54 protein-coding genes, 1 tRNA gene and 1 riboswitch (1 of these 56 only partly in view) are annotated in these 56,121 nt (G+C 57.2%); of the genes, 19 read left to right on the top strand and 36 right to left on the bottom strand.

Annotation, left to right across the window (positions count from 1 at the left end):
- Together lsrK and lsrR are read right to left on the bottom strand one after the other, a co-directional pair.
- Positions 1-59, bottom strand: partial view of an autoinducer-2 kinase gene (gene lsrK, locus ACJTMZ_RS15315; RefSeq protein ID WP_032649620.1) — the start only. 1,537 nt of this gene lie to the left of the window's left edge; only the first 59 of its 1,596 coding nucleotides appear in the window; its start codon is at positions 57-59; the stop codon falls past the left edge of the window.
- Positions 60-91: 32 nt separating this feature from the next.
- Positions 92-1,063, bottom strand: coding sequence for a transcriptional regulator LsrR (lsrR, locus tag ACJTMZ_RS15310; RefSeq protein ID WP_015571933.1), 972 nt, complete (start codon positions 1,061-1,063; stop codon positions 92-94).
- 215 nt (positions 1,064-1,278) lie between these two features.
- Here lsrR and lsrA point away from each other — a divergent pair, with 215 nt between their 5' ends.
- From lsrA to lsrG, 6 genes are read left to right on the top strand one after another with little or no spacing between them, the layout of a single operon-like run.
- Complete coding sequence (gene lsrA / locus ACJTMZ_RS15305) at positions 1,279-2,766, top strand: autoinducer 2 ABC transporter ATP-binding protein LsrA (protein WP_032655185.1); 1,488 nt, start codon at positions 1,279-1,281, stop codon at positions 2,764-2,766.
- Positions 2,763-3,794 carry an autoinducer 2 ABC transporter permease LsrC gene (lsrC, locus tag ACJTMZ_RS15300; protein WP_032103365.1) on the top strand — a complete coding sequence of 344 codons (1,032 nt, stop codon included), beginning with the start codon at positions 2,763-2,765 and terminating at the stop codon, positions 3,792-3,794. The genes lsrA and lsrC overlap by 4 nt, the downstream gene beginning before the upstream one ends.
- A complete protein-coding gene (gene lsrD, locus ACJTMZ_RS15295; RefSeq protein WP_032103364.1) occupies positions 3,795-4,772 on the top strand; it encodes an autoinducer 2 ABC transporter permease LsrD in 978 nt (325 codons plus the stop codon). It begins immediately after the preceding gene.
- A gap of 1 nt (position 4,773) precedes the next feature.
- Positions 4,774-5,775, top strand: coding sequence for an autoinducer 2 ABC transporter substrate-binding protein LsrB (lsrB, locus tag ACJTMZ_RS15290; protein WP_017382416.1), 1,002 nt, complete (start codon positions 4,774-4,776; stop codon positions 5,773-5,775).
- A gap of 11 nt (positions 5,776-5,786) precedes the next feature.
- Complete coding sequence (gene lsrF, locus ACJTMZ_RS15285) at positions 5,787-6,674, top strand: 3-hydroxy-5-phosphonooxypentane-2,4-dione thiolase (protein ID WP_032103360.1); 888 nt, start codon at positions 5,787-5,789, stop codon at positions 6,672-6,674.
- Positions 6,671-6,964: a (4S)-4-hydroxy-5-phosphonooxypentane-2,3-dione isomerase gene (lsrG, locus tag ACJTMZ_RS15280; RefSeq protein ID WP_023295476.1), complete on the top strand. Its 294-nt coding sequence runs from the start codon at positions 6,671-6,673 to the stop codon at positions 6,962-6,964. Before lsrF ends, lsrG begins: the two co-directional genes overlap by 4 nt.
- A gap of 138 nt (positions 6,965-7,102) precedes the next feature.
- Here the strand turns inward: lsrG and ACJTMZ_RS15275 are convergent, their stop codons facing one another.
- Positions 7,103-7,792 carry a B3/4 domain-containing protein gene (locus tag ACJTMZ_RS15275; protein WP_032103359.1) on the bottom strand — a complete coding sequence of 230 codons (690 nt, stop codon included), beginning with the start codon at positions 7,790-7,792 and terminating at the stop codon, positions 7,103-7,105.
- 42 nt (positions 7,793-7,834) lie between these two features.
- On the opposite strand from ACJTMZ_RS15275, the gene ACJTMZ_RS15270 reads away from it, so the two are divergent.
- Positions 7,835-8,437 (top strand): helix-turn-helix domain-containing protein, encoded by a 603-nt coding sequence (locus tag ACJTMZ_RS15270; RefSeq protein WP_017692633.1) that lies wholly within the window; start codon positions 7,835-7,837, stop codon positions 8,435-8,437.
- A 34-nt stretch (positions 8,438-8,471) separates the two neighbouring features.
- On the opposite strand, the gene ACJTMZ_RS15265 is transcribed toward ACJTMZ_RS15270, so the two are convergent.
- The 9 genes from ACJTMZ_RS15265 to ygjG form a co-directional block, all read right to left on the bottom strand.
- Positions 8,472-9,173 (bottom strand): fimbria/pilus periplasmic chaperone, encoded by a 702-nt coding sequence (locus tag ACJTMZ_RS15265; RefSeq protein WP_252010977.1) that lies wholly within the window; start codon positions 9,171-9,173, stop codon positions 8,472-8,474.
- On the bottom strand, positions 9,166-9,687 hold the full coding sequence (locus ACJTMZ_RS15260; RefSeq protein ID WP_017692635.1) for a fimbrial protein: 522 nt from the start codon (positions 9,685-9,687) through the stop codon (positions 9,166-9,168). Before ACJTMZ_RS15260 ends, ACJTMZ_RS15265 begins: the two co-directional genes overlap by 8 nt.
- A 9-nt stretch (positions 9,688-9,696) precedes the next feature.
- On the bottom strand, positions 9,697-10,242 hold the full coding sequence (locus ACJTMZ_RS15255) for a fimbrial protein (RefSeq protein WP_015571924.1): 546 nt from the start codon (positions 10,240-10,242) through the stop codon (positions 9,697-9,699).
- Between the two features lie 9 nt (positions 10,243-10,251).
- Entirely contained in the window at positions 10,252-11,259 is a 1,008-nt protein-coding gene (locus ACJTMZ_RS15250) for a fimbrial protein (RefSeq protein WP_252010976.1), read from the bottom strand.
- The gene (locus ACJTMZ_RS15245; protein ID WP_408626943.1) at positions 11,260-13,884 is read right to left on the bottom strand and encodes a fimbrial biogenesis usher protein; all 2,625 of its coding nucleotides are present in this window, start codon (positions 13,882-13,884) and stop codon (positions 11,260-11,262) included.
- A 60-nt stretch (positions 13,885-13,944) separates the two neighbouring features.
- Positions 13,945-14,655, bottom strand: a complete 711-nt coding sequence (locus tag ACJTMZ_RS15240) for a fimbria/pilus periplasmic chaperone (protein ID WP_023295470.1) — start codon at positions 14,653-14,655, stop codon at positions 13,945-13,947.
- A 46-nt stretch (positions 14,656-14,701) separates the two neighbouring features.
- Entirely contained in the window at positions 14,702-15,235 is a 534-nt protein-coding gene (locus ACJTMZ_RS15235) for a fimbrial protein (RefSeq protein WP_017382406.1), read from the bottom strand.
- A 71-nt stretch (positions 15,236-15,306) separates the two neighbouring features.
- Complete coding sequence (locus ACJTMZ_RS15230) at positions 15,307-15,849, bottom strand: fimbrial protein BcfA (RefSeq protein WP_017382405.1); 543 nt, start codon at positions 15,847-15,849, stop codon at positions 15,307-15,309.
- Positions 15,850-16,450: 601 nt separating this feature from the next.
- On the bottom strand, positions 16,451-17,830 hold the full coding sequence (gene ygjG, locus ACJTMZ_RS15225) for a putrescine aminotransferase (RefSeq protein WP_020480128.1): 1,380 nt from the start codon (positions 17,828-17,830) through the stop codon (positions 16,451-16,453).
- 422 nt (positions 17,831-18,252) lie between these two features.
- Here ygjG and ACJTMZ_RS15220 point away from each other — a divergent pair, with 422 nt between their 5' ends.
- Both ACJTMZ_RS15220 and ACJTMZ_RS15215 read left to right on the top strand, forming a co-directional pair.
- On the top strand, positions 18,253-19,773 hold the full coding sequence (locus tag ACJTMZ_RS15220; protein WP_023295469.1) for a PAS domain-containing methyl-accepting chemotaxis protein: 1,521 nt from the start codon (positions 18,253-18,255) through the stop codon (positions 19,771-19,773).
- A gap of 239 nt (positions 19,774-20,012) precedes the next feature.
- Positions 20,013-21,572: a methyl-accepting chemotaxis protein gene (locus tag ACJTMZ_RS15215; RefSeq protein ID WP_017382402.1), complete on the top strand. Its 1,560-nt coding sequence runs from the start codon at positions 20,013-20,015 to the stop codon at positions 21,570-21,572.
- On the opposite strand, the gene ACJTMZ_RS15210 is transcribed toward ACJTMZ_RS15215, so the two are convergent.
- On the bottom strand, positions 21,569-22,063 hold the full coding sequence (locus ACJTMZ_RS15210) for a PadR family transcriptional regulator (RefSeq protein WP_017692641.1): 495 nt from the start codon (positions 22,061-22,063) through the stop codon (positions 21,569-21,571). The genes ACJTMZ_RS15215 and ACJTMZ_RS15210 overlap by 4 nt on opposite strands.
- Before the next feature lie 145 nt (positions 22,064-22,208).
- Between ACJTMZ_RS15210 and ACJTMZ_RS15205 the strand changes: the two genes are divergently transcribed.
- Positions 22,209-22,973 carry a siderophore-interacting protein gene (locus ACJTMZ_RS15205; RefSeq protein ID WP_023295467.1) on the top strand — a complete coding sequence of 255 codons (765 nt, stop codon included), beginning with the start codon at positions 22,209-22,211 and terminating at the stop codon, positions 22,971-22,973.
- Here ACJTMZ_RS15205 and ACJTMZ_RS15200 read toward each other — a convergent pair whose 3' ends face one another.
- Together ACJTMZ_RS15200 and ACJTMZ_RS15195 are read right to left on the bottom strand one after the other, a co-directional pair.
- Positions 22,974-24,143 carry a molecular chaperone DnaJ gene (locus tag ACJTMZ_RS15200; RefSeq protein WP_023295466.1) on the bottom strand — a complete coding sequence of 390 codons (1,170 nt, stop codon included), beginning with the start codon at positions 24,141-24,143 and terminating at the stop codon, positions 22,974-22,976.
- Between the two features lie 218 nt (positions 24,144-24,361).
- Positions 24,362-24,437 (bottom strand) — tRNA-Ile (locus tag ACJTMZ_RS15195).
- 124 nt (positions 24,438-24,561) lie between these two features.
- Between ACJTMZ_RS15195 and mug the strand changes: the two genes are divergently transcribed.
- Positions 24,562-25,068, top strand: coding sequence for a G/U mismatch-specific DNA glycosylase (gene mug / locus ACJTMZ_RS15190; RefSeq protein WP_017384024.1), 507 nt, complete (start codon positions 24,562-24,564; stop codon positions 25,066-25,068).
- Positions 25,069-25,170: 102 nt separating this feature from the next.
- On the opposite strand, the gene rpoD is transcribed toward mug, so the two are convergent.
- The 3 genes from rpoD to rpsU form a co-directional block, all read right to left on the bottom strand.
- Positions 25,171-27,015, bottom strand: coding sequence for an RNA polymerase sigma factor RpoD (gene rpoD, locus ACJTMZ_RS15185; protein ID WP_015571912.1), 1,845 nt, complete (start codon positions 27,013-27,015; stop codon positions 25,171-25,173).
- A gap of 152 nt (positions 27,016-27,167) precedes the next feature.
- A complete protein-coding gene (dnaG, locus tag ACJTMZ_RS15180; protein ID WP_003862574.1) occupies positions 27,168-28,913 on the bottom strand; it encodes a DNA primase in 1,746 nt (581 codons plus the stop codon).
- 115 nt (positions 28,914-29,028) lie between these two features.
- Positions 29,029-29,244 carry a 30S ribosomal protein S21 gene (gene rpsU, locus ACJTMZ_RS15175; protein ID WP_001144069.1) on the bottom strand — a complete coding sequence of 72 codons (216 nt, stop codon included), beginning with the start codon at positions 29,242-29,244 and terminating at the stop codon, positions 29,029-29,031.
- Positions 29,245-29,480: 236 nt separating this feature from the next.
- On the opposite strand from rpsU, the gene tsaD reads away from it, so the two are divergent.
- Entirely contained in the window at positions 29,481-30,494 is a 1,014-nt protein-coding gene (gene tsaD / locus ACJTMZ_RS15170; RefSeq protein WP_015571911.1) for a tRNA (adenosine(37)-N6)-threonylcarbamoyltransferase complex transferase subunit TsaD, read from the top strand.
- Between the two features lie 72 nt (positions 30,495-30,566).
- On the opposite strand, the gene ureG is transcribed toward tsaD, so the two are convergent.
- The 10 genes from ureG to plsY form a co-directional block, all read right to left on the bottom strand.
- Entirely contained in the window at positions 30,567-31,184 is a 618-nt protein-coding gene (gene ureG / locus ACJTMZ_RS15165; RefSeq protein ID WP_252010974.1) for an urease accessory protein UreG, read from the bottom strand.
- Positions 31,185-31,193: 9 nt separating this feature from the next.
- Positions 31,194-31,868, bottom strand: a complete 675-nt coding sequence (locus tag ACJTMZ_RS15160) for an urease accessory protein UreF (RefSeq protein WP_110292531.1) — start codon at positions 31,866-31,868, stop codon at positions 31,194-31,196.
- Complete coding sequence (locus ACJTMZ_RS15155) at positions 31,868-32,407, bottom strand: HupE/UreJ family protein (RefSeq protein WP_252010973.1); 540 nt, start codon at positions 32,405-32,407, stop codon at positions 31,868-31,870. Before ACJTMZ_RS15155 ends, ACJTMZ_RS15160 begins: the two co-directional genes overlap by 1 nt.
- A 9-nt stretch (positions 32,408-32,416) precedes the next feature.
- A complete protein-coding gene (ureE, locus tag ACJTMZ_RS15150) occupies positions 32,417-32,881 on the bottom strand; it encodes an urease accessory protein UreE (protein ID WP_017384028.1) in 465 nt (154 codons plus the stop codon).
- A 9-nt stretch (positions 32,882-32,890) separates the two neighbouring features.
- Positions 32,891-34,594, bottom strand: coding sequence for an urease subunit alpha (gene ureC / locus ACJTMZ_RS15145; RefSeq protein WP_032103352.1), 1,704 nt, complete (start codon positions 34,592-34,594; stop codon positions 32,891-32,893).
- Entirely contained in the window at positions 34,587-34,901 is a 315-nt protein-coding gene (locus tag ACJTMZ_RS15140) for an urease subunit beta (RefSeq protein WP_015571906.1), read from the bottom strand. The genes ureC and ACJTMZ_RS15140 overlap by 8 nt, the downstream gene beginning before the upstream one ends.
- A 10-nt stretch (positions 34,902-34,911) precedes the next feature.
- A complete protein-coding gene (locus ACJTMZ_RS15135) occupies positions 34,912-35,214 on the bottom strand; it encodes an urease subunit gamma (RefSeq protein ID WP_003862556.1) in 303 nt (100 codons plus the stop codon).
- 10 nt (positions 35,215-35,224) lie between these two features.
- Complete coding sequence (locus ACJTMZ_RS15130; protein ID WP_023295462.1) at positions 35,225-36,052, bottom strand: urease accessory protein UreD; 828 nt, start codon at positions 36,050-36,052, stop codon at positions 35,225-35,227.
- 156 nt (positions 36,053-36,208) lie between these two features.
- Positions 36,209-37,675, bottom strand: a complete 1,467-nt coding sequence (locus tag ACJTMZ_RS15125) for an MFS transporter (protein WP_015571904.1) — start codon at positions 37,673-37,675, stop codon at positions 36,209-36,211.
- Between the two features lie 92 nt (positions 37,676-37,767).
- On the bottom strand, positions 37,768-38,382 hold the full coding sequence (plsY, locus tag ACJTMZ_RS15120; RefSeq protein WP_017384031.1) for a glycerol-3-phosphate 1-O-acyltransferase PlsY: 615 nt from the start codon (positions 38,380-38,382) through the stop codon (positions 37,768-37,770).
- Between the two features lie 107 nt (positions 38,383-38,489).
- Between plsY and folB the strand changes: the two genes are divergently transcribed.
- Both folB and bacA read left to right on the top strand, forming a co-directional pair.
- Complete coding sequence (gene folB, locus ACJTMZ_RS15115) at positions 38,490-38,858, top strand: bifunctional dihydroneopterin aldolase/7,8-dihydroneopterin epimerase (RefSeq protein WP_015571902.1); 369 nt, start codon at positions 38,490-38,492, stop codon at positions 38,856-38,858.
- 106 nt (positions 38,859-38,964) lie between these two features.
- Positions 38,965-39,786, top strand: coding sequence for an undecaprenyl-diphosphate phosphatase (gene bacA / locus ACJTMZ_RS15110; protein ID WP_039269733.1), 822 nt, complete (start codon positions 38,965-38,967; stop codon positions 39,784-39,786).
- Between the two features lie 13 nt (positions 39,787-39,799).
- On the opposite strand, the gene ACJTMZ_RS15105 is transcribed toward bacA, so the two are convergent.
- Both ACJTMZ_RS15105 and ACJTMZ_RS15100 read right to left on the bottom strand, forming a co-directional pair.
- A complete protein-coding gene (locus ACJTMZ_RS15105) occupies positions 39,800-41,041 on the bottom strand; it encodes a multifunctional CCA addition/repair protein (protein ID WP_023304444.1) in 1,242 nt (413 codons plus the stop codon).
- Positions 41,042-41,101: 60 nt separating this feature from the next.
- Positions 41,102-41,722 (bottom strand): TIGR04211 family SH3 domain-containing protein, encoded by a 621-nt coding sequence (locus tag ACJTMZ_RS15100; RefSeq protein ID WP_001303390.1) that lies wholly within the window; start codon positions 41,720-41,722, stop codon positions 41,102-41,104.
- A gap of 237 nt (positions 41,723-41,959) precedes the next feature.
- Here ACJTMZ_RS15100 and ACJTMZ_RS15095 point away from each other — a divergent pair, with 237 nt between their 5' ends.
- The 3 genes from ACJTMZ_RS15095 to hldE are packed head-to-tail and all read left to right on the top strand — an operon-like array spanning position 41,960 to position 47,609.
- Positions 41,960-43,261: an inorganic triphosphatase gene (locus tag ACJTMZ_RS15095; protein ID WP_045327461.1), complete on the top strand. Its 1,302-nt coding sequence runs from the start codon at positions 41,960-41,962 to the stop codon at positions 43,259-43,261.
- 21 nt (positions 43,262-43,282) lie between these two features.
- Entirely contained in the window at positions 43,283-46,138 is a 2,856-nt protein-coding gene (glnE, locus tag ACJTMZ_RS15090; RefSeq protein WP_023295459.1) for a bifunctional [glutamate--ammonia ligase]-adenylyl-L-tyrosine phosphorylase/[glutamate--ammonia-ligase] adenylyltransferase, read from the top strand.
- Between the two features lie 40 nt (positions 46,139-46,178).
- Positions 46,179-47,609: a bifunctional D-glycero-beta-D-manno-heptose-7-phosphate kinase/D-glycero-beta-D-manno-heptose 1-phosphate adenylyltransferase HldE gene (gene hldE / locus ACJTMZ_RS15085; RefSeq protein ID WP_015571898.1), complete on the top strand. Its 1,431-nt coding sequence runs from the start codon at positions 46,179-46,181 to the stop codon at positions 47,607-47,609.
- A 99-nt stretch (positions 47,610-47,708) separates the two neighbouring features.
- Here the strand turns inward: hldE and ubiK are convergent, their stop codons facing one another.
- A complete protein-coding gene (gene ubiK / locus ACJTMZ_RS15080) occupies positions 47,709-48,005 on the bottom strand; it encodes a ubiquinone biosynthesis accessory factor UbiK (protein WP_000566823.1) in 297 nt (98 codons plus the stop codon).
- A 120-nt stretch (positions 48,006-48,125) separates the two neighbouring features.
- Positions 48,126-48,276: riboswitch (FMN riboswitch) on the top strand.
- Positions 48,277-48,381: 105 nt separating this feature from the next.
- Here ubiK and ribB point away from each other — a divergent pair.
- On the top strand, positions 48,382-49,035 hold the full coding sequence (gene ribB, locus ACJTMZ_RS15075; protein ID WP_015571897.1) for a 3,4-dihydroxy-2-butanone-4-phosphate synthase: 654 nt from the start codon (positions 48,382-48,384) through the stop codon (positions 49,033-49,035).
- A gap of 44 nt (positions 49,036-49,079) precedes the next feature.
- On the opposite strand, the gene ACJTMZ_RS15070 is transcribed toward ribB, so the two are convergent.
- The 5 genes from ACJTMZ_RS15070 to zupT all read right to left on the bottom strand — a co-directional run bounded on the left by ACJTMZ_RS15070 (position 49,080) and on the right by zupT (position 55,017).
- On the bottom strand, positions 49,080-50,141 hold the full coding sequence (locus ACJTMZ_RS15070; RefSeq protein ID WP_017384036.1) for a fimbrial protein: 1,062 nt from the start codon (positions 50,139-50,141) through the stop codon (positions 49,080-49,082).
- Positions 50,125-50,886 (bottom strand): molecular chaperone, encoded by a 762-nt coding sequence (locus ACJTMZ_RS15065; protein WP_023295458.1) that lies wholly within the window; start codon positions 50,884-50,886, stop codon positions 50,125-50,127. The genes ACJTMZ_RS15070 and ACJTMZ_RS15065 overlap by 17 nt, the downstream gene beginning before the upstream one ends.
- Positions 50,887-50,895: 9 nt before the next feature.
- Positions 50,896-53,340 carry a fimbria/pilus outer membrane usher protein gene (locus tag ACJTMZ_RS15060; RefSeq protein ID WP_032103349.1) on the bottom strand — a complete coding sequence of 815 codons (2,445 nt, stop codon included), beginning with the start codon at positions 53,338-53,340 and terminating at the stop codon, positions 50,896-50,898.
- 76 nt (positions 53,341-53,416) lie between these two features.
- A complete protein-coding gene (locus ACJTMZ_RS15055; RefSeq protein WP_015571893.1) occupies positions 53,417-53,977 on the bottom strand; it encodes a fimbrial protein in 561 nt (186 codons plus the stop codon).
- Between the two features lie 266 nt (positions 53,978-54,243).
- Positions 54,244-55,017 carry a zinc transporter ZupT gene (gene zupT / locus ACJTMZ_RS15050; RefSeq protein WP_015571892.1) on the bottom strand — a complete coding sequence of 258 codons (774 nt, stop codon included), beginning with the start codon at positions 55,015-55,017 and terminating at the stop codon, positions 54,244-54,246.
- A 130-nt stretch (positions 55,018-55,147) separates the two neighbouring features.
- Between zupT and ygiD the strand changes: the two genes are divergently transcribed.
- Positions 55,148-55,936, top strand: a complete 789-nt coding sequence (ygiD, locus tag ACJTMZ_RS15045; RefSeq protein ID WP_017692656.1) for a 4,5-DOPA dioxygenase extradiol — start codon at positions 55,148-55,150, stop codon at positions 55,934-55,936.
- The last annotated feature ends 185 nt before the right edge of the window (positions 55,937-56,121 follow it).

Here is a 56,121-nt window from a genome sequence, read left to right as displayed (position 1 = left end):
TCAAAAATCACGGCGCGAACGCTGCCTGTCCCTGCATCTAACGCTAAAAGGTAACTCATGAGCTTGCCTCGTGTCAGGCGCAGGGCTGCTCTTATCCGGCCAGAGCCAGCACCGCGCGGGCTGTCGTCTCTTCCGTCACCAGGCCATTAATACGGCGACCTTTCAGTGCGGCATAAATCGCATCGGCTTTCTCTTCCCCTCCGGCCACGCCTACGATGGTGGGCAGCTGCGCCAGTTCATCGAGCGTGACGCCCAGTAATTCTTTGTGGATCTCCAGCTCCTCAACGCATTCCCCTTCGGCATTAAGGAAATAGCCAAGGATATCGCCCACCGCGCCTTTACGGGCGTACATCAGCTGTTCACCTTCGCTGATATAGCCGGAGCGCAGTATCGTCGCGTCACGGCGCTGGTTTACCGAGCCAATCCCGACCACCGCCACGTCAGCCGCGGTGGCGGCGAGGATCACGTCCCGCACGCTGGTTTCGCGCTTTAAGATCCCGGCGACTTCAGCGGATGACACGCGAAGCGGGGCGGGGATCATGCTGACGCTACAGGCTGCATCCAGCTGGCCGATACCGGTCATATACGGCCCGACGCCGCCGGAGAGCGTCACCAGGCGGATCTGCTGCGAGCTGATAAAGCCGCTTAAGTGTTGCAGACTGCTCATGGTGGTTTCACCGAAGCCCACCGCTAACAGCTGGCCGGGTTGCAGTACGCCCATCAGCGACTGTGCCGCGCCAATGCCCAGCCGCACGTTCATCGGCGGCGTATTCAGGGCGGGCATCACGCGCACCAGCTTCAGGCCAAATCGTTGTTGCAGCTCGGTTTCCAGCGCCAGGCAGCCCTCGTAGCGGGAGTTGATCTGCACGCGGATCACCCCGGACTGACGGCCTTTCTCCAGCAGGCGGGAGATCTTCAGGCGCGGCAGCCCGAGCCGTTCGCCGATGTCGTTCTGGGTCAGCCCGTCGTGGTAGTAGCACCAGGCCACGCGCGCCACCAGCTCCTCTTCCGCCAGTGCCAGCCCGGCAAACCGTCCTTCTTCCGCAGTGCGTTTATCGCTCATAATTGAACTCTTATAAAAATTTAGATCATATGTTCGTGATGGTGCGACGTGAAAATGTGAGCCACGCGACAAAACGGATCTTTTCGATCGTTTCCGCTTTATCTGAATCTCAATCGATAAAACTGTGATCCCTGCACGGTTGTAAATATAGTTCACCGTCTACGCTTTTGAACATTATTAAATCTAAAAATCATTTGTTCAATAGCGGAGCGATGATGACACCACTTCTCGACGCGCGTGATATCAGCAAGCAGTTTTCAGGCGTACCGGTCTTAAAAGGCATTGATTTCACGCTGCTTGCGGGGCAGGTGCATGCGCTGATGGGCGGTAACGGCGCGGGAAAATCGACGCTGATGAAGATCATCGCCGGGGTAGAAACCCCGGATAGCGGTGAACTTTCGGTGGCGGGTGAGTCTTTTGCACGGCTTACCCCGGCGCAGGCGCACAGGTTAGGCATTTATCTGGTGCCGCAGGAGCCGCTGCTATTTCCCAACCTGACGGTGCGGGAAAACATCCTGTTTCGTCTGCCGCGAGAGCGCGATCGGGAAAAACGCCTGGCGGAAAAACTCCGGCAGCTGCAATGCCAGCTTAACCTCGACGCTACCGCCAGCACCCTCGAGGTGGCGGACCAGCAGATGGTGGAGATCCTGCGCGGGCTGATGCGCAACGCCAGAATTCTGATCCTTGATGAACCCACGGCCTCGCTGACGCCCGGTGAAACCGAACGGCTGTTTCGCCAGATCCGCGCCTTGCAGGATCTTGGCGTCGGGATTGTTTTTATCTCGCATAAGCTGCCGGAGATTCGACAGCTGGCGAGTCACGTCTCAGTGATGCGCGACGGCGCGGTGGTGCTCAGCGGCGAAACTGCGCATTTTGACGATAACGCCCTGATCGCCGCCATGACGCCTGTAAGCCGGGAAGCATCCCTGAGCGATACGCAAAAGCTGTGGCTGGCGCTGCCGGGCAACCGCCGCACCCAGGCGCAGGATTTTCCCGTGCTGCGCGTGGAAGCGCTCACCGGGGAGGGCTTTATCGATCTCAGCCTTGAGATTTACGCCGGGGAGATTGTCGGTCTGGCCGGGCTGGTGGGGTCCGGGCGCACCGAGTTTGCCGAAACGCTCTACGGCCTGCGTCCGGTTCGCGGCGGGCGGGTGTGGCTGGAGAGCCAGGAGATCACCGCCGATCCGGTCAGTTCACGCCTGCAAAAAGGGCTGGTCTATCTGCCGGAAGACAGGCAGGTGTCCGGCCTGTTTCTCGACGCGCCGATCCGCTGGAACACCGTGGCGCTGAACGAGCCGTCGCTCTGGCAGCAGCGAAAGCGGGAGTCTGCGGTAGTGGAACGCTATCACCGGGCGCTGGGGATCAAGCTCAACCATGCGGATCAAACCGTGCGCACGCTCTCCGGTGGTAATCAGCAGAAGGTGCTGCTGGCGCGCTGTCTTGAGGCCAATCCGCTGCTGCTGATCGTCGATGAACCGACGCGCGGCGTGGACGTATCGGCGCGCGCTGATATTTATCAGCTGCTGAAAAGCGTGGCGGCGCAGAACGTGGCGGTGCTGATGATCTCAAGCGATCTCGATGAGTTTCCCGGCCTCGCGGATCGGGTGCTGGTAATGCACCAGGGCGTACTCAGCGGCGAGCTGCCGCGCCAGGCCGTCAGCCTCGACCGGATGATGGCGCTGGCGTTTGGAGGGCAATCATGAAGATCTTACTGAAAAACCGCGAGCTGAGCGCGTTTCTCGCCATTCTGGCGCTGTTCGCCGTGCTGGTGGCGCTGAACCCGTCCTACCTGAGCTTACAGACGCTGGGGATGATATTCGCCAGCTCGCAGATCCTGATCCTGCTGGCCATCGGCGCGGCGCTGGTGATGCTGACCCGCAATATTGACGTCTCCGTCGGCTCCACCGTCGGGCTTTCCGCTATTGCCGTCGGCGTGGCGCTGAACAGCGGCTACAGCCTGCCCGTTTCCTTTCTCTTCGCGCTGTCGATTGGCGCGCTGGCGGGGGCGTTCAACGGTTTTCTGGTGGTGGGCCTGCGCATTCCGGCGATTGTCGCCACCCTCGGCACGCTGGGGCTGTATCGTGGGGCGATGCTGCTGTGGACCGGCGGGAAGTGGATAGAAGGGCTGCCGCCGGGGCTGAAATCTCTCTCTGAGCCCGCCGCCGTCGGCATTTCGCCGCTCGGCATGCTGGTGTTGATTATCGCGGCCATCGGCGCGTGGACGCTGTCGCGCACCGCCTTTGGACGTGATTTTTACGCCGTGGGGGATAACCTCGCCGCCGCGCGCCAGCTGGGCGTGGCGGTGAACCGCACCCGCATGATCGCCTTTACCCTCAACGGCATGCTGGCGGCCTGCGCCGGGATTGTGTTTGCCTCACAGATTGGCTTCGTGCCGAACCAGACCGGCAGCGGGCTGGAGATGAAGGCCATCGCCGCCTGCGTGCTCGGTGGCATCTCGCTGCTGGGCGGCACCGGCACGCTGGTCGGCGCCTTCCTCGGCGCGTTCTTCCTCACCCAAATCGATACCGTGCTGGTGCTGTTCAGGCTCCCGGCCTGGTGGAACGACTTTATCGCCGGGCTGGTGCTGCTGGGTGTGCTGGTGCTCGACGGGCGGCTGCGTCAGGCGCTCTCACGGCATCAGCGGGCGCTGAAATACAGCCGTTTCCAGCCGGGTAACAAAGGGGGAAAGCACGTCACCCCGTTTCCAGAACGCAAAAAAGAGGTGGCGTAAATGAGGCTTAACTGGGAAAGCGCGCTGCTGATTTTACTGGTGCTGGAGATCCTGCTCTTTGGCGCCATCAACCCGCGCATGCTCGACATCAACATGCTGCTGTTCAGCACCAGCGACTTCATCTGCATTGGCATTGTGGCGCTGCCGCTTACGCTTGTGATTATCAGCGGCGGGATCGATATTTCCCTCGGCTCAACCATCGGCCTGTGCGCCATCGCGCTGGGGGTGATGATGCAGGCAGGGTGGCCGATGGCGGTTGCCATCCCTCTGACGCTGCTGCTCGGCCTGCTGTGCGGGCTGGTGAATGCGGCGCTGATCCACTACACCGGCATCAGCCCGTTGGTCATTACCCTCGGCACGCTCTACCTCTACGGCGGCGGGGCGCTGCTGCTCTCCGGCATGGCGGGGGCGACGGGCTACGAGGGGATCGGCGGCTTCCCGGACAGCTTTACCACCTTCGCTAACCTCACGGTGGTGGGCCTGCCGATCCCGCTGGTGCTGTTCGCGGTGATTACCGCTTTCTTCTGGCTGATTACCCACCGCGGGCGCTTTGGTCGGCATCTGTTTTTAATCGGCCAGAATCCGCGCGCGGCGCGCTATGCGGCGCTGTCGGTGAACGGCATGCCGTACGCGCTGTACGGCCTGGTGGGGGTAGCCTCGGCGGTTGCCGCGCTGGTGATGGTTTCCTATTTCGGTTCCGCGCGCTCGGATCTGGGGCGCGATTTACTGATGCCTGCACTCACCGCCGCCGTACTCGGCGGGGCAAATATCTACGGCGGGTCAGGTTCGGTTGTCGGTACGGCGCTGGCGGCGCTGCTGGTGGGGTACCTGCAACAGGGTTTACAGATGGTCGGCATCCCCAACCAGGTGTCGAGCGCGCTGTCAGGGGCGCTGCTGGTTGTGGTGGTGATGGGACGTTCGCTGAGTCTGCACCGCGAATGGGTGCGTTCTCTCTTCAGAAAACTATCCGGAGCGTAAGATGAAAACAAAACTATTCGTCCTGGCAATGGCCCTCAGCTTCGCTTCGGCGCAGGCGGCGGACCGCATTGCCTTTATCCCGAAACTGGTAGGCGTGGGATTCTTCACCAGCGGCGGCAACGGCGCGAAAGAGGCGGGGAAAGATCTTGGCGTGGACGTGACCTACGACGGCCCGACCGAGCCGAGCGTCTCCGGCCAGGTGCAGCTCATCAATAACTTCGTCAACCAGGGTTATAACGCCATCATCGTCTCTGCCGTGTCGCCGGACGGTCTCTGCCCGGCGCTGAAGCGCGCGATGCAGCGTGGCGTGAAGGTCCTGACCTGGGACTCCGACACCAAACCGGAATGCCGCAGCATCTATATCAACCAGGGCACGCCGGAACAGCTCGGCGGCCTGCTGGTGGAGATGGCAGGCAAGCAGGTCACCAAACCGAACGCGAAAGTGGCGTTCTTCTACTCCAGCCCGACAGTCACCGACCAGAACCAGTGGGTGAAAGAGGCGAAGGCAAAAATCGAGAAAGATCATCCTCAGTGGCAGGTCGTCACCACCCAGTTTGGCTATAACGACGCCACCAAATCTCTGCAAACCGCCGAAGGGATCTTAAAAGCCTATCCGGATCTGGATGCGATCATCGCCCCGGACGCCAACGCCCTGCCAGCCGCGGCACAGGCGGCGGAAAACCTGAAACGGGAAGGGGTGGCGATTGTCGGCTTCAGCACGCCGAACGTGATGCGCCCGTACGTTGAGCGCGGCACGGTGAAAGCCTTCGGCCTGTGGGATGTGGTGCAACAAGGCAAAATTGCGGTCAATGTCGCCGATCGTTTACTGAAAAAAGGCGATCTTAACCCTGGCGACAGCGTCGACGTGAAAGATATCGGGACGCTGAAGGTCGAGCCGAACAGCGTGCAGGGCTACCAGTATGAGGCGAAGGGCAACGGCATCGTGCTGCTGCCGGAGCGGGTGGTGTTCACCAAAGAGAACATCAACAAATACGATTTCTGACGGGGGAGCAAATGGCTGATTTAGATGACATCAAAGACGGCAAGGATTTTGGCATCGGCACGCCGCAGCAGAATGTGCCGTACACCCTGAAGGGCTGCGGCTCGCTGGACTGGGGCATGCAGTCGAGGCTTTCGCGCATCTTCAACCCACAGAGCAACCGCACGGTGATGCTGGCCTTTGACCACGGCTACTTTCAGGGGCCGACCACCGGCCTTGAGCGTATCGATCTCTCCATCGCGCCGCTGTTTGGTGAAACCGACGTGCTGATGTGCACCCGCGGCATCCTCAGGAGCCAGGTGCCAGCCGCCACGAACAAACCGGTGGTGCTGCGCGCCTCCGGCGGTAACTCGATTCTGGGCGAGCTGTCCAACGAGTGCGTGGCGGTGGCGATGGAAGACGCGCTGCGCCTGAACGTCTGCGCGGTGGCGGCGCAGGTGTATATCGGAAGCCCGTTTGAGCATCAGTCGATCAACAACATCATCAAGCTGGTGGATGCGGGGGCGCGCTACGGCATGCCGACGCTGGCGGTGACGGGCGTGGGGAAAGAGATGGCGCGTGACGCGCGCTATTTCTCGCTTGCCAGCCGCATCGCCGCCGAAATGGGAGCGCAGTTCGTCAAAACCTACTACGTGGACGAGGGCTTTGAAAAAGTGACCGCCAGCTGCCCGGTGCCGATCGTCATCGCCGGGGGCAAAAAACTGCCAGAGCACGAGGCGCTGGAGATGTGCTGGCGGGCGATTGACCAGGGCGCATCCGGCGTGGACATGGGGCGCAACATCTTCCAGTCCAGCGCGCCACTCGCCATGCTGAAGGCGGTGAAGAAAGTCGTTCACGAGAACATGAGCGCCCGGGAGGCGTTCCAGCTCTGGCAGGAAGAGAAACAGGGAGAAGCAAAATGAACGTGACGCTGGTGGAGATTAATATTAAACCCGAGCGGGTGGACGAGTTTCTGGAGGTATTTCGCGCCAACCACGAGGGGGCCATCAAGGAGCCGGGAAACCTGCGCTTTGATGTCTTGCAGGACCCGCGGGTGAAAACCCGCTTCTTTATCTACGAAGCCTATAAAGACGAAGCGGCGGTGCTGGCGCATAAGCAAACGCCACACTATCTGGCGTGCGTGGATAAGCTTGAAGAGCTGATGTCAGAGCCGCGCAAAAAACGCTGTTTTGTGGGGTTGTTGCCGGAGTAGCGGCTTTGCCCGGTGGCGCTGCGCTTACCGGGCCTACGGGGGCGAGATGGTGCGGTGTTTGCCCGGTGGCGCTGCGCTTACCGGGCCTACATATGCAGTATTTGTAGGCCGGGTAAGCGAAGCGCCACCCGGCGTTGTTCACGCCAGCTCCAGCAACTGAATACGCGCCGTCGCGCCCGGCATCAGCTTTTGCAGATTGCTCACCAGCTCATCGCCAGCTTCCTGTAATGCCGCCAGCGGCATCGACGGCAGGCTTTCGAGAATAAACCACATGGATTGCGCCTGGCTGTCCAGACGCGTGCGTACCCCCTGTCGCCAGTTCCAGCGGCGGCAGGTGACGCCGAGATCGTCACGCCAGATAACTTCGCCTGGCTCCGGATTTTCTACAACCGGCTCACCTTCTTTAAAGGTATCAAACGGCTCGCTGCCGTCGGCCAGCGTCAGGCGCGGCGCTCCCGAGTAAGCCGCCAGATTTTCTCCCCCTACCGGAATAGCGTAACGGATACTGATGGCATTATAGATATCCACCACCGGGTCGAGCGGCGGCAGCGAACCGTCTCTCATCACGCGCTTGCGCAGGGCCGAGGCCGAGCAGGGCGTACGTTTGGGTTTTGCACCAAAGGCTTTAAACACCTCATCCCAGGCGGCGAGATGATTTTCTGCCCAGGGCACATCATCATTGAGCATCTGCTGGCAGGCCTGCGCCAGCACGGCGGGCGCAACCTCCGGTTGGGTAATCGGGGCAGCTTCAACCAGAATGCTCAGCGCCCGAAAGCCGGGCGCGATCCCGACAAGTCGCGAATCTATTGACGGTGTTAGAAGAGACATAAATAATCCTGTATTGACTGTTTTATACCATGGTAGTGACCAATGACTGATAAAGTCAATATAATGACCGATGCGGGCGCCGATGTTGCCCAGGTAAGCCTGGCCGTGGCGAACCGTATCCGCAGCTGGCGGAAAGAGAAAAAGCTGTCGCTGGACGAGCTTTCCCGCCGCGCCAGCGTCAGCAAAGGCATGCTGGTGGAGATCGAAAAAGGGGCTGCCAACCCCAGCATTGCCATTCTGTGCAAACTGGCCGCCGCGCTTGGCGTCTCGGTGGCAGACATCGTTAACGTCTCCAGCGAGCCGCAGGTACACATTATTCAGGAAGAGGCGATCCCGGTTCTGTGGCAGGGCGCACAGGGCGGTTATGCCAGATTGCTGGCAGGCACCGCAGGACCGGACATGATTGAGCTGTGGCAGTGGGAGATGCATCCTGGAGAAACTTTCACCTCTCCGGGACATCCGGCGGGAACGTTTGAGCTGCTGCACGTGAACGAAGGCATATTAACCCTGACGGTGGACGAGACGGTGGTACAGGTTAATGCTGGCGCGTCGGCGGTAGCGAAAACGGAAGCGGCGCACGGCTATGCCAATGAGGGAGAAAAAGTGCTGCGCTTTACCATGACGGTAGCGGAGTTTCACCGCTAGTGTCGGTCCGCTGCCAGGATACCCCCGCGAGCAATTATTTCACCGTGCGGGCGATCGAGGGCAATATCCGCCCCTCGTCGCTCAGCGACTGCCAGGTGAGCTGGCACCTGACAGTCCCTTTACACCAGTCCGTTCGTCGCTGGCTCAGAGGGGCGACAACGCCGGCGTTATCCACCCGCGTTCCGTTAACGGAAAGCTGATACAGCGTAACGTAATAAGGCGACGGGTTTTCAACCGTCAGCCCGTCGGCGGTCAGCTGCCAGCGTAGCTGACGATAGGCCAGCGCCGGTTCGCCCTGAATCCCCTCCGGGCGATAGATAAACTTCATGCTGGAACGTACCGCCATCTGAACGTTATCGCTGTGACGCTGGCTGGCCGGAATGGAGGCAATGCTTAGCGTGAAAAGCGTTTCGCGATCGGCAGGAAGCGGCGCATCGGCGCGAAACAGACGGATCTTATTCTCACGTCCGGGCTGGAGTGCAAAAAGTGGCGGCGTCGCGGTAAACCACGCGGTGGCCGCTTCGGGGGGCTGCTGCGCCCCCGGCCATCGGCCGCCGCGATAAATTTTTGTGCCAATCAGATACGGCAGCGAGGACTTATTGCGCACGGTGACGCTGATAGCGCGCTGATCCTGAGGATAAACAAACCGCGTGCCGCCAATCACCACCCCGGCCTGAGCAGGCAAGAGCCAGAAAGACGCGGCGGTCAGCAGGGCTATCCCCGCTTTTTCACGCATAGGTCAGCACAAAGGTGGCGGCAGCGTTAGCCACCCCCGGCGTAACGGCGTTCGTCACGGCGAGGTAGCGGGCGTAAAAATGCAGCGCCAGGGTGGTCTGGTCATTGCTTAGCGCGAACGGCAGGCTTTCATCCCCCATGGCGATCAGCGATTTATCAGGATTATAGAGGCCGATAGCCACGCCGGTTGCATAGTCCGGCCCGCCGGTCAGGGCCAGCAGATCGCTATTGTTACCGTCCGGCGTGCCTTCAAAATGGGTGCTGACGGCGGATAACCCGGCGCCGCAGGCTTCAAGGTTAATAGTGAACGGCTCATAGGGCGTTTCGTTTTTTTGCCCGGCCAGCTGGCGGGCCGCCACATCATGCATCTCCACTACCAGCTGTTCCGAGCCGGGGGAGACAATACAGGTTTTGCCTTTCACCACGCCGGTAATATAGACCGTGCCGTCATGGGCGAGCGTCTTGCCTGACAACAGCAGCGCGCAACAGATAAATAACCTGTTCAGGATCGTCATTCTGTCTCCTTACTGGTAAAGCAGATCGAAATACATCACGGCGGTGGCGTTGCCGGTGGTGACCGTCGGCAGCGTAGATTTATAGCGCAGGAAGAAGGTCAGCGTGTTATCGCCCGGCAGCAGGGGATATAGCGGCGACTCGGTATTATTGATCGGGACAGACGCCCGCGCGCTGTCGAGCAGCTCGACTGCCAGTCCGGTCGCCATCATGTGCTGCGTCCCTTTTCCCGTATCTGAGAGGGCAAGCAGCGTGGGATCGTTGGCGTCCGCGTCGCCGGTAAACCAGACGGTCGTGCCGCCGATTGCGCGGGTGCAGTTTTTGAGCGTGATGGCAAACTGCTTTTCCGGTGTCGTGGCGCCCACGCGCGGAAATTCCTCTGTCGTAAATTCACCCAGGTCGATCGTTTGCTCTGCGCTGTTAGTATCGACGTTACAGGATTCCCCAACGATGGTGCCGATAAACTGCACGTTAAAGCTTGTGTCGTCAGCCTTCACCAGCGGCGGGTTTAACAGGGCCACGCTCAGCCATACGGTGTTTTTCCATGAAATGGTCATTACGCTTCCTCAGGCGAAATCAATGCGTAACAGCGCCAGCGCCCTGAAGACGCCCAGCTCTGGCGACTGCCCGGTGGTGCTGATGGGGTAGGCTTGCAGCGTCACGTCCGCGCGTCCTGACATATCCGTGGTAAAGGGGACGCTGCTTGAGAACACGTTTGGCCGCAGGATCTCGCCCTGCGGGCTGGTCACGACGACGGCCACGTCCGGGTTATCCGTCGCCAGCGCGTTGGCGAAACGAGCGTCTGCCGTCCCCTGTACCCGCAGGGTGAGCTGCGCCGGTGAGTTGACATCAGCGTTGCATTCGATCGGCACGGTAAAGGTTTTTGGCGCTACGCTGTCGGGTCGCTGTCCGGCCTGGGTGAAATCGCCGTGGTAGAGTGCCCCAAAATCGACGGTGACGGTTTGCCCGGCGTTAATCACGCAGTTTTGCGGGACGGTTATTACGCCGCTGTAGGTGATCTGATAAACGATTACGGTGGGCCGGTCATTTTCCGTCGTGGTGACATAGACGTTAAACATCAGTTTCGGCGGGATCACGACCGAGCCGATGAACGGCCTGACAATCTGTATTTTGAAGGTCAGATTGCTGTCGTTCACCGGGAAGACGCCGCCCGTATCCACCTCTTCGTGCCCCCCCATGTGGACATACTCCACCGGCGGATAAAAATCGCCGATGGTGGCATCATGGATTTTCATCGCACCGATAATATAATCCGGATCAAGCTGTAAATATTTCCACTCGCCTTCCGTTTTGACCACGGGGAAAGGTGAGATATAGGTACGATAGGTGCGCTTCTCCCAGTTGCCTGGGGGACAGGTGGCGTTGACGTGGATATCCTGGGTTCGGTTCAGCTCTGTACCGTTGCCCTTGATGTTTTGATCCGTGGTGAGCGTGGTGGTCAGATCGTAATTCACCATGGAAATTCCGCCGTTAGCGTTTTTGCACGTTGCGGCCAGGCTGCTCAGCGAAAAAAGTAGCCCAGCGGCAGAGAGAAGAATCATCCTTAATTTCATTTATGAACACTCCATGATGATCCGCAGCAGCGGCTGTTTGCTTTCAGGTAAGTGGTAGTTGGCCGTACAGCGCTTATCCGCCCCTTCTCCCCATTGCGCCTTCAACACTCCCTTTTGGCTCAGGCCGGAGAGGTAGGTTTCGCCTTCTTCGCCTACGATGGTGTCGCTGCCGTTATCGTCGCGGGAAACCATGGCGCCAAACGGCACCGGCTTGCCGTGGTAGCGCAGCGTTACCAGCGCGCGTGCGCCCAGACGGGCGTTAAACGTGGCGCGCACGATGGCGCCGTGGGTCGGCACCAAGCTGGTGACGGCATCATCGATATCCATGGCGTCTGAGAGGGAGTTAATGTCCAGCGCCATCCTGTTCAGATGGTAGGCCGAGGCGTAAGGCACCACCGCATAGCCGCGTCCGTCGGTATGGATACCGGGTTCATTCTCGACGCTGACGTCCGCTGCGCCCGGTACGGCAATCAGCACGTTGGTATGACCCAGTGGCTGGCTTAAGGTGATGCCGTTGCGGTGGGCTACCACGCCTCCGCTCAGGCCGTAGGTCACTTCCCGATAATCGCCGTTATCGCTGTAGTTGTAGCCCAGGCTGGCGTTGCCGTAGGCGGCATCGTATTCCAGACTGGCGGAACCTTGCGAGCCAGCCCCCTGGCTGGCATAACCTTCCTGCACGTTGTAGTTAAGGTTGTTCTCCGCCAGCAGCGTGCCGTTAATCCCCGCGTTCTGAGATGTTTCTCCATGTTTATTGGCGCTCATGCCGTAGGTGGCATAGGCGTAGTTCCGCTTCTGACTGACGTCATTGGCAGGTGAAAGCCACTGGCTAAGCGGGAAGGAAAGGTTAATCGCATAAATCTCATCGCTATCCGACATGCCCGGCGATTTGTTGTAGTTGTAGGTCAGGCTGTATGAGATCCCGGCCCAGGTACCGCTGTATCCCACCTGGACGAGCGTGTTTTTGTCGTCCGTGTGCCAGTAGCTCTGCTGGCTTCCGGTCACGAACAGCGAGCCGAGCCCGCCTAGCTGCTGCGAAATATTGAATTGAAGCTTGCCGCGTTTAGTCCAGTTGAGGTTGTAGTAGTCCAGCCAGTTAGTGGCCTCATTCGCGTCATCCTGCTCCGCATCGCCCGTATAGCCCTGCATATGTGTGTAGGTTGTCTCATCCAGGTTATAGAACCCGGACGTGGAGTAGCGGTAGCCCAGCAGCTGGAAGTTCGTACCCATCTTGTTGAGGGATTTGGCATACAGGAAACGAAGAGACTGCCCCGTATGGCTGGTGTCGTCGGCCAGCGTACTGCGCGCGTGGGTAACGTCGAAAGAGACGGCGCCAAAGTTGCCCATATTGAGGCCAGCGCCAAGAGCCAGCGCGTAATAATCGCCGGAAAGCTGTGAGCCGCCATAGACGGTTACGCCCTGCGGTAGCCCCCAAATCAGCGTGCCCTGGGCAAAATTCACCTCGTCCTGCTGACCGTTATTGCTGCGGTACTGTGCCGCCGTCAGGGCATACTTCACCCGCCCTTCGCGCTGGAGGAGCGGTACGGCGGAGTAAGGAACGGAATAGCGGGAGATACTGCCGTCCGTCTCCTTCACTTCTACCGTGAGGTCGCCGCTGGAGGAGGTTGGGAAGAGATCGTTAATGGCGAAGGCGCCGGGCGGAACGTAGCTCTGGTAAAGACTATAGCCGTTCTGCTTGATGGTGACCTGCGCGTTGCTTTTGGCAATCCCGCGAATGGTGGGCGCAAAGCCTTTCATGCTGTCTGGCAGCATGTTGTCGTCCGAGGCGATCTGCGCGCCGCGAAAGGGAAGGCTGTCAAAGATTTCCGACGAGGTATAGCTATCGCCCACCGTCAGTCTGCCCTTTAGCGAAATCACCGTCCGCTCAAGATAGGTGTTGATATGTTCCCATTCGCTATGGCGGTTCTCGTCGCTGTTATAGTAGTTCCACGTCGAGTAGTCCCGCAGACGCCACGCACCAAGATTCACCCCGCTGTTCAGGCCGAGGAAATAGCTTTTGTGGGTTGTGCCGTTTTCGCTGCGATCGCGGCTGTATGAGCCGCTAAAGTTATAGTTCAGCAGCAGAGCGTTAATACCTTCATCCCACTGCTCTGGCGGGATATAGCCGCGCGCGTTGTTGCGTAATGCGGCCTGCGGAATGCTGATTTCCAGACGCTGCTGTTCGAAATTAAAGAGAGTGGCAGCGGCCGGAATAATGGCGGCAATGTCCACGCAGCTGTCGGCTTTCGCGGCGGCCAGCGCCGGGAATGCCTGAACGTTGACGCCCAGGTTTTCATACGCTTTGGGCGTCAGGCAGGCCATTAGCCCCGTGTCGTCGCCCTGTACGGCTCCGTCCGTTACGGTTCTGGCGATAAAGTTGATATCGCGGGTGGTGACAAATGTTCCATTCAGCCAGAGATCCACGCGATAGACGCCCGGCGCCTGGCCATTTGTTGAAAAACGGGAGAGATCCGCCACGGCGGAAGGATCGCTCGACAAAAATGCCGGGTTAAAAAAATACTCCGCGCGCACGGTGATGGACGAAAGGAGTCCCGCAATCGTCAACGCCAGCGGCGTTAGCGACGCTCTGACGAGCGCGTAAAATCTTCGTGGCTGAACACGCTTCATGTCTTCCCTTACCTGCGAGGCTTTTAATGACAAAACGTCATACGTAACGCCGTATACGACTTATTTCGCGCATGACTGAACGGGCGTGTTGGCACCAAAGTCATTAACGGTCTGAAACCTCACGCTGCCAGTGCCGCCACCGGGGATCTCCACCACCAGGTTATTTTTGGGCGCTACCATGTTATTTGCCAGTTGCGTGCTGCCGACGAAAAACTGAACCAACGAAACGTAATAAGGCGATGGATTGGTAATAGTGACTTTTCCATTGGTGACTGAGCAGGTTAATGTTTTGGGCGCATCAATAGAGAGCGACGGCAATTTTTTCGGCCGGATAAAAAGTTTAATAACGCTCTGGGTGGCAATTTGTAGCGTATTACCGGAAAGCTTATTTTTCTCGACGGAAGGAATGGCTTTGCTGTTCAGATAAAAAACGCTTTCACGATCGACAGGCAGATCGGGGCCCACGTACATAATACGCAGGGTATTCTCTTTTTTAGGATGGATAACGAACAGCGGCGGCGTAATGACAAAATCCGCTGATTTTGCCCCTTCGGCGTTGGACACCCAGCTCTGAATTAAAAAAGTGGTATTCGTTGAAGAGTTAATAATGGCTAATGAAGCCTGCTTATCACCCTGGGGATAAATCACCCGGGTTCCCCCGAGCGCGATACCGCCTGCGCTGGCAGAACCGGCCATCCCCATCGCGAACAGAGCCGTTAGCGCGCCAGCTATCAGACGAGTCAGTTTACAGCGTGATGTAATGATACGCATTGTTCCCTCAGTTTCTCATGTGTCAGGCTTCTTGCCTGTGAGTCAGTTATTGGTAAAAAACGATGAACCAGACCTGCGCGTTCGCGGTACCAGCGTTGACGCTATCTTCGGTGGCGCGATACCTGGCGATATAGCTCAGCCGGTTTTCACCGTCCTGCAAAGGTCTGTACCAGGGGGGCGCGGTGTCTGGCTTTACCAGGTTCCCCATCGCATCGAATAGACCGATACCAATCCCGGTGGCGGCGCCAGGCCCATAGCCCGCGCGAAAAACCTGGGGATCGTTGCCGTCAGACTCGCCGCTAAACAGCACCCCGGCGCGCTGGCTTACGCTGGTGTCGCATGCTTCCAGCGTGATGAAGAAGGGTACCGGTTTGGCCCAGTCACCGGCGGCGATGAACTGGCTATTGCGTACCTGTCCCATATGCACGATTTGATCCTGGGAATCCATGCTGACGGAACAGGCCGCATTGACGACCTGACCCTGAAAGGTCACGCTTCCATCGTCCTTTGCCGCGGCTGGCAATACGGCAAAAAGCGCAGTGCCGGCTATCAGCAGCGCCCGATTTATGGATTGCTGCATTGCGAACTCTCTAACGCTTGCCGGACAACGCTTCTCCGCCCGCAGGCGAAGAAGCGAGATCGGCTAACGAATCAGGAATAAACCATCTGGAACGTTGCGACGGAGGAGACGTTGCCCGGCTCGGCCGCGCCTGTGGCCACGTAATCCACGCTCAGCGGGATGATGTTTTCGCCGTTGATCAGCTTAACGTTGGAGGAGGTATCGCCAATGTTCAGCGCCTGGCCGTCCGGCCCGAACAGTTGCAGCGCAACGTTTTTGGCCGAGCCTGCGCCAGCGGTGTTCGCCAGGCTGCCTTCTACAGCAGGGTCCTGCTGGCCGTTAAAGATCACGGCGGCATTCTGGCTAACGGTGGCGTCGCAATCTTCCAGAACGATTTTAAAATCTTCTTTCTGGTTGGCCTGCATGCCGACCGTTGTCAGCTTGACGGTACGCACCTGGCTCAGGGTAACGGTCTGGTCTACGGAGTCAGCCGCGACGGAACAGGCGGCGTTTACCACCTGGCCGACAAAGTTGACGGTCCCGCCGGAAACGGTAACGGTATCGGCCTGCGCATTAATTGCCATGCCACCAGCCAGCGCGCCGGCAACAGCCATTGCTATAACTTGCTTTTTCATACAAATCCTTTTTAGATAAACATCATGCTGTCAATTGAAATAATATATTCACAATGACATGTGAATCTTTTTTCGAGGCAGTGGTATAGGATATGTTTTTAGATTAATATATTATTTTTACCCAGGGCGTTGTTACTGGTTTTATATCATCCGCCACTGCGCTGATGAATGAGGGGATTCTACGGATTAAATAATATTATATCAATGTGATAATGGGTTGATGTTTTATTAGTTTTACTAAATATAAAATTAACTCATAATTTATTTGTTTGAATGATATTGCACGCCGTCAGAACCGCATTTCTATTCGCTGGTCGGTTTTATTAATGTCTGCGATGAATGTCATCGTGGTTTTGTTAATAATGCAAGACGTTACGGTTGTCATTATTCGGACATGCGTTGGGAATGCGGTGGTGTTATTATCCGGCTGCTTTTACAATCTGATATTACATAAAGAAATATTTTAAATTTATATGATGAACCGTGTTTGCACTTATGCACATTATTCCTCAGTCTGACTGCATAAAGAAATCCCTGGCTATCCCAGGGATTTCTTTGCATATCGCCCTGATACTGCTAAAAGGGCAGGAAAAATAAATGTTCAGGCGGATGTTACGGCAATACGTAATGCCGCCAGCGCCTTACGCGCCGCCTTCAGCACCTGCTCACACTGCTCAATGGTAAGCGTCAACGGTGGCTCAATGCGGATGGTTTTCGAGTTGTTAAGCGTTCCCGCCACCAGTACCCGCTGGCGGAACATCTCGCTTGCGAAGCTATAACCGGTTTCGTTATCAACGAACTCAATCGCCATCAGCATCCCTTTCCCGCGCGCATCCTGTACCAGATCCGGATATTCCCGGCCCAACTGACGGAAGCCGTCCAGCAGCATGTCGCCTTTCTGCTCCGCTTGCGCGGGCAGGTTTTGCTCCAGCAGCACGTTGATGGTGGCCAGCGCCGCCGCACAGGCCAGCGGGTTACCGCCAAAGGTGGTGGTATGTAAGAACGGGTTATCGAACAGCACCGAGAAGACCTCCTCAGTGGCGACCGTTGCGCCAATCGGCATCACGCCGCCACCGAGCGCTTTCGCCAGGCACAGAATGTCCGGCTGAACGTTCTCGTGCTCGCAGGCGAACATCTTGCCGGTGCGCCCCATCCCGGTCTGCACTTCGTCGAAGATCAGCAGCGCGCCAAACTCATCGCACAGCTGACGCACGGCGGGCAGATAGCCCTGCGGCGGGAGGATCACGCCGCCTTCACCCTGAATCGGCTCCAGGATCACCGCCGCCACGTCGTCGCCGGTTTTACGGCATTCACTCAGCACGATGCGCATGGCGTTGATGTCGCCAAACGGCACGTGGCGGAAGCCCGGCAGCAGCGGCATAAACGGCTTGCGGAAGGTAGATTTAGCGGTCGCCGACAGAGCGCCCAGGGATTTCCCGTGGAACGCGCCGCTGGTGGCGATAAAGGTAAATTTCCCGCGCGGCGACTGGTACGCTTTGGCGAGTTTAATCGCCGCTTCGACCGATTCGGTGCCGCTGTTGCTGAAGAAGCTGTATTTCAGCTTACCGGGCGTTAAGGCTGCCAGCGTTTTCGCGAGCATGGCGCGAAGCGGATCGAGCAGTTCCTGGCTATGGAGAGGTTGTTTCGCAAGTTGATTCTGTACGGCGGAAACCACAACTGGATTACGGTGCCCCACGTTGAAAATACCAAAACCACCCAGGCAATCGATAAACTCCTGTCCCTGGGTGTCGACAAGCGTATTCAGACTGCCCGCTTGCCACTCTACGGCTCCGTAATCCCCGCCGGCGGTAACAGATTTGCGATACTCCAGAAAACCTGGATTCACATGCTCCTTAAAGTAATCAATGACCTCACGGTTAAGTTGTTTCATCTCCTCATGATCAAGCGTTCGCTTCTCAATGAGATTCAGTGCGTGCGCGGTACAGGCAAGAGCCGAGGCGCTGGAAGGTAACCTGTTCAAAATATGCTCCCGGGGATCGCGTATCACATGATACTGAGTTAAGTATTGCAGGGATTACGCCACCTCAGATGCCTTAACAAAAATCGGGATAAACGCCAGGTGAAATCAAAGTTGCACAATATTTAATCATGCCATCGCGCGCCGCACGGGATAAGGGATAACGAGCCGGGGATGGGGTGTCGTCAATTGCACTGCTCCAGGGCAGGGAATGCGCCTTAAGTGTGCACCGGGGTATCATGCTTTGTAGGTAGTTTCATGCCGAAAGTATTTCAAATCAATTAATTAGAAAAACGTACGAAAAGTGCGGTTTAACCGAGATTTGCGATCTCAATCATATTTAACAACTAAAGATAAATTTTTTATCGCCGAAAAAACATAAGCCACAAAATTAACATTCAAATAACCTGCAAGGGATGCTCACTATGTCCTCTCCTGACTATGTCACCCAGAATGAATATCCGCTGGACGATGACACCACGCTTATGTCGACCACCGACCTCCACAGCTACATGACCCACACTAACGACACCTTTGTGCAAGTGAGCGGCTTTACGCTCCAGGAGCTGCTCGGGCAACCGCACAACATTGTGCGTCATCCGGATATGCCGAAAGCGGCTTTTGCCGACATGTGGTACACGCTGCAAAAGGGCGAACCCTGGAGCGGGATTGTCAAAAACCGACGTAAAAATGGCGATCACTATTGGGTACGTGCCAATGCGGTACCAATGGTGCGTAACGGCCAGATGACGGGCTATATGTCCATTCGTACCCGCGCCACGCAGGACGAGGTCGCCGCGGTGGAGCCGCTTTATAAGGCGCTCAACGAAGGACGCTGCAAAAAACGCATTCATAAAGGGCTGGTGGTGCGCAAAGGCTGGCTCGGCAAATTACCGGCGATGCCGCTGCGCTGGCGCGTGCGTAGCGTAATGGCGGTACTTTTCGCGGTGATGGCCGCAACGCTGGTTGCCAGTGCCGCGGGCTGGGCTTCGCTGGCGGCGGCAGCCGTGGTGATGCTGCTTGGCACCCTGGTGTTTGAGCAACAGATTGTCCGCCCGGTGGAAAACGTCGCACGGCAGGCGCTCAGGGTCGCTACCGGAGAGCGTAACAGCGTGCAGCATCTTAACCGCAGCGATGAACTGGGGCTGACGCTGCGGGCCGTCGGACAGCTGGGGCTGATGTGCCGCTGGCTGATCAACGACGTCTCCAGCCAGGTGGTGAGCGTGCGCGACGGCAGCGACAGGCTGGCGCAGGGCAATGAAGATCTCAACGACCGCACGCGCCAGACCGTGGCTAACGTGCAGCAGACCGTGGCAACAATGAACCAGATGGCGGCGTCGGTGCAGAGTAACTCTGAGACCGCAGCCGCAGTCGACAAGCTATCGATGGCCGCCAGCAGCGCGGCCACGCAGGGGGGCACCGTGATGCAGACCGTGGTGAAAACCATGGATGACATTGCCGACAGTACCCAGCGCATTGGCTCTATTACCTCGCTTATCAATGACATCGCCTTCCAGACCAATATTCTGGCGCTGAACGCCGCGGTTGAGGCGGCACGCGCGGGCGAGCAGGGGAAAGGTTTTGCGGTGGTGGCGGGCGAAGTGCGCCATCTTGCCAGCCGCAGCGCGAACGCGGCTAACGATATTCGCAAGCTGATCGACGCCAGCGCCAGCAAAGTGCAGTCGGGCGCCGATCAGGTTCACGCCGCGGGACGTACCATGGATGATATTGTCGAGCAGGTGAAAAACGTCACGCAGCTTATCGCGCAGATCAGCCACGCCACCTCAGAGCAGGCGACAGGCCTGACAGAGCTGACCCGTGCTGTGGCAGAGCTGGACAGCATTACGCAGAAAAATGCTGACCTGGTCGAAGAGAGCGCGCAGATTTCCGCGATGGTTAAGCACCGGGCCGGACGCCTTGAAGATGCGGTTACCGTGCTGCATTAAGAAATGCATGCTTCGATAAAGCCGTTTATTCCTACTGGGTAAACGGCTTTTTTGTTTTTCAGAATAAGTTATGTTGTTAATGAAATATTAAGTAACTAAAAAAAGCGCCCGGTTTTTAATTGTTACGATCCAGATTCATTGAGAGTGAAAAATAAAAAAACGATCAAAGTCATAAAGTTAGCGTGTTTCCTGTCGATAACAGCGATCGTCTGAGAAATAATCACATCGATGGGGTAAATATGTTCATACATGACGTAAAGATCGGCACGAAATTATTTCTGGCGTTTGGATTATTTATTGTCCTGATGGTCGTCAGCGCAAGCTTGTCTCTGATGAGCCTGAATCGGGCAAACAATGGAATGCAAACCATCCTTACCAGCGACTATCCAACGACGGTAAAAGCGAACCAGTTAATCGACAACTTCCAGGAATTTATAAGCACGCAGCAGCTCATGCTGCTGGACGAACAGGGAACGTACACGGCGCAATCAGAGCAGCGTCTGAAGGCGATCAGCGAGCGCATCTCCGCAATCCTGAGCGAGCTGGATAACGCTCTCAAGGATAAAAAATCCCAACAGGTGCTGGCCGATATCCACGGCGTACGCCAGCAATATCTTGACTCGCGCTACCGCATTTTGCAGGCCGTGCAGAATAACGACCGTGCGGGCGCGATAAACGAAATGATGACCAACACCCTGAATCTGCAACAGTCCTACAAAGCGAAAGTGCAGGCGCTGATTGCGATCCAGGACCATGAAATGCAGAGTGCGGGCGAGCAGGTGGAAGGCGATTTCCGCACCAATCGTCTCCTGCTGGTCCTGATTACGCTTTTCAGCGTCGCGGCAGCCAGCCTGACTGGCTGGTTCATTGTGCGATCCATTACCCGACCGCTGAACGACGCGGTGAATTTTGCGGAGGCCATTGCCGATGGCGATCTCACCGGCAGCATTACCTCGCACGGTAAAGATGAAACCGGACTGCTACTCACCGCACTGATGGAGATGAAAACGCGCCTGCTGGAGATTGTGCAGCAGGTGCAAACCGGATCGGAAAACATCTCCAGCGCCGCCGCGCAGATTGTCGCGGGCAACCAGGATCTGGCTGCCCGCACGGAGGAGCAGGCCAGTTCCGTTGAACAAACGGCCGCGTCGATGGAGCAAATCACCGCTACGGTGAAGAACACCGCGTCCCACACCGGAGAAGCGACGAACCTGTCTGCCGATGCGGCTGCTGTGGTCAAAAACAACGGCGAGATGATGAAGCAGGTCACCAGCAAGATGCGCCTGATTAACGAAACATCGAACAGGATGTCCGACATTATCGACCTGATCGACGCCATTGCCTTCCAGACTAATATTCTGGCGCTGAACGCGGCGGTCGAAGCGGCGCGCGCGGGTGAGCATGGTCGTGGCTTTGCGGTGGTGGCGGGCGAGGTACGCCAGCTCGCGCAGAAAAGTGCAACATCTGCGAGTGAGATCCGCCAGCTGATTGAAAGCTCCACAAGCCAGACGCAGGACGGCATGAACCTTGTGGAGAAGGCCAGCGGGCTTATCAACGGCATGGTCGGCAACGTAGAGGAGATGGACGTAATCCTGCGTGAGATTCGCCAGGCCAGCCACGAACAGACGGAAGGCATCTCGCAGATCAACAGCGCGATTGGCCTGATAGACGCCACCACCCAGCAGAACTCCGCGCTGGTGGAGGAGTCCGTTGCGGCGGCGGCATCCCTTAACGAACAGGCCATGCACCTGAAAGAGCTGGTTCGCGTGTTCCGCGTGAGCGACGGCGTGCTGGCTTAATCCAGCTGGGAGATCTCCAGCGCCGCGCGGTCAATCACGCCGATAATCTGTTTCAACTGCGCGTCGCTGAGCTCTCCCTGATTAACCTTCAGATCCAGTACCGCTTTGAAGTTATCCAGCGCCCGCTTCATCTGCGGGTTTTTGCGCAGCTGGAAACCGACGGAGCGCGCCTTGATACGCGTCTGGATCTGCTCCAGCTGTTCCCGGTTATTTTCCAGCCACTGTTCTCCGGCGGCGTTAATCGCAATCCGCTTACGGCCGTTCTCTTCTTCGGTAATGGTGATAAGCGCCTGATCCTGCAAGTAATCCAGCGTCGGGTAGATCACGCCAGGGCTAGGCGTGTAATGTCCCTGAGTCAGGTTTTCGATCTCTTTGATCAGTTCGTAACCATGGCTCGCGTTGCGGGTCAGGATATCCAGGATCACCAGCCGCAAATCGCCATGACCAAAAAATCGTGGCCGGCGTCCGCCGCCGTCGTGTTCGTGTCGCATGTTTTTCCCTCAATTTGATATATCTAAACTATATCTAAGATATATTCAGATGTAATCTAAAAAATCTTGATTTCTTAGTTAATAGCAATCATTATCATTAAAAATTCATTCCGATATATCGTATTCACCTGAGAAGGGCATCAACATGGCATCTACCCGTTACCCTCAACGTGTCCGCAATGACCTGCGTTTTCGTGAGCTGAACGTGCTGCGCACTGAGCGAGTCAGCGCAGGATTTCAGCGCATTGTGCTAGGCGGCGAGGCGCTGGAGGGCTTTAGCTCTCGCGGCTTTGACGACCATACCAAAGTCTTTTTCCCGGCACCGGGCACCACTTTCGTGCCGCCTGTGGTGACCGATGAAGGCATCGACTGGGGCGACGGCACGCGTCCGCAGGCACGTGACTATACCCCGCTGTACGATGACGAAAAACATGAGCTGGCGCTCGATTTCTTCGTTCATGATGGCGGCATTGCCAGCAACTGGGCGGTAGAGGCTAAGGTGGGCGACAAGCTGACCATCGGCGGGCCGCGCGGTTCGCTGGTGGTGCCGGAAGATTACGCCTGGCAGCTGTACGTGTGCGACGAGTCGGGGATGCCCGCGCTGCGCCGCCGTTTAGAAGGCATCGCAAAACTGCCTGTTCGCCCGGCGATCCACGCCATCGTCACCGTGGGCGATGCGGCGTATCAGGACTATCTGGCGCACCTGAGCGGGTTCAACATCACCTGGGTTATCGGCCACAACGAGCAGGCGGTGGCCGACCATCTTGCCGCGCTGGCCGTGCCGGAAGAGGATTACTTTATCTGGCTGACCGGAGAGGGGAAGGTGGTGAAACGCCTGAGCCGTCAGTTTGAAAGCGACGCAATTGACCCGCAGCTGGTGCGTGCCAGCGCGTACTGGCACGCCAAATAATCAGGCAGCGGGATCCAGCTGCGCTTCGCTCACCTGATGTTCGAGCGAGGCGCATACCTCTTTCAGCGCTTTCTCCTGCTGGGCAAAGTAGGCTTCCATATTGCTGAGCGACGAGACGAGCAGCCAGGACTCTTCCTTCTCCAGCTCTGCCAGCTCGTTCACCAGAGTGTCGATTTGCTCACGCACCTGCGCCATCTTTTTACGAATACGTTCCAGGTCGTTCAGTCTGTCGCTTGCCATCATCGGTTCGAATCCTTGTTGCAGACGGGCGACCAGCGAGCGAATGGCCTTCACGTCGCCGCGCTGTTTGGCCTGGTTGAGTTGCACCATCATCCTGTTGGCCTCCTCTTTTAAATCATCGGCAACCAGATCCGGGTGGCATAGCTTGCTTGCCTGACGCCAGAGCCGCTTCAGCTCGTTCCGATCCTCTTCAGAGAGATCCTTGCCTTTACGCAGGCGAACTTCGGCATCATGATGCTGTTCGCGATACTTCTTGTACTCTTCGTTGGCCTCATCGCGCGCCTGACGTGCCGGCTCTTCTTCACGCGTTAAACCGGTCTCCAGCTCCATTGCTTCGGCCAGCAGGTTGGCAATCAGATTGCTTTGCTGCTGAAGATGTTTGCGCGCCTCTGCCGCCTGAACGGAATCCGCAGGCAGATCTCGCCAGCGCCGGGTGAGCGTTGTCAGAACCTCTACGGCCTGCGCCATATAGTCCTGGCAGCGGCGGTAATCCTCTTCCCGACGACGCGTCTCCGCCTGCTGACGACGCAGGTTAAGCTCCGCCAGCGTTTTACGCAGGGCGAGGATCTGCTGCATCAACGGCCCGAGGCGGGAGAAATAGAGATCGTTGAACTCATCTAGCTGCTGTACCCGGGCGTTACGGCGATCAATCAGATCGCGCAGACGCTCTTCCAGGGCTTTCAGCTCCAGCTTGCTGGCCGCCAGCTGTGGGTCACGCCACGGGGTAACGGCGCGCTGGCTTTGCAGCCAGGCGGTGATAGCGCGAAGGGCTGCGGTGTAGTTTTTCTGCTCAAGCGCCGCGACGATGGACAGGAGATCATCGTCAAAGGCTTCCTCTTTGAGACGTTTCAGCTGGCTCCGGATGATGTCGTCATCTTCCAGCTCAATGGCATTTTTAATGATTTCTAGCCGTTTGATCGGTGTGCTCATGATGCCTTTCGCTCTGGCGCTTAAGTATTTGAGTTAAGGTTAGTTGTTGTAAAAGCTACAGGAAATAATACACACGGATGATGATCGGCGCGATGGGGGATTTCTTTAGTTTTTAGGGTTTGTGAGGGGAAGCGACAGGCCGGGCTACGTGTGGTGGATTACTTACAAAAAAGCCACTCAATCGAGTGGCTTAACTGGATGATTATAAAGCTAAAATTTGGTGGCCCCTGCTGGACTTGAACCAGCGACCAAGCGATTATGAGTCGCCTGCTCTAACCACTGAGCTAAGGGGCCGTGGCGGTGAATTATAAAGTAACTCCCCTCAGCAATCCAGCCATTCACACCTGCCTGCTGTTTTTATAAACAACGCATAATCAATCCTTTATACTTACCTTAAGATGCATAGACAGGAGTAGAGATGATCAACGATATTCTGGCCCCTGGCCTGCGGGTGGTGTTCTGCGGTATCAATCCGGGTAAGTCATCGGCGCACACCGGTTTTCACTTTGCTCATCCGGGAAATCGCTTCTGGAAGGTGATCCACCAGGCCGGTTTTACCGACAAACAGCTTAAGCCGGAAGAAGAGCAGCAGCTGCTGGATACGCGCTGTGGCATCACCATGCTGGTCGAGCGACCCACGGTACAGGCAAGCGAAGTGAATCTGCATGAGCTGCGCGCTGGCGGACGTGAGCTGATCGCGAAAATTGAAGACTATCAGCCCGCGGCGCTGGCGATCCTCGGCAAGCAGGCCTACGAGCAGGCGTTCAGCCAGCGCGGCGCCAGCTGGGGTAAGCAGAACATTACCATTGGCGTAACGCAGGTGTGGGTGCTGCCAAACCCGAGCGGGCTGAACAGGGCGACGCTGGACAAGCTGGTGGAGGCGTATCGGGAACTGGATGAGGCGCTGGTGGTGAGGGGGCTTTAGCTCCTCTGCGGCTTGATGCCCTCATCCTGACCCTCTCCCACAGGGAGAGGGAATAAACAAAAAAAAAGCTCCCGATTGGGAGCTTTTTCATTTCAGGACCGATTAATCGTCCAGGAAGCTACGCAGCACTTCAGAGCGGCTCGGATGGCGCAGCTTACGCAGCGCCTTCGCTTCGATCTGACGGATACGTTCGCGGGTAACGTCAAACTGTTTACCCACTTCTTCCAGCGTGTGGTCGGTGTTCATGTCGATACCGAAACGCATACGCAGCACTTTGGCTTCACGGGCGGTCAGGCCAGCCAGCACGTCGTGCGTAGCGGCACGCAGGCTCTCGGTGGTGGCAGAGTCCAGCGGCAGCTCGAGGGTGGTATCCTCGATGAAATCACCCAGATGCGAATCTTCATCATCACCGATTGGCGTTTCCATGGAGATTGGCTCTTTAGCGATTTTCAGCACCTTACGGATCTTGTCTTCCGGCATCAGCATGCGTTCAGCCAGCTCTTCCGGCGTCGGCTCGCGGCCCATCTCCTGCAACATCTGGCGAGAGATACGGTTGAGTTTGTTGATGGTCTCAATCATATGCACCGGAATACGGATGGTGCGCGCCTGGTCTGCGATAGAGCGGGTGATCGCCTGACGGATCCACCAGGTAGCATAGGTGGAGAACTTGTAACCACGACGGTATTCAAACTTATCTACCGCTTTCATCAGACCGATGTTGCCTTCCTGAATCAGATCCAGGAATTGCAGGCCACGGTTGGTGTATTTCTTGGCGATAGAGATAACCAGACGTAAGTTCGCTTCAACCATCTCTTTCTTCGCACGGCGGGCTTTCGCTTCACCGATGGACATACGACGGTTGATGTCTTTCACCTGCTCGATGGTCAGGCCGGTCTCTTCTTCAATCTGATGCAGTTTTTGCAGGCCGCGCTGTACGTCTTCTTTCACGTCGTGCAGCTTTTCAGACCACGGCTTGTTCATCGCGATAGCGGCGTTGAACCAGGTTTCGCTGGTTTCATTGCCGGTGAAGAGGGTAATGAAGTTCTTCTTCGGCATTTTGCACTGTTCAACGCACAGCTTCATGATGATACGTTCCTGGGTACGTACGCGATCCATCATCACGCGCATGCTGTTCACCAGGTAGTCGAACTGTTTTGGCACCAGGCGGAACTGTTTGAACACTTCAGACAGCTTCAGGATCTCTTCCTGAGCGGCGGCATGGCTGCGGCCTTTCGCTTTGATGGTGTCACGCGTCACTTCGTACTGGGTACGCAGCTCGGCAAACTTCTCACGCGCCAGTTCAGGGTCGATGCTGTTGTCATCGTCGCTGCTGTCGTCCTCTTCTTCTTCATCTTCGTCTTCGTCGTCATCCATCTCTTCCTGAGACAGCTCAGACCCGACGTGAGTGGCGGTTGGCGCCATATCTTCTTCAGCGTTCGGGTCGACAAAGCCAGTGATCAGATCGGACAGACGCGCTTCTTCCGCTTCAACGCGATCGTACTGCTCCAGCAGATAGGTAATCGCTTCCGGGTATTCGGCAACAGAGCACTGAACCTGGTTGATCCCGTCTTCGATGCGTTTTGCGATGTCAATTTCGCCTTCGCGGGTCAACAGTTCAACGGTACCCATTTCGCGCATGTACATGCGGACCGGGTCAGTGGTACGCCCGATTTCAGATTCCACGCTGGACAGGACCTGTGCAGCAGCTTCTTCCGCATCTTCGTCAGTGTTGTTGGAGGTTTCAGCCAGCAACAGATCATCGGCATCCGGTGCTTCTTCCATCACCTGAATGCCCATGTCATTGATCATTTGGATGATATCTTCGATCTGATCTGAATCGACGATATCTTCCGGCAGATGGTCATTGACCTCGGCATAGGTCAGATAGCCTTGCTCCTTACCGCGTTGGACAAGAAGTTTCAGCTGTGACTGCGGGTTTTGCTCCATAAGACGGTATCCACACTTAATTCGTTTGATTGGTGTCGGCGATGGGCTGCCAACCTTTAAAGCGAGGGCGTACTTATATTTTTGCCGCTGCCTCTCAGTGCGGCTGCCGGGGGCTTCCCGATCGATATTCGGCACTTAAGCCGTTAAATTTTTTATTTCTTCGCCAGTTCCTGGTTAATCATCCAGAGCTCCCGGCGTTCTTCGCTGCTCAGGCCATGGGTGCGCTCGCGAGCTATCAACTCTTCCTGGCGCAACTCAAGCATCGAATCAAACATATGGTTGAGCGAGTCGGTGAACGTTTTTTCTGCGATATCCTTATCTGCTATATCGTCCCACATCGACAGTTTTTCAAGGGTAGCGGCCTCTTTTGTGCCGCGATAATGCTCTAAAAGTTGTCCGGTGGTCAGACCTGGCTGAGACAAACAAGTGTTGACCAATTCTGAAAATAAGCCAAGCCCGGGCAATTTTTCGTGGTTCAAACCCGCCAGCGACGGCACTTGCGGAGCAAGTTCGGGGTTTTGCACCAGCAACCCTATCAGTATACGCATGGTTGTGCGTTTTAGCTGAGGCGCGGGGCGTACCGTGCCGTTTTCAGCCTGTTTCGGCATTAAACGTTCAAGCTGGCTGTCATCCAGAATGCCGAGCTTGTTGCCTAACTCCTGACGCAGATAGATGCGCAGCGTTTCGCCGGGCACCTGGCTGATTAACGGCAGCGCCAGCGTGCTGAGCTGCGCGCGCCCGTCAGGGGTACTCAAATCAACCTGCGGCATCAGGCTGTTAAACAGAAACGTGGAGAGCGGCTGAGCCTGCTCCATCCGCGCTTCAAACGCCGCTTTGCCCTCTTTACGCACCAGCGTATCCGGGTCTTCACCGTCGGGCAGGAACATAAAGCGTAGCTGACGCCCGTCGGTCATATACGGCAACGCGGTTTCCAGCGCTCGCCAGGCGGCGTCGCGTCCTGCGCGGTCACCGTCGTAACAGCAAATCACGTTGTTGGTGACGCGGAACAGCAGCTGGATATGGTCCGCCGTGGTGGACGTTCCCAGCGACGCAACGGCATAGTTAATGTCGTACTGCGCCAGCGCAACAACATCCATATAGCCTTCGACGACCAGAAGACGCGGAGGTTCCGCATTATCCTGCTGTGCCTCATAAAGACCGTAAAGCTGGCGGCCCTTATGGAAAATATCGGTTTCCGGGGAGTTAAGGTATTTCGGCAGGGCATCACCCAGCACGCGACCACCAAAACCTATCACCCGGCCACGCTTGTCGCGGATCGGGAACATCACCCGTTCACGGAAGCGGTCGTAGCTTCGTCCCTGGTCGTTGGTGACCAGCATGCCTGCGTCGATGAGGGATTTACGATCTTCGCTATTGCCGCCAAAACGCTTTAACACGTTGTCCCAGCCGGGCGGGGCGTAACCAATAGCGAAACGCGCAATCACATCGTCACTCAGTCCGCGCTTGTTCAGATACTGACGCGCAGGCTCAGCCGCAGAGTGCTTAAGAGACTGTTGGTAAAACGAATTCAGGCCATCCATCAGTTGGTACAGCGTTTGCCGCTGATGGCGCTCGATCTGACTTGGCCCACTGCCTGCTTCATACGGCACTTCAAGGTTATGCATCGCCGCCAGCTCTTCGACGGTTTCAACGAACTCGAGCTTGTCGTAGTTCATCAAAAAATCGACGGCATTACCGTGTGCGCCACAGCCGAAGCAATGGTAGAACTGTTTTTCACCGTTTACGGTGAAAGAGGGGGTTTTTTCGTTATGGAACGGACAGCACGCATGGTAGTTCTTGCCCTGCTTTTTTAGCTTCACCCGCGCGTCGATGAGATCGACGATGTCGGTTCTGGCAAGCAGGTCATTGATGAAAACGCGTGGGATTCTTCCGGCCATATGCCCCAAAAATTTAAGCGACTTATAAACGAAAACAAGCCGCGCATTCCTTCCGGAAGCACGGCCTTACGACTACAACTCTGTCTGTCAATTGAGGGCTGTGGCCCTCAACAGATTAGTACAGACGAGTACGGCGTGCGTTTTCGCGAGCCAGTTTCTTCGCGTGACGTTTCACAGCGGAAGCTTTAGCGCGCTTACGTTCGGTCGTTGGTTTTTCATAAAACTCACGACGACGAACTTCAGCCAGAACACCTGCTTTCTCGCATGAACGTTTGAAGCGACGCAGTGCTACGTCGAACGGCTCGTTTTCACGTACTTTAATTACCGGCATGTAACTCTCACCTTTAATAAATTCGGTTTGCCGCTGGCATCAACGCCAGCTTATTTCAAAATGGTGCGGAATTTTACTGCAAATGCTGCTGCTTTGTAAAGCACCGATGCGATTTTGAAAGGGACTTTAATAAGGGTGAGGAGTATACACGAGGCTTCTTCCTGGGGCGAACAAAGTTTTACAACAATCCGCCCAGGCTCTACACTGCGCGGTATTGAAACGAGGTAAAACAAGTCATGCGTGTACTGGGTATTGAAACATCCTGCGATGAAACCGGCATCGCGATTTACGACGACGAAAAAGGGCTTCTGGCCAACCAGCTGTATAGTCAGGTGAAATTGCACGCTGACTACGGCGGCGTCGTGCCTGAACTGGCCTCTCGTGACCACGTGCGTAAAACGGTTCCCCTGATTCAGGCGGCGCTTAAAGAGGCCGGGTTGAGTGCAAAAGATATTGATGCCGTGGCCTATACCGCAGGGCCGGGCCTGGTCGGCGCGCTGCTGGTCGGCGCAACGGTAGGGCGTTCGCTGGCCTTCGCGTGGGATGTTCCGGCCATTCCGGTTCACCATATGGAAGGGCATCTTCTGGCGCCGATGCTGGAAGACAATCCGCCAGAGTTCCCGTTTGTGGCGCTGCTGGTTTCCGGTGGGCATACCCAACTGATTAGCGTAACGGGCATTGGCAAGTACGCGCTGCTGGGCGAGTCGATCGACGATGCTGCCGGTGAAGCCTTCGATAAAACCGCCAAGCTGCTGGGGCTGGATTACCCGGGTGGCCCGATGCTGTCGAAAATGGCGTCGCAGGGAACGGAAGGGCGCTTTGTCTTCCCGCGGCCGATGACCGACCGTCCGGGGCTGGATTTCAGCTTCTCTGGCCTGAAAACTTTCGCGGCGAATACGATCCGTAATAACGATGACAGCGAGCAGACCCGCGCCGATATCGCCCGTGCGTTCGAAGACGCGGTGGTGGATACGCTGATGATCAAGTGCAAGCGCGCGCTGGATCAGACCGGCTTTAAGCGCCTGGTGATGGCCGGTGGCGTCAGCGCTAACCGCACGCTGCGCGCAAAGCTTGCCGAAATGATGCAAAAACGTCGCGGGGAAGTGTTCTATGCGCGTCCGGAGTTCTGTACCGATAACGGGGCGATGATCGCCTACGCCGGGATGGTTCGTCTGAACGCCGGCGCAACGGCTGACCTGAGCGTGTCTGTGCGTCCGCGCTGGCCGCTGGCGGAACTGCCTGAGGCGTGAGTTTCTTTGCCCGGTGGCGCTGCGCTTACCGGGCCTACAAGATCCACGTGTGCTAACGTGCAATAAACCACCCTACACCCGCAACATTCCTTTCTCTTCCAGAAACGCAATAATCGTCGCTAAACCGTCACCCACTTTCAGGTTGGTAAACGTCCACGGACGCTCGCCGCGCATGCGATTAGTGTCGCGCTCCATTACCTCCAGCGACGCACCGACGTACGGCGCGAGGTCGGTTTTGTTGATCACCAGAAAATCGGATTTGGTGATCCCCGGCCCGCCCTTGCGCGGGATTTTTTCCCCTTCGGCCACGTCGATGACGTAGATGGTGAGGTCCGCCAGCTCCGGGCTGAAGGTCGCGCTCAGGTTATCCCCGCCGCTTTCCACGAAGATCAGATCCAGATTGCCGAACTTCTCGCTCAACGCTTCCACCGCCGCCAGGTTCATTGAGGCATCTTCGCGGATGGCGGTATGCGGGCAGCCGCCCGTTTCCACGCCCACGATGCGCTCTGGCTCCAGCGCACCCGCCTCGGTCAGGATGCGCTGATCCTCTTTGGTGTAGATATCGTTGGTCACCACCGCCAGGTGATAGGTGTCGCGCATCGCCTTGCAGAGCGCTTCCAGCAGGGCGGTTTTGCCCGACCCTACCGGGCCGCCCACGCCCACGCGCAGGGGATGTTTGTAATCAGCCATGTTGACTCCTCAGGAACGGAATAGTCGTGAATATTGGGTTTCATGGCGCGCGGAGGCGATGGCGGACAGCGGCGTAGCGGCCCCCAACGCGTCGTCGCCACGTAAAAATGCCTGTTCAAACCCGGCGGCAAAATGGTCGCTCAGGTCGATAATCAGCTGTTGTGCTGCCTGCTGCCCAAACGGTACCAGCTTGACGCCCACCATCACCGCGCTCTCTATCCAGCTGTAGCCCAGGCTCAGCGCCAGCTCGCGCGCGTTAATGCCCCAGCGCACGCCGAGCCACGCCATGCCGCCGAGCTGGCTTCGCATCAACAGCGGCAGCCATTCTGGCGGGCAGGCGGGTTCCCAGCTTTTAATCAGGCGCGTAAAGGCCGCGCCACGGTTGCGTTCTTCATCGCGCAGCTCGCGCGTTTCCCGGCAGGCGAGCAGGTATGCCGTCCAGCGTTTTGCTGCCGCGATGTCCTGCTTCGCGCAGGCACAATACAGGCGGATAAACAGCGGCAGGTCGACACAGAAAAAGCTCTGCTCCATCTGCTGGATCTGCCAGCGCCTGAAGGCCTCAGCGTCCGTGACCCACCCGGCCTCAACGGCCCACTCCAGCCCCTGCGACCAGGTAAACGATCCGACCGGCAGGCTACTGCTGGAGAGCTGCATCAGGCGCAGCCGCTGGCGGGCGTGCTCCATCAGCTCATCAGCGCCAGCAGGGCGGAGACGATCAGCCCGCCACCGAAGGTTTTACGCAGGCCGTCGTGACGGCGCAGCAGCAGCCCTGCCGCGAAGCTGGCACACAGCACCGTGGCGCTGGCTAACATAAACCCGCTGGTGAAGAGCCAGAAGCTGTGGCCGGACATCTCCACGCCGTGCGCCCAGCCGTGGAACATCGCCAGGGCTGGTACCGCCAGCAGCAGGCGATTTTCGGTCTTAAACATCATCACGCCGCAGAGCGCCATCGAGGCGATAATCAGCATCTCCATGCCGCTAAAGCCGCCGAGCAGGCTGCCCGCAACGGCACCAGCAAGCATCATGCCGAGCGTCGCTAACGGCAACAGCAGCTTGCGGCCGCTCAGGGCGGAGAGCACGCCAGCCCCCGTCAGCATCAGCAGGTGATCCAGCCCGGTCAGCGGATGGAGAAATCCTGCCTGGAAGCTGTCGGTCCCGTGGCCGGGATGGGCAAGCGCCGGAACGGAAAAAGCCAGCAGTAACAGCGGTAAGTACTTGCGCATGATGAGTCCTTAATGTGAATGAGCGTGAGAGTGGCTATGGCTGTGGGCATCGCTGGTGTAAGCGCCCGCTTCCGGTTCAAACGGCAGGCTGGCGAAGGTCACCTCCAGCCCGAACTGACGCAGCATATCGTCGAGGACGTGGTCGTGGTGGTAGCGCAGTTCGCCAGGCATTATTTGCAGCGGTACGTGACGATTGCCCAGGTGATAACAGGCGCGGGCGAGCAGGAACGGGTCGGCGCAGCGCACCACGGAAACCGACTCCGGGGCGGCGATCACTTCGATCACCTCGCTGCCATCGTCGGTAGTCAGCAGGTCGCCCCCGCGCAGCAGCAGGCCGCGCGGCAGCATTAGCCCGGCTTCGCGGCCGTCGTTCAGCGCCACGCGGGCGCGGCTTTTTACCCGCACATCAATCGGTAGCGTGACGCTGGCGGTAATCGGATGCGCATGGTCCAGGCGTTGGGTTAAATAGATCATCATGACTCCTCAAAACAGAAAATAGCGTTGCGCCATCGGCAAAACCTCTGCCGGTTCGCTGGTGATCAATTCGCCGTCGACGCGTACCTCATAGGTTTGCGCGTCAACGGTGATATTCGGCTGTAAATCGTTGTGGATCATGTCGGCCTTTTTCACCGACCGGCAGCCTCTCACCACCGCGGTGGCGCTTTGCAGTCCGAGCCGTTGCGGAATGCCGCTGGCATCAGCAGCCTGAGAGACAAACGTCAGCCGCGTGGCGTGGCGTGCGGCACCAAGGGCACCAAACATCGGGCGGTAATGTACCGGCTGCGGCGTGGGGATCGAGGCGTTGATGTCGCCCATCGGCGCGCAGGCGATCATCCCGCCTTTGACGATGGTGGCGGGTTTGACGCCAAAGAAGGCGGGGGACCAGACCACCAGATCCGCCAGCTTGCCCGCCTCAATCGATCCCACTTCATGGGCGATGCCGTGGGTCAGCGCCGGGTTGATGGTGTATTTGGCGACATAGCGCTTCACGCGGAAGTTATCGTTATCGCCGGTCTCTTCCGGCAGTGCGCCGCGTTGCACCTTCATGCGGTGCGCCACCTGCCAGGTGCGGATAATCACTTCCCCCACGCGGCCCATTGCCTGTGAATCTGACGAGGTGAGCGAGAACGCGCCGATATCGTGCAGCACGTCTTCGGCGGCGATGGTCTCCCGGCGAATGCGGGATTCGGCAAACGCCACGTCCTCGGCGATATCCGGGTCGAGGTGATGGCAAACCATCAGCATGTCCAGGTGCTCGTCGATGGTGTTGACCGTGTAGGGCAGCGTCGGGTTGGTGGAGGAGGGCAGAATATTCGGGTGCGCGCAGGCGGTGATGATATCCGGCGCATGGCCGCCGCCCGCCCCTTCGGTGTGGAAGGTGTGGATGGTGCGCCCGGCGATGGCGGCCAGCGTGTCTTCGACAAAACCGGACTCGTTCAGCGTGTCGCTGTGCAGCGCCACCTGAATATCCATCTCTTCAGCGACCTCCAGCGAACAGTTGATGGCCGCAGGCGTCGCGCCCCAGTCTTCGTGGATCTTAAGCCCGATGGCACCTGCCGCGATCTGCTCGCGCAGCGCGTCCGGGTTGGAGCCGTTCCCTTTACCCAGCAGGCCAATATTCACCGGTAGCGTATCGGCTGCCTGCAACATGCGGGCGATATACCACGGCCCCGGCGTGCAGGTGGTGGCGTTTGTGCCTGCCGCAGGCCCGGTGCCGCCGCCGATCATGGTGGTGACGCCAGACACCAGCGCCTCTTCCGCCTGCTGCGGACAGATCCAGTGGATGTGGGTGTCGATCCCGCCTGCGGTGACAATCTTCCCTTCGGCGGCGATCACCTCCGTTGCCGCGCCAATTGGGATCGTCACGCCGGGCTGAATGTCCGGGTTTCCGGCTTTGCCGATGGCGAAGATCCGCCCATCTTTTACGCCGATATCCGCTTTCACGATCCCCCAGTGATCGACGATCAGCGCGTTGGTGAGCACCAGATCCACGCAGTCGTCGGCGGTCATCTGCCCCTGTCCCATGCCGTCGCGGATCACTTTTCCGCCGCCGAATTTAACCTCTTCGCCGTAGATCGTGAGATCGCCTTCCACTTCGATCCACAGCTCGCTGTCGGCCAGCCGCACTTTATCCCCGGTAGTGGGGCCGAACATATCGGCATACGCCTGGCGTGAAATCTCAGCCATGTTTCACCTCGCCCATGACCTCGCCGCGAAAGCCGAAAATGCGCTGTGCGCCCGTCACCTGCACCAGCGTCACTTCCCGCTTCTGGCCGGGCTCGAAGCGCACGGCAGTGCCGGCCGGGATGTTCAGCCGGTAACCTCGGGTGGCCTCGCGATCGAACTTCAGCGCCGGGTTGACCTCGTAAAAGTGGTAGTGCGATCCGACCTGGATCGGCCTGTCGCCGTGGTTTTCCACGATCACACTTCGGGTTTCGCGCCCGACGTTGAGAGCAATGTTGCCGGACTGGATCCGGTATTCGCCTGGGATCATCACGCGCTCCTTACACGATCGGGTTGTGGACGGTGACGAGCTTGGATCCGTCCGGAAAGGTGGCTTCCACCTGGATATCCGGGATCATCTCCGGCACGCCTTCCATCACCTGGTCGCGCGTCAGGACGTGGCGGCCGGCTTCCATCAGCGAGGCGACGGTTTCGCCATCGCGCGCGCCTTCCATAATAAAGGCGCTGATCAGCGCGACCGATTCCGGGTAGTTGAGCTTTACCCCGCGCGCGAGGCGGCGTTCGGCAACCAGCGCGGCGGTGAACAGCAACAGCTTGTCTTTTTCTCTGGGAGTCAGTTCCATAGCGTTTCTCTTATGTTTGCCAGATGCGCGGCGAACAGGCGGTTTTGGAAGTTAAAAGCGGGCGAAGCGACTGCCAGATATCGCGCATCACCCGCTGACAAATCAGGTTGTCGTGGGAGAGAAAACGCACCGACAGCAGATCGTCGGTGAGCGTCGCCCCGCCAACGTTTTCCAGCGGGGCGAGAAGCGCACGCACCGCGTCGAGAAGTGCTTCCCGGGCCGGATAGAACAGCAGCGTGCCGACCCACGGATGGTCCGCGACGGGCGTCAGATCGCCACCGCTGAGATGCAGTCGCTCAATCAGACGCGGCTCGCCATCCACCCACACCTCAAGGCGGTTCTCCAGCGTGCCGTGGCTGAAGGTTTCGTTTATCACCGGACGGCCCAGACAGTACAGCTCCCACGCCAGCAGCGTGCTGGTGGCGTGCAGGTGAAAGACGGAACGCAGCGCGGCGTTAGCACCGGGGAAAATAATGGTGTCCTGCGGCAGCCACTCCAGCGTGGCCTCTTCGTCGAGGTAAAAATGCTGACTGAGGCAGGCCAGCGGGCCGCTGCTGCGATAGAACTTACTGGCGCCGGGCATGGTGATGAGGGCATGGCTTTTAGCGTCGAGCCGCACGGAAATATCCAGCGTATCTCCGCCCACAATTCCGCCTGGCGGGTGCAGCAGGTAAAGGTGGCAGGTTTCCCCTTCGGGATAAAACGGACGCTGAACGGTGAGCGGCCCGCTGTGACGCGCGGAATGGAGAAGGGTTTTCTCAGGGGTATGACAAAACTGGAGGGCAAGCGAGGCCTGCCAGCCTTTGTATGAATTATCAGTGACCTGAGTTGCTAACATGGTGCTTCCATTTCCACACTATCGGGGTACGTTTCAGTATGCCCTGGCGGAAATGAAGGCTGTCATATGAGTCGCTTATGGATAAAAAAACCGGCTCATGTGAGCCGGTTTCAGTAATGTAGGCCGGGTAAGCGCAGCGCCACCCGGCAAGAAAGGCTAGCGATAATCCTCTGCATCCACATCATACCCCGACGGCTCCCAGCGGATCGCCAGCAGCGACGCCAGACCGATAAACGGCGCCAGCGCAATCACCCAGAACACGGCGGTATCCAGCGAGGCGACCAGCAGCGGGAACAGAAACAGTGACAGCGTTGAACTGCTGCGCATCAGCGTCTGGTTAAGCCCCACGCCCACGCCGCGCAGCGAGGTCGGGTAGCTCAGGGAGGCAAACGTCATGGTATGCGCACCTGGACCAAAACCCTGACCAAACAGGAACAGCGCCAGCATCGCGACGGCGAATACGCCTTCCGTAGCCCCGTCAGGGCGGCCAATCAGCGCCAGGCCGAGCAGTGCCGTAAGCTGGCACGCATAACCCGCCAGAGACATCCGCCATGCGCCGAAGCGCGGAACATAGCGCACCGCCAGCAGCCCGCCGACAAACGCGAACAGCAGGTTAAGCGCCAGCGAGATCAGAATGGTCGTCAGCATCGACTGCACAAAGAAGCTGGAGATGATCACCGGCAGGCCAAAGGCTACGGCGTTATAGGCGAACGAGGAGACCACTGACAGCAGCGTGGCGAGCGTGGTACGCCGCAGATAGATACCGCGGAACAGGTTCAGGTAGTTCGACCATTTTGCCTTGTTCACGACAGGCGCGGGCTGGTCGAGCGCATCCTGCGGTACGTGGGCATTAATATTGTAAGACTGCCGCAGGATGGACGCCGCCTCCTTCAGATTGCCCTGATTCGCCGCCCAGACCGGGGATTCGCTCATATAGCGGCTGCGGATGGCGATAATCACCAGCGCGGGCACCGCGCCAAAGCCAAGGATCAGACGCCAGAGCCAGTCGCTGTGGCTTTCCGGCAGCACGGCGTAAAAGAAGAGCACCAGAAGATAAGAGATGCTGATGGCCGCGTACCAGGTGGGGCACCACATTGCGACGCTGGAGGCTTTATTCCCCGGGCCTTTCAGCCTGGCGAACTCGCTGAGAAACGCCATCGCGACGGGAAGGTCGATCCCAACGCCAAGACCCATCACAAAGCGCGCGCCCGCAAGCACATATTCGTTCGGGGCCAGCGCACAGGCGATAGCGGCAACGACAAAGAACACCATGTCGGCCATAAAGACGCGGTAGCGCCCGATTTTATCCGTAAGATAGCCGCCGAGCAGCGCCCCGACAATCGCGCCAAAGGTAATCGCCGAGGCCACCATGCCGGTACCGGCGGGCGTCAGGTTAAATTCGCGGGTGATGTCTTTGATGCCGAATGCCAGCGCGCCGAGATCGTAGGCATCGAGGAAAATTCCCCCGAGTGCGATACCGATCACGATGCGGGCATTGGCCCGGCCCTGAGAGCCGTCATTAACGAGACGTGAAACGTCCGATGCGCTACGCACCCACTTGATGTCGCCATCCGGGGTATTTCCTGCCGTTGGAAGGGGAGTTGAATCTGTGATTTCTGCCATTTTCTTTTTGTGTGGTTGTGTTGTGTCTCTAACAGTTACCACAGGCAGAAGGTGACAAAAATCACATTTGGTTATAAGGCATAACGAACGGTTTACTGAGCGTCTTTCTTTTTACGCCTGAGCTTCGTCCAGATCTTCGTTTCCTTACGCCGCCACAGGCGCTGAATGTTGTCGTGGTGGCGCAACAGGATCAGACACGAGAGCATCGACACCGGGAAGGTAAACTGCGGTTTAAACCACCAGACATAAAACGGGGCGATCAGTGCGCTGACGATGGCGCCCAGCGACGAATAACCGCTCAGCAGGATGGTCAGCAGCCAGGTGCCCGCCATCACGCCGGTGAGATCCCAGCCGATCGGCGCAATCGCGCCAAACGCGGTGGCAACGCCTTTACCGCCTTTAAAACCAAAGAAAACGGGCCAGATGTGGCCGACGCAGGCGGCGATGGCAATCAGCCCCAGCCAGAAGGGTGTGACGCCGAGCGCATACGCGCCCCAGACGGGAAGCATTCCTTTCAGAACATCAAAAATCAAAACCGCTACGGCTGCTCCCTTGCCGCCAATTCGTAGTACATTGGTCGCCCCCGGATTCCCGGAACCACTTTCACGCGGGTCAGGCAACCCGGCGATGCGGCAGACCAGAATGGCGCTGGAGATTGAGCCGCAAAGGTAGGCGAGGATAATCATTCCAGGCGCGATTGCACTCATAACGCTGTTCCGTTTTGAAAATGTATCTGTATTCTCAGCATCTGTGGATAATACGCATAATTCGCCGGAAGTGGTATCCGGTTTAGCCAAAAAGCAGGCAGGTCGTGATGGATATTGTATTTATAGAGCAACTTTCGGTAATCACCACAATTGGTGTTTACGACTGGGAACAGACCATCGAGCAGAAACTGGTGTTCGATATCGAAATGGGCTGGGACAACCGCAAGTCAGCAAAAAGCGATGATGTGAATGACTGTCTGAGCTACGCCGACATCAGTGAAACGGTCATCGCCCATGTTGAAGGGCAACGTTTTGCGCTGGTAGAACGCGTGGCGGAAGAGGTAGCAGACCTGCTGCTGAGCAAATTTAACTCCCCATGGGTGCGCATTAAGCTAAGCAAGCCGGGAGCGGTGGCGCGCGCCGCCAATGTAGGCGTGATCATCGAGCGTGGCACAAATCTGAAAGGAAAGATTTAACGTCATAATAGCTAAACCATTTTAGGTTATATCGGTCTTAAAGCTGTATCTTTCACGGTTGTCCGCGTGGGACACCGTTTTTTTATATCTTTTTAGGGGTTTATAGATGAGCGATATGCACTCGCTGCTGGTGGCGGCAATACTGGGTGTGGTCGAAGGATTGACGGAGTTTTTGCCGGTGTCCAGTACGGGCCATATGATTATCGTTGGCCATCTCCTGGGCTTTGAAGGCGATACCGCAAAGACGTTTGAGGTGGTTATTCAGCTGGGCTCTATCCTGGCGGTGGTCGTGATGTTCTGGCGACGTCTGTTTGGTCTGATCGGTATCCACTTCGGGCGTTTGCCGCAGCGTGAAGGAGAGAGCAAAGGGCGCCTGACGCTAATTCATATTCTGCTCGGGATGATCCCGGCGGTGGTGCTGGGGCTGGTGTTCCACGACACCATTAAATCGCTCTTCAACCCGATTAACGTGATGTACGCGCTGGTTGTCGGCGGCTTCCTGCTGATTGCCGCCGAAGTGCTGAAGCCAAAAACCCCGCGTGCGGAAGGTCTGGACGATATGACGTATCGCCAGGCGTTTATGATTGGCTGCTTCCAGTGTCTGGCGCTGTGGCCGGGCTTCTCCCGTTCAGGGGCAACCATTTCCGGCGGGATGCTGATGGGCGTGAGCCGTTACGCGGCGTCTGAGTTCTCGTTCCTGCTGGCGGTGCCGATGATGATGGGTGCCACCGCGCTGGATCTCTACAAAAGCATCGGCTTCCTGACCGTGGGCGACATTCCGATGTTCGCCGTGGGCTTTATCACCGCCTTTATTGTGGCGTTGATCGCCATCAAAACCTTCCTGCAACTGATTAAGCGTATTTCGTTTATTCCGTTCGCGATCTACCGCTTTATCGTCGCGGCTGCCGTGTACGTGGTCTTCTTCTGATGACCGACCGCCCTCAGTCTTTCGGCTGAGGGCAACGTTTTTCCTTCCACGCTGCAACCGCATCAATCCGCCGTTTCGTCAGCTCTTCGCGGATCGCCGGGCCTTTAAACCCTGCCTCCACCACCTCTTTCGTTGGCACCGCTTTCGCTACGTCCCACGCCTCACGCAGCAAACGACCCTGCGGATAATCGGACGCTTCAAACCCGGTGCGGCCGCGCACGTCGGCTTCGCTGGTCAGCGCAATTTGCTCCACGCGCTGCGGTTTGCGCCAGGCGTCGATGTTATCAAACAGCCTGACGATGGTAGCGGGTTTCAGGATCGGGAAGGTGTGGATCAGGTCGTGAAACTCGGCCACCAGTTTTGCCAGATCGCGAATGTCATTCGGCACGCGCAGGCGCTGACAAAGCCCTTCAACCAGCTTCACGCCAGCCGGACCGTGCCCGTGGTGGCGTGGCCACAACTCCTTTGGCGTTAACCCTTTGCCGAGGTCATGGCAGAGGGTAGAAAAGCGCACGTCCACCTCCGGGCTGAGCATGGCGGCCATGCTCAGCGTCATCAGGGTGTGAATGCCGGTATCAATTTCCGGGTGCCATTTCGCCGGGGCGGGCACGCCAAACAGCGCATCTATTTCCGGGAACAGCACTTTCAGCGCCCCGCAGTCGCGCAGAACCTGGAAAAAGACCTGCGGATTACGGGTAGTCAGGGCGTTTTCGGTCTCTTTCCAGACGCGTTCTGGCGTCAGGTGTTCCAGCTCGCCCGCGTCGGTCATGGCCGTCATCAGCGCCATCGTCTCGTCGGCGATGCGGAAGCTGAGATGGGCATAACGGGCGGCAAAACGCGCCACGCGCAGTACGCGTAACGGATCTTCAGAAAAGGCGGGGGAAATATGGCGTAAAAGACGGTCGCGCAGATCGTTCTGGCCGCCGTAGACGTCGATAATATGGCCGTTTTCGTCCTGCGCCAGGGCATTAATGGTGAGATCGCGGCGCAGTAAGTCCTGCTCCAGCGTCACATCCGGCGCGGCATAGCAGGTGAAGCCGGTATAACCGGAACCGGATTTCCGTTCGGTACGCGCCAGGGCGTACTCTTCCCGGCTTTTCGGATGGAGGAACACAGGAAAATCGCGGCCTACCTGCTGGTAGCCCGCGTCAATCATCGCTTCGGGCGTGGCACCGACCACGACCCAGTCTTTATCTTTGACCGGCAGACCTAATAACGCATCACGTACCGCACCACCGACCAGATAACTCTTCACGCCAACACTCCCGTTTTCTCTTTTCTCAAGATGATACGTAAGTGTGGCAGAGAAGACGAGTTAGTTCATCCAGCGGTCTTTACGTTTACGGCTTGGAATAAGGTGAGGAAGCACCAGACCCAGCACCAGACCGACGCCCAGCACCCCGCCGCCATACATAAACCACTGCATGATGATGGTGCGTTGTTTGTCATCCAGCTGTAGATTCGCGGCGTTCACTTTCTTCTGCGCGACGATGAGCTCATTTTTCAGCTTCTGATTTTCGTCTTTCAGACCGGCGATCACGCTGTCGCTTTGCGCCACTTTCTGCTGCATCTCTGCGGTGCGCTGGTTCCAGGTGCCGTCAATGTTGTTCAGCTTATCGGTCAGGGTTTTCACCTGATTTTCCAGATCCGGCACGCGGGTGCGCAGGCTTGGCACCGTGCTCAGCTCTTTCAGCGGGATCCATGAGGTGCGGCCAGAGCTGTCACGAACCTGACCGTAATTGGTGTCTGCATTGGTTTGCAGCAGAGTCACTTCCTCGCCGGCATTTACCGTACCCACGAGGCGATAATTGTCTCCAGGGCCGCTGCGTACCCAGGTATTCAGTTCATCAGAAACGTAACGTTTCTCTTCAGCGTGGACCGCGGTTGCGGCGCTAAAAGCGAGTAAAGTAAGTCCAATCAGGCGTAATTTAAGCATATCAGTCGTTATTTTCATAAAAAGTGGAACGATAGTAGTGGTATCAGTGTCGCTACGCAAAGGATTCATCATCAATCGGAATCATCTGTGTCATGATTTCCACCGCTTTAAACTTTTACGCCCGTCAAATTGCTCATTGCGTGGCAATTTGGCGCAAAATACTATGTACTGACAAACAAATGGCGAGGAAGTTCGCCTTCATCGACGCGTCTGTGACGCACGCAAAAGTACAAGGCTATGGCACAAGAGATCGAATTAAAGTTTATCGTCGAAAAAGACAGCGCTGACGCGCTCCGCCAGCATCTGAATACGCTGTCCGGCGAGCACCATGAACCCGTACAGCTGCTCAACATCTATTACGAAACGCCGGACAACTGGCTGCGCAACCACGATATGGGCCTGCGCATCCGGGGTGCGAACGGGCGCTACGAGATGACGATGAAAATCGCCGGTCGCGTGGTGGGCGGTTTGCACCAGCGTCCGGAATACAATATCGACATCAGTAAGCCAGAACTTGAGCTGGATCGTTTTCCGGCGGAAGTGTGGCCGGAAGGGACGCTGCCCGCAACGCTGTCGGCAGAGACGCAACCGCTGTTCAGCACCGATTTCTGGCGCGAAAAATGGCTGGTGACGGAAGGCAAGAGCCGCATTGAGATCGCGTTCGATCGGGGTGAAATTAAGGCGGGTGAAGAGCAGGAGCCGATCTGCGAATTGGAACTCGAACTGCTGGAAGGCGAGGCGAGCGACGTGCTGAAGCTGGCGCACAAGCTGGTGAACCAGCCTGGCCTGCGTCAGGGCAGCCTGAGTAAAGCGGCACGCGGCTATCACCTGGCCGCCGGGAATGCGCCGCGCGTGCTGCGAGAAACCCCGATTCTGCGCGTTGTGCCGAAAGCCTCCGTTGAGCAGGGCATGGAAGCGGCGCTGGAGCTGGCGCTCTCTCAGTGGCAGTACCACGAGGAGCTGTGGGCGCGTAACGTGAAAAATGCCAAAAAACAGGTGCTGGCCGCTATGGGGCTGGTGCGTCATACCCTGACGCTCTTTGGCGGCATTGTACCGCGTAAAGCCAGCACTCACTTACGTGATTTGCTCACTCAAACCGAAACGCTGATGCTTTCCGACGTGTCGGCACAAACGGCGATCTACAGCCCGCAAAACGCCGGCGCGAAACTGGCGCTGACCGAGTTTCTGGTGACGCGCGGCTGGCGCACGTTCCTCGATGCGAAAGGGCAGACCAAAATCGCGGAAAACTTCAAACGTTTTGCGGATATCCACCTCTCCCGTCACGCGGCCGAGCTGAGAACCACCTTTGCGCATCCGCTGGGCGACCAGTATGGCGATCAGCTTCCCCGCCTGGCGCGTAACATCGACAGCATGTTGCTGCTGTCAGGTGCGTATGAGGGCGTGAAGGCGCAGGCCTGGCTGGAGAACTGGCAGGGGCTGAAGCATGCCATCGAGACCCGTCAGCAGATCGAAATCGAGCATTTCCGCAACGAGGCCATTTCGCAGGATCCGTACTGGCTGCACAGCGGAAAACGTTAATTCTGGCAAGGAACCCCTGATATGCCGCTTTCTTCGCAGTTACAGCAGCACTGGCAGACCGTTTGCGAACGCCTGCCTGAGTCGTTACCCGCGTCATCGTTAAGCGAGCAGGCGAAAAGCGTGCTCACGTTCAGTGATTTTGTGCAGGAGAGCGTCAGCGCCAACCCGGACTGGCTGGCAGAGCTGGAAAGCGCGCCGCCGCAGGCTGACGAGTGGCGGCATTATGCTGGCTGGCTGCAAACCGCGCTGGCAGAGGTGGCAGACGAAGCCACGCTGATGCGCGTACTGCGTCAGTTCCGCCGCCGGGTGATGGTACGCATTGCCTGGGCGCAGGCGCTGGAGCTGGTGAGCGAAGAGAGTACCTTGCAGCAGTTGAGCGAGCTGGCGCAGACGTTGATTGTCGCCGCGCGGGACTGGCTCTACGCCGCCTGCTGTAAAGAGTGGGGCACGCCGTGCAGCGAAGCCGGGGTTCCGCAACCGCTGTTGATTCTGGGGATGGGCAAGCTGGGCGGCTGCGAGCTTAATTTCTCCTCAGACATCGATCTGATTTTTGCCTGGCCGGAGAACGGCTCCACGCGCGGCGGTCGTCGCGAGCTGGACAACGCCCAGTTCTTTACTCGCCTGGGGCAGCGGCTGATTAAGGCACTGGATCAGCCCACCCAGGATGGTTTTGTCTACCGCGTGGATATGCGTTTGCGTCCGTTTGGCGACAGCGGTCCGCTGGTGCTGAGCTTTGCCGCGCTGGAAGATTATTACCAGGAGCAGGGTCGCGACTGGGAGCGTTACGCGATGGTCAAAGCGCGGATCATGGGTGACAGCGACGATGCCTGGGCCAACGAGCTGCGCGCCATGCTGCGCCCGTTTGTGTTCCGCCGCTACATCGACTTCAGCGTGATCCAGTCCCTGCGAAATATGAAAGGGATGATTGCCCGCGAGGTGCGTCGCCGTGGCCTGAAGGACAACATCAAGCTCGGCGCGGGCGGTATTCGTGAGATCGAATTTATCGTCCAGGTCTTCCAGCTGATACGCGGCGGGCGTGAACCTTCTCTGCAATCCCGCTCGCTGCTGCCGACGCTGAGCGCTATCGAGCAGCTGCATCTGCTGCCGGAAGGCGATGCGCAAACGCTGCGTGACTCTTATCTCTTCCTGCGTCGTCTGGAAAATTTGCTGCAAAGTATCAACGACGAACAGACCCAGACGTTACCGGGCGACGAGCTGAACCGGGCGCGTCTGGCCTGGGGGATGCGGGTGGATGACTGGGCGGCGCTGACGGAACGGCTGGAAGCGCAAATGGCGGGCGTGCGCCGCATCTTTAACGATCTGATCGGCGACGACGAAAGTGAATCGCAGGACGATGCGCTCTCCGAGCACTGGCGCGAGCTGTGGCAGGACGCGCTCCAGGAAGATGACACCACGCCGGTGCTGGCGCACTTAAGCGACGATGCCCGCCATCGCGTGGTGGCGCTGATTGCCGATTTCCGCTTCGAACTGAACAAACGCGCCATTGGCCCACGTGGTCGTCAGGTGCTGGATCATCTGATGCCGCATCTGCTGAGCGATGTCTGCTCCCGCGAGGATGCGCCGGTGCCGCTGTCGCGCATGATGCCGCTGCTGAGCGGGATCGTCACGCGTACCACTTACCTTGAACTGTTAAGCGAGTTTCCCGGCGCGCTGAAGCACCTGATTTCTCTCTGCGCCGCCTCGCCGATGGTGGCGAACAAGCTGGCGCGTTATCCGCTGCTGCTGGACGAACTGCTCGACCCGAATACGCTGTATCAGCCGACGGCGACGGATGCCTACCGCGACGAGCTGCGTCAGTATCTGCTGCGCGTACCGGAAGAGGACGAAGAGCAACAGCTTGAGGCGCTTCGTCAGTTTAAGCAGGCGCAGATGCTGCGCGTGGCGGCGGCAGATATCGCCGGTACCCTGCCGGTAATGAAAGTGAGCGATCACTTAACCTGGCTGGCGGAAGCGATCATCGACGCGGTTGTCCATCAGGCGTGGGTGCAGATGGTGGCCCGCTACGGGCAGCCAAAACACCTTGCAGAGCGCGAAGGCCGCGGTTTTGCGGTGGTGGGTTACGGCAAGCTGGGCGGCTGGGAGCTGGGCTACAGCTCCGATCTGGATCTGATTTTCCTCCACGACTGTCCGGCAGACGTCATGACCGACGGCGAACGTGAGATTGACGGGCGGCAGTTCTACCTGCGTCTGGCCCAGCGCATTATGCACCTGTTCAGCACCCGCACCTCATCCGGCATTCTGTATGAAGTGGATGCGCGTCTGCGCCCGTCCGGCGCGGCAGGCATGCTGGTCACCTCGACGGAGGCTTTCGCCGACTATCAGAAGAACGAAGCCTGGACGTGGGAGCATCAGGCGCTGGTGCGCGCCCGCGTGGTATACGGCGATCCGCAGCTCAAAACGCAGTTCGATGCGATCCGCAAGGCGGTCATGACGACCCCGCGCGAGGGCAGTACGCTGCAAACCGAAGTGCGGGAAATGCGGGAGAAGATGCGCGCGCACCTTGGCAACAAACATCGCGATCGCTTTGATATTAAAGCCGATGAAGGCGGCATTACCGATATCGAGTTTATCACTCAGTACCTGGTGCTGCTGCACGCGCACGATAAGCCGAAGCTGACCCGCTGGTCGGATAACGTGCGCATACTGGAACTGCTGGCACAGAACGACATTATGGATGAGCAGGAGGCGCAGGCATTAACCCGCGCCTACACCACGCTGCGTGATGAGTTGCACCATCTGGCCTTACAGGAACAGCCGGGCCATGTGGCGCTGGACTGTTTCGCCGATGAACGCGCGCAGGTGACCACAAGCTGGCAGAAGTGGCTGGTGGAACCGTGCGTAACAAAACAAGTGTGATATTATCGCGCGCAAATTGTGAATCTTTCTGGAGTCAGGAATGAAAGTAACACTGCCAGAGTTTGAACGTGCTGGAGTTATGGTTGTCGGTGATGTGATGCTGGATCGCTACTGGTATGGGCCGACCAGCCGTATCTCTCCGGAAGCGCCGGTGCCGGTAGTTAAGGTCGACACCATTGAAGAGCGTCCAGGCGGCGCGGCAAACGTGGCGATGAACATAGCCTCGCTGGGCGCGCATTCGCGTCTGGTGGGCCTGACCGGCATTGACGATGCGGCGCGTGCCCTGAGTCAGTCGCTGGCGGACGTGAACGTGAAGTGCGACTTCGTTTCTGTTCCGACCCACCCAACCATCACCAAGCTTCGCGTCCTGTCGCGTAATCAGCAGCTGATCCGCCTCGATTTCGAAGAAGGATTCGAAGGCGTTGATCCTGAGCCGCTACACGAGCGTATTAGCCAGGCGCTGGGTAATATCGGCGCGCTGGTGCTGTCTGATTATGCCAAAGGCGCGCTGGCGAGCGTGCAGACCATGATCCAGCTGGCGCGTAAAGCCAGCGTACCGGTGCTGATCGATCCGAAAGGCACCGATTTCGAGCGCTATCGCGGCGCAACCCTGCTGACGCCAAACCTCTCTGAATTCGAAGCGGTGGCGGGCAAGTGCAAAACTGAAGAAGAGCTGGTTGAGCGCGGCATGAAAATCATCGCTGATTTCGAGCTGTCTGCGCTGCTGGTGACCCGTTCCGAGCAGGGCATGACGCTGCTGCAACCGGGCAAGGCGCCGCTGCATATGCCAACCCAGGCGCAGGAAGTGTACGACGTGACCGGTGCCGGTGATACGGTGATTGGCGTGCTGGCGGCGACGCTGGCGGCGGGTAACTCCCTGGAAGAAGCGTGCTACTTCGCGAACGCCGCGGCGGGCGTGGTCGTTGGTAAACTCGGGACCTCCACCGTTTCGCCAATCGAGCTGGAAAACGCGGTGCGTGGGCGTGCGGATACCGGCTTTGGCGTCATGACCGAAGACGAGCTGAAAGTGGCCGTTGCTGCCGCGCGCAAACGCGGTGAAAAAGTGGTGATGACTAACGGCGTGTTCGACATCCTGCATGCGGGTCATGTCTCGTATCTGGCGAATGCGCGTAAGCTGGGCGATCGCCTGATTGTGGCGGTCAACAGTGATGCCTCAACCAAACGTCTGAAGGGTGAAACGCGTCCGGTGAACCCGCTGGAGCAGCGCATGATCGTGCTCGGCGCGCTGGAAGCGGTGGACTGGGTGGTCTCATTTGAAGAAGACACCCCGCAGCGCCTGATTGCCGGAATTCTGCCTGACCTGCTGGTGAAGGGCGGTGATTACAAACCAGAGCAAATCGCAGGTAGCGAAGAGGTCTGGGCAAATGGTGGTGAAGTGATGGTGCTCAACTTTGAGGACGGGTGTTCAACCACCAACATCATTAAGAAGATCCAGAAAGACAGTCAGTAAAAAACGGGCCAACAGGCCCGTTTTTTTATGTCGGGTGGCGGCTGCGCCTTACCCGACCTACGCGTTCATGTAGCCGCCACCGGGCACAGCAGGCCGCACTTATGCCTGGTCATCCACCGGTGGAATAGCTGGCGCTGGCTTCACTTCTTCCGGCGCATTGCGGCTCTCCAGCTCGCTCAGACGCTGTTCCAGCAGCGCCAGTTTCTCGCGGGTGCGCAGCAGCACCTGAGTCTGCACATCAAACTCTTCGCGGCTGACTAAATCAAGGCGAACCAACTGTGCCTGCAACGTCTGGCGGATTTTCTTCTCAACGTCATCACCAAACTCACGAATACCTTTCGGCATGGACTCATGAACCTGACGCGCGATCTGCTCAATTTTCTTTGGGTCAATCATTGTCGTTTCCCTTGATGAAAAGGTGTTAGTGCCTATTGTAGCGCGTCATGCCGTGGGTTAAACAAAATTGTTTGAAGCTTATGCATTGCCCAGGGTAATCAATAGCGTTATAGTTATCTCGCTTATTCTCAGGGCGGGGCGAAATTCCCCACCGGCGGTAAATCAGCTTAACGCTGAAAGCCCGCGAGCGCTTTGGGTGAATTCTCAAAGGTCAGCAGATCCGGTGTAATTCCGGGGCCGACGGTTAGAGTCCGGATGGGAGAGAGTAACGATCCAGTCGGGCATGGCCCGCTCACGTTATTTTTTTGCCGCTAGTACGGCGCTCCTAAGACTGCCCTGATTCTGGTAACCATAAAGTTAATGAGGTTTTTTTACCATGAATCAGACGCTACTTTCCTCTTTTGGCACTTCAACTCAACGTGTTGAACATGCACTGGATGCACTGCGCGAAGGCCGCGGTGTGATGGTGCTTGATGATGAAAACCGTGAAAACGAAGGCGACATGATTTTTGCCGCCGAGAACATGACCGTTGAGCAGATGGCGCTGACCATCCGTCACGGTAGCGGCATCGTATGCCTGTGCATCACCGAAGACCGTCGCAAGCAGCTTGATCTGCCGATGATGGTTGAAAACAACACCAGCGCCTTTGGTACCGGCTTCACCGTGACCATTGAAGCAGCGCATGGCGTAACCACCGGTGTGTCGGCGGCTGACCGCCTGACTACCGTGCGTGCAGCGATTGCTGATGGTGCGAAACCATCCGATCTGCACCGCCCTGGTCACGTCTTCCCGCTGCGCGCGCAGCCGGGCGGCGTGCTGACCCGTGGTGGTCATACCGAAGCGACCATCGATCTGGTGACGCTGGCTGGCTTCAAACCCGCAGGCGTGCTGTGCGAACTGACCAACGATGATGGCACCATGGCGCGCGCGCCGGAGTGCATCACCTTTGCGCGTCTGCACAATATGCCAGTGGTGACGATTGAAGATCTGGTTGAGTACCGCCGCGCGCACGAGCGCAAAGCCAGCTGAACATGCTGATGTGAAAAAGCCGGGGAAACCCGGCTTTGTTGTTTCTAGTGGTAGTTAATTTTGAACAGTACCACGGTTTCAAACGGCCCGGACTGAATCGCTTTCCCTTCCTCCCGTGAAAGTTCAGCCGTGTAGTTTTGCTCAACATTCATCTTATCGCCCGTAAAATCGGCGTACTCCTTGTACTGGTTAAAGGTGTAAGGCTCCGTTCCGTTAAGAATACGCAGCTTTAACCCATTCCCTATCAGTACTGCGGTGTCGTCTGCGCTAAGCGTTTCGGTTGTGTAAAACGACGAGTCCATCTTAAATCCGTCCGAGCACTGGGCATCCTGCACTTTGGTGGTTCGTATTGAAAACGTGCGCATACGCGTCTGCTGATTCACAATGTCGCGCGCGCTGAAGGCGCCGAAGTCGATCTCCTGATTTTCAGGGAAAATGCTAAACGTCGCTCCACAATCAAGCACCGTAATGTTTTGCAGTCCGTTGATGTGATACTTGAGGTTCTTCGCGTCGGCCATCTGATTAACGCCACCCTTACCGTCAAACTGCACAACGATGTAATCGCTGAGCGAACTGATATAACCATGTGGCGGCATAGCCTTAATTCGCACGAAAAGTCGTAATCGGGCGACGAACGTGCGTGAAATATGGATATCATCCGGATTGCCGGAGCAGATGCGATTCTCCCAACCCATCTGGCGGATTTGATCCGCGGTGTAAATGGTGATGTTATCGTTGTCCAGGCACTGGCGGGTATCCACGCCGTTGGGCTGGCCCGTGGCATCGTAATCTATGCCTTCATAGGTGACGCCCAGTTCATAATAGGGATCGGTTGCGGCAGGATAAGGGTTCACCCATGCAAAGACATCTTCCGGCTCAAAATTGCTCGTGACGTTGTTATCACACGTCACCGGAATTTTAATGTCATCAGACTCCCATATTTTTTGACCAACCTGAGCGTTGCTGGGTATCGCAAAAGGGGTGATCGTTTTTGTCTCCTCGACGGGGCCGCCAGATCCACCCAGATAGCAGTTAAGCGCCAGCGCATCTTTCAAAGGCAGCGCTGAAAGCAGCAGTGTAAACAGGAAACTAGCGAGCTTTTGCATCTTTATCGATTTTCCGTTCGGTAAGTTTACATAGCGCCGTTCCGGTGCACTGCACGTCGACTTTTTTTAGGGCGCCGTAATCGTCGATATAGCCGATGCTGTAATAACTACCGTGGTAATCACCGGTAGAGGCGGTTGCCGTGGCGAAAGGCGCAATCATCAGACTGTCAAAACCCGGCAGCATGGTTTTGGCATTTTTGCTCAGCCACGCCAGCGTGATGTAGTACGGCGTAGGGTTGTGGACCGTGAGTCCTTTCGCGCTGGCGGTAATTTCCATGCGCATTTCAGCCAGTTCGCCGGATTTTTTGCTAATCGCTTCCGGACGCCAGAACAGCTTGATTCGGCTCTGCATGGCAACCTGCATCACGCTGCGCTCCTCGCTGGCGCTGATGCTTTTTGGCGGTACTTCACGCAGGTTGAAATAAAACAGCGATTCCCTGTCTTTTGGCAACTGGCGGGTGGCGGCTTGTTTAACAATTCTTACCTGCGACGAGGCGCCCGCTTCGATACGTTGAATGGGGGGAAGCGCCATAAAGTGCGCATCTTCTTTATGCCCCTTTTCATCTTCAATCCAGGAGAGCGCCAGATAAGGCAGCGCCTTGCTCTGGTTGTCCACTTTCAGGCTGCTGGCCTTGTCGCTTTCTGGAAAAACAATGCGCGTGCGGTCCAGATTAATGGCCGCATGGGTGGTAAATGCTGTGCTGATTAGCATCAGGCACAGGCTTTTAATCGGCGTTAATTTCATGATGATTTCTTACTGACACGGCAGTATCAACTGCATACTGTTTTCTAAGTGAGAAGGTAACGAGAAGCGACACTGTTGGTTGTCGCCCCATGTCACGCGAAACTGCTGTTCTGGCTCAACGGCGCCGAGCCAGACGTGGCCTTCATCGGCCACCATCCCAACCTGCAAATCGTTTGCTTCCAGGCGAACAATCGCCCCGAGCGGTGGCGTTCCTGATGACATCCGCAGAACACCTGCCACGTCCCGACCTGCACGCGTGGCAATCTGACGAAAACCAATGGCCCCCTCAGTCCAGGTTGAGGTCACGACGCGGTTGTCCACGTCCACGCCATCCGGAAGGTTGTTCATATTGATCTGCACGCTGGAGGGGGAATAGCTGGAGAATGACGGTAAAACGCCGATGCCAAAACGGTTGGTCTCATCTCGCGACATGTTCAGCGGGATATTGCCTACCCCGTCGGTGCTGACCATTACGCGGGGTTCATTACCGTAGCTGCGCCGGTGCAGCGCGGCGCCTTTCACCGTTGAGGTGAAGGAACCGCTCCAGCTTGCGCTGAGGGAGTTATATTCGTCAGCTTTATAGCTGCCGGAGAGATTAAGATCGCCGTACGCAGAATAATGCTGATAATTCCCGCTGAACTGCGCCCCGGAGTCTGGCTTCCCGCTCTCCGCGCCCGCGGAAACGCCCCAGGTGTTATTGCGATCCGACGTGTCGTACCACGACACGTTATGGCTCAGCGTGTCGCGGTTACGCAGGTCATAGTTAAGTCGATGATCGGGATCGAGCGGTACGCTGAGCGAGAGATAGAACTGAGTATCGTCACTTTCGTCTTTCTCATCGTAATGCGTTTTACTCCAGGACAGGGTTACGCCAAGGTTCTTCCAGCGGCCCATATCAAAGTTGTAGCCCGCCGTGATACTGCCGGTCGTGGAGGGTGAATCATTCCACCATGTCTGACGCAGCATATTGACGTACAGGTTCAGGGATAACGCCGAAATGTACTGGCTTGCCGTCACGCTCAGGGTTTGTTTTTCCGACTGGCGGTCACCGTCGTCATAATCAAGGTAGCGGGCGTAGCTCAAAAACTGTGGATCTGAGTAGCGGTAGCTGGCGAGCGTAAGCTGACTGCCGGTGGTATCGAAACGCTTGCTGTAGTTAATGCGATAGCTGTAACCCGTCTGGCTGCGCTGGTGTGGCAGCTGGCTGGTGGCCTGCGTGACGTCAAAAGAGAGCGCCCCCAGCCAGGCCATATTCTGGCCGATTCCGGCAGCGACGGAACGATAGCGGTCGCCATCGGCCAGCGTACCGCCATACAGGGAGGTGTGCGACAGCATGCCCCAGGAAAATTCGCCGCTCATGAAGGCGTTATCTTCAACGTCATGGGAGGCGCCCTGGCGCGCTTTACCCGCCGCGAGCTTGTAGCGCACCTGACCCTTGCGCGTTAAAAATGGTACGGATTCGGCCGAGACCTGGAAGGTGCTGACGCGTCCATCCTCTTCCGTGACTTTGACGTCCAGCGTGCCCTGAACCGACTGGTTAAGATCCTGAATAACAAAAGGACCTGGCGGCACTTTACTCTGGTAAATCACGCGATTGGCAAGGCTTACGGTTACCGTGGCGTTGGTTTGCGCTATCCCGGTAATCTGCGGGGCATAGCCGCGCAGCGACCATGGCAGCATACGTTCATCGCTGATTAGCGATGCGCCGGTGTAGGTAAAGGCGTCAAAAATTGCGGACTGGAAATCCGTTTCACCCAACGTCAGTTTCGCACCGATCGAGGGCAGAGGGCGGAACATATACACGCGTGAAAAACGTCCATTATGCTCCGAGCCTGCGTCAGTATGGCTTTGCGTGTACTGGTAATCGCTGCGTAGCCGCCACGCGCCCATGTTCGCGCCGGCGGTGCCATAGGTATTGGCGTTGTCATTGTTGCTGCCGCTATTGGGCTGATAATGGCTGGCAAAAAGATTGTAATCCAGCAGTACGCCCGGCACGCCGATGTCCCAGGTGGATGGCGGCATCCAGTCAACCGCACGGTATTGCAGCCACGCCTGGGGGATGGTCACTTTCAGGGTCTGGCTGCCTTGCTCAAAAGTAAATCGGATGTCGGGTCTGGCGGAGAAATCAACGCATCCCTCTTTCTCAGGCAAAGCGTGGCGAACGTCATCCTGCAACGCAAAGGTATCGACCAGCTCGGGGGGAATACAGACCTGAACGGCGTTATTTATTTCTCGCCAGCGAAGCTGCCAGCCATTTGCCAGCGGAATATCATTGACGGCAACCGTAACGAAATAGCTTCCCGGCGTAACCGATATTTGATCTTTAAACAGTGATAAATCGACGCTGCCGCGCTGATCTTTATCGATGGCGTTTATATTAAACTCGGTGGCAGAGGCAACTTTCGTCATTAACAGGGACGCAATGATGATTATCCATTGTAATTTGTATGTCATCATCCTGTTACTCGAGTAAATAGAGAGTGCCGACCGGTATGAATTACCAGTCGGCTGGTGCCGTGACGTAACAGAATTATTTGTACATCAGGACGTAGTTAGCCGTGGCTTCAACCTGGCCTGCCGTCGCAGTTTTACCTGTAGGGACTTCCATAACCGCTTTGAAATGCAGCGTCTGGGTGGTTGAACCCGCCAGCAACTCAACCTCGTTGGCCTCTCCCAGCGTGATAGCAGACTCCGCGTTATCCAGCAGACGCACCCCCACGTTTTGCGCACCGCTTGCATAGGTGTTGCTCATCAGGCTGGTATCCGCCGCGTCTGTCGCTGCGCTGGTAAAGGTCACATCCACTTTGGTAATTGGCGTGTCGGTCTCGTCTGCCGGATCGTCAAGCTGGCAGTTTTCCAGATTGATATCGACCGGTACCGGGGTAGATTTTTTGTTGGCGTTGATAACAGCCGTGGTCACTTCACCCAGATCGACTTCTTTATCAACGCTGTCTGGTGCGATACTGCACGGTGCGTCAATAACAATACCTTTGAATGTGATTTTTCCTGAGCCTTGATCATCTGCAAAAGCAGCACCCGATACAATGACTGCCATAGCCGTCGCTAACAGTAGTTTTTTACCCATATACATGAAAATATCCTTTTTCAGAGTGATTCATAATGTGAATATTAATTTCAGAATACTCGCGAAGTATACGAATTGGGGTGGGGAGACGCGATTAACATGACTTAAATATATTTTTAGATGGTTTTAATTAATATTTGCAGGCTATCTTAAGAGGCGTGGTTTTTCGGGATTTTAACAGGACTATATTTTTCAGGTTATTATAGGTGAAATATATAGGATTGTTTTTTTGAATAATATATAGCCTCCGTATAAAACGGAGGCATAAATTCTTAGCCAATACCGGCCGTTTGCAGCAGTACCAGACTCATCCCCATCACTGACATTCCACACAGTACGCCGTAGCTGGGGTTATTGTTGGGATCGATCTCTTTCGCCAGCGGCATCAGCTCATCGACAGAGAGCGCGACCATAATCCCGGCCACGGCAGCCATAATCGCAGCCATCACAATCGGGGAGACGAGGCTACCGAGGATCAGCCACGCCAGCACGCCGCCGAGAATTTCAGCCATCCCGGAGATACCCGCCCAAAAGACAGCCGTACGTTTTGAACCCGTGGCGGCATAAACGGGCCCGGCAACGGCAAGTCCTTCAGGAATATTGTGCAAAGCCACGGCCAGCGCCACACCAAAACCCATTTCCAGGTTGCTGCTGGCCGTGACATAGGTGGCGATACCTTCCGGAAAGTTATGCAGGCTGATACCCAGCGTCAGCAGAATGGCCGTGCGTTTGATATTGCCCGGGATGGGGGTAACGCTTTTTTGCATTAAATCCTGCGGGTGCGCGTGAGGAAGAATACGGTCAAGCGCAAAATAACCCAGCAGTCCAATGATAAACATGCCATAGCCCAGAACAGGCGACATACCTTCGGTGTGAAGCGCGGCGGGCAGCATCTCCATCAGCGAGATAAGCAGCATGATCCCGGCGGCGAAACCCAGCGAGAAGGCCAGAAGGCGATTAGAGGGTTTTTGCCCGAGTACCCCGAGGAACGCACCGATAAAGGTTGCGGCGCCCGCGAGTAAGGTCAAAATCAACGGTACTGACATGCATTCTCCTTAAGCGATATCTGACATTCAAATTTCCTGATGATGATCTTCACGGTTATCTGCGTTCATCTTCACCTGAATGCGCGTAATGTAGGCCCATCACATTGCCACCTCCTCTAAGGATATCACCATGTCTTCTTCTCGTATGCCAGCACTGTTTTTAGGCCATGGCAGCCCAATGAACGTCCTGGAAGATAACGTCTATACCCGCGCCTGGCGTCAACTGGGTGAGACGTTACCGCGTCCGAAGGCAATTGTGGTGGTCTCTGCGCACTGGTTTACCCGGGGTACCGGTGTGACGGCCATGGAAGCGCCAAAAACGATTCATGATTTTGGCGGCTTTCCGCAGGCGCTGTATGACACGCATTATCCTGCTCCGGGCTCCCCCGAGCTGGCGCAGCGGCTCGTTGATCTGCTCGCCCCTGTTCCGGTTGCGCTGGACAAAGAAGCCTGGGGCTTTGACCACGGCTCATGGGGGGTGTTGATCAAAATGTATCCGGATGCCGATATCCCGATGGTGCAACTGAGTATCGACAGCACCAAACCGGCTGCCTGGCACATGGAGATGGGGCGTAAGCTGGCTTCGCTTCGTGATGAGGGCATCATGCTGATTGCCAGTGGCAACGTGGTACACAATCTGCGTACGGTACGCTGGCACGGTGAAAATACGCCGTACCCCTGGGCAACAGCCTTTAATGACTATGTAAAAGACAACCTGACCTGGCAAGGGCCGGCCGAACGACACCCTTTGGTGAACTATCTGGATCACGACGGCGGTTCGCTCTCTAACCCGACGCCGGAACACTTCTTGCCATTGCTGTATGTACTAGGCGCGTGGGATGGTCAGGAGGTTATTACAATCCCGGTCGACGGTATTGAGATGGGGAGCTTGAGTATGCTGTCGGTGCAGGTGGGGTAAAAACATGTCGGGTGGCGGCTTCGCCTTACCCGACCTACATATTGAGCGTAGGCCCGGTAAGCGTAGGGTATGAACCGGAAACATGGGTAACACTTTAGACCGGATACATGGGTAACAGTTATAACTGGCATAGAAGAGGAGACTCGCTATGCCCTGGACTGAGACCCGACCTATGCAACGCCTTG

This window comes from Enterobacter sp. DN, assembly GCF_046054285.1.
GTDB classification, from domain to species: domain Bacteria; phylum Pseudomonadota; class Gammaproteobacteria; order Enterobacterales; family Enterobacteriaceae; genus Enterobacter; species Enterobacter hormaechei_C.
Note: the sequence above shows the minus strand (reverse complement) of the source record. Positions and strands in the feature narration are given on the sequence as shown.

Bases quoted from the DNA above. Each gene is read 5' to 3' on its own strand.
- ACJTMZ_RS15100 (WP_001303390.1), bottom strand. From the start codon at position 41,722: ATGCTTAAATTACGCCTGATTGGACTTACTTTACTCGCTTTTAGCGCC.
- ureG (WP_252010974.1), bottom strand. From the start codon at position 31,184: ATGGCTGATTACAAACATCCCCTGCGCGTGGGCGTGGGCGGCCCGGTA.
- plsY (WP_017384031.1), bottom strand. From the start codon at position 38,382: ATGAGTGCAATCGCGCCTGGAATGATTATCCTCGCCTACCTTTGCGGC.
- lsrD (WP_032103364.1), top strand. From the start codon at position 3,795: ATGAGGCTTAACTGGGAAAGCGCGCTGCTGATTTTACTGGTGCTGGAG.
- ACJTMZ_RS15265 (WP_252010977.1), bottom strand. From the start codon at position 9,173: ATGCGTGAAAAAGCGGGGATAGCCCTGCTGACCGCCGCGTCTTTCTGG.
- ACJTMZ_RS15130 (WP_023295462.1), bottom strand. From the start codon at position 36,052: ATGTTAGCAACTCAGGTCACTGATAATTCATACAAAGGCTGGCAGGCC.
- lsrB (WP_017382416.1), top strand. From the start codon at position 4,774: ATGAAAACAAAACTATTCGTCCTGGCAATGGCCCTCAGCTTCGCTTCG.
- zupT (WP_015571892.1), bottom strand. From the start codon at position 55,017: ATGTCAGTACCGTTGATTTTGACCTTACTCGCGGGCGCCGCAACCTTT.
- ACJTMZ_RS15055 (WP_015571893.1), bottom strand. From the start codon at position 53,977: ATGTATATGGGTAAAAAACTACTGTTAGCGACGGCTATGGCAGTCATT.
- rpoD (WP_015571912.1), bottom strand. From the start codon at position 27,015: ATGGAGCAAAACCCGCAGTCACAGCTGAAACTTCTTGTCCAACGCGGT.
- bacA (WP_039269733.1), top strand. From the start codon at position 38,965: ATGAGCGATATGCACTCGCTGCTGGTGGCGGCAATACTGGGTGTGGTC.
- ACJTMZ_RS15250 (WP_252010976.1), bottom strand. From the start codon at position 11,259: ATGAAATTAAGGATGATTCTTCTCTCTGCCGCTGGGCTACTTTTTTCG.
- ACJTMZ_RS15210 (WP_017692641.1), bottom strand. From the start codon at position 22,063: ATGCGACACGAACACGACGGCGGCGGACGCCGGCCACGATTTTTTGGT.
- hldE (WP_015571898.1), top strand. From the start codon at position 46,179: ATGAAAGTAACACTGCCAGAGTTTGAACGTGCTGGAGTTATGGTTGTC.
- ACJTMZ_RS15125 (WP_015571904.1), bottom strand. From the start codon at position 37,675: ATGGCAGAAATCACAGATTCAACTCCCCTTCCAACGGCAGGAAATACC.
- ACJTMZ_RS15160 (WP_110292531.1), bottom strand. From the start codon at position 31,868: ATGGAGCACGCCCGCCAGCGGCTGCGCCTGATGCAGCTCTCCAGCAGT.
- ACJTMZ_RS15065 (WP_023295458.1), bottom strand. From the start codon at position 50,886: ATGAAATTAACGCCGATTAAAAGCCTGTGCCTGATGCTAATCAGCACA.
- ygiD (WP_017692656.1), top strand. From the start codon at position 55,148: ATGTCTTCTTCTCGTATGCCAGCACTGTTTTTAGGCCATGGCAGCCCA.
- lsrR (WP_015571933.1), bottom strand. From the start codon at position 1,063: ATGAGCGATAAACGCACTGCGGAAGAAGGACGGTTTGCCGGGCTGGCA.
- ubiK (WP_000566823.1), bottom strand. From the start codon at position 48,005: ATGATTGACCCAAAGAAAATTGAGCAGATCGCGCGTCAGGTTCATGAG.
- ribB (WP_015571897.1), top strand. From the start codon at position 48,382: ATGAATCAGACGCTACTTTCCTCTTTTGGCACTTCAACTCAACGTGTT.
- ACJTMZ_RS15245 (WP_408626943.1), bottom strand. From the start codon at position 13,884: ATGAAGCGTGTTCAGCCACGAAGATTTTACGCGCTCGTCAGAGCGTCG.
- mug (WP_017384024.1), top strand. From the start codon at position 24,562: ATGATCAACGATATTCTGGCCCCTGGCCTGCGGGTGGTGTTCTGCGGT.
- ACJTMZ_RS15255 (WP_015571924.1), bottom strand. From the start codon at position 10,242: ATGACCATTTCATGGAAAAACACCGTATGGCTGAGCGTGGCCCTGTTA.
- ureE (WP_017384028.1), bottom strand. From the start codon at position 32,881: ATGATCTATTTAACCCAACGCCTGGACCATGCGCATCCGATTACCGCC.
- ACJTMZ_RS15140 (WP_015571906.1), bottom strand. From the start codon at position 34,901: ATGATCCCAGGCGAATACCGGATCCAGTCCGGCAACATTGCTCTCAAC.
- lsrG (WP_023295476.1), top strand. From the start codon at position 6,671: ATGAACGTGACGCTGGTGGAGATTAATATTAAACCCGAGCGGGTGGAC.
- ACJTMZ_RS15155 (WP_252010973.1), bottom strand. From the start codon at position 32,407: ATGCGCAAGTACTTACCGCTGTTACTGCTGGCTTTTTCCGTTCCGGCG.
- lsrF (WP_032103360.1), top strand. From the start codon at position 5,787: ATGGCTGATTTAGATGACATCAAAGACGGCAAGGATTTTGGCATCGGC.
- ACJTMZ_RS15200 (WP_023295466.1), bottom strand. From the start codon at position 24,143: ATGAGCACACCGATCAAACGGCTAGAAATCATTAAAAATGCCATTGAG.
- lsrA (WP_032655185.1), top strand. From the start codon at position 1,279: ATGACACCACTTCTCGACGCGCGTGATATCAGCAAGCAGTTTTCAGGC.
- ACJTMZ_RS15095 (WP_045327461.1), top strand. From the start codon at position 41,960: ATGGCACAAGAGATCGAATTAAAGTTTATCGTCGAAAAAGACAGCGCT.
- dnaG (WP_003862574.1), bottom strand. From the start codon at position 28,913: ATGGCCGGAAGAATCCCACGCGTTTTCATCAATGACCTGCTTGCCAGA.
- ACJTMZ_RS15240 (WP_023295470.1), bottom strand. From the start codon at position 14,655: ATGCGTATCATTACATCACGCTGTAAACTGACTCGTCTGATAGCTGGC.
- tsaD (WP_015571911.1), top strand. From the start codon at position 29,481: ATGCGTGTACTGGGTATTGAAACATCCTGCGATGAAACCGGCATCGCG.
- ACJTMZ_RS15235 (WP_017382406.1), bottom strand. From the start codon at position 15,235: ATGCAGCAATCCATAAATCGGGCGCTGCTGATAGCCGGCACTGCGCTT.
- ACJTMZ_RS15205 (WP_023295467.1), top strand. From the start codon at position 22,209: ATGGCATCTACCCGTTACCCTCAACGTGTCCGCAATGACCTGCGTTTT.
- ACJTMZ_RS15070 (WP_017384036.1), bottom strand. From the start codon at position 50,141: ATGCAAAAGCTCGCTAGTTTCCTGTTTACACTGCTGCTTTCAGCGCTG.
- ACJTMZ_RS15230 (WP_017382405.1), bottom strand. From the start codon at position 15,849: ATGAAAAAGCAAGTTATAGCAATGGCTGTTGCCGGCGCGCTGGCTGGT.
- ACJTMZ_RS15220 (WP_023295469.1), top strand. From the start codon at position 18,253: ATGTCCTCTCCTGACTATGTCACCCAGAATGAATATCCGCTGGACGAT.
- ACJTMZ_RS15215 (WP_017382402.1), top strand. From the start codon at position 20,013: ATGTTCATACATGACGTAAAGATCGGCACGAAATTATTTCTGGCGTTT.
- lsrC (WP_032103365.1), top strand. From the start codon at position 2,763: ATGAAGATCTTACTGAAAAACCGCGAGCTGAGCGCGTTTCTCGCCATT.
- ACJTMZ_RS15270 (WP_017692633.1), top strand. From the start codon at position 7,835: ATGACTGATAAAGTCAATATAATGACCGATGCGGGCGCCGATGTTGCC.
- rpsU (WP_001144069.1), bottom strand. From the start codon at position 29,244: ATGCCGGTAATTAAAGTACGTGAAAACGAGCCGTTCGACGTAGCACTG.
- ACJTMZ_RS15135 (WP_003862556.1), bottom strand. From the start codon at position 35,214: ATGGAACTGACTCCCAGAGAAAAAGACAAGCTGTTGCTGTTCACCGCC.
- ureC (WP_032103352.1), bottom strand. From the start codon at position 34,594: ATGGCTGAGATTTCACGCCAGGCGTATGCCGATATGTTCGGCCCCACT.
- ACJTMZ_RS15060 (WP_032103349.1), bottom strand. From the start codon at position 53,340: ATGACATACAAATTACAATGGATAATCATCATTGCGTCCCTGTTAATG.
- ACJTMZ_RS15275 (WP_032103359.1), bottom strand. From the start codon at position 7,792: ATGTCTCTTCTAACACCGTCAATAGATTCGCGACTTGTCGGGATCGCG.
- folB (WP_015571902.1), top strand. From the start codon at position 38,490: ATGGATATTGTATTTATAGAGCAACTTTCGGTAATCACCACAATTGGT.
- ACJTMZ_RS15260 (WP_017692635.1), bottom strand. From the start codon at position 9,687: ATGACGATCCTGAACAGGTTATTTATCTGTTGCGCGCTGCTGTTGTCA.
- glnE (WP_023295459.1), top strand. From the start codon at position 43,283: ATGCCGCTTTCTTCGCAGTTACAGCAGCACTGGCAGACCGTTTGCGAA.